Annotated in this window: 50 protein-coding genes and 1 pseudogene; 10 read left to right on the top strand and 41 right to left on the bottom strand. The window is 43.5% G+C overall.

The window, feature by feature from the left end:
- Positions 1–43 precede the first annotated feature (43 nt).
- Positions 44–1,099, bottom strand: a complete 1,056-nt coding sequence (locus J7I93_RS20680; protein ID WP_214728094.1) for an S-layer homology domain-containing protein — start codon at positions 1,097–1,099, stop codon at positions 44–46.
- A gap of 169 nt (positions 1,100–1,268) precedes the next feature.
- Here J7I93_RS20680 and J7I93_RS20675 point away from each other — a divergent pair, with 169 nt between their 5' ends.
- The gene (locus J7I93_RS20675; protein ID WP_214728092.1) at positions 1,269–1,874 is read left to right on the top strand and encodes a hypothetical protein; all 606 of its coding nucleotides are present in this window, start codon (positions 1,269–1,271) and stop codon (positions 1,872–1,874) included.
- A gap of 249 nt (positions 1,875–2,123) precedes the next feature.
- Here J7I93_RS20675 and J7I93_RS20670 read toward each other — a convergent pair whose 3' ends face one another.
- The 4 genes from J7I93_RS20670 to J7I93_RS20655 form a co-directional block, all read right to left on the bottom strand.
- Entirely contained in the window at positions 2,124–2,741 is a 618-nt protein-coding gene (locus J7I93_RS20670) for a cell wall hydrolase (protein ID WP_214728090.1), read from the bottom strand.
- Between the two features lie 265 nt (positions 2,742–3,006).
- Entirely contained in the window at positions 3,007–5,169 is a 2,163-nt protein-coding gene (locus tag J7I93_RS20665) for a 5'-nucleotidase C-terminal domain-containing protein (RefSeq protein ID WP_214728088.1), read from the bottom strand.
- A gap of 173 nt (positions 5,170–5,342) precedes the next feature.
- Entirely contained in the window at positions 5,343–6,515 is a 1,173-nt protein-coding gene (locus J7I93_RS20660) for a DUF4367 domain-containing protein (RefSeq protein WP_214728086.1), read from the bottom strand.
- Complete coding sequence (locus J7I93_RS20655; RefSeq protein WP_214728084.1) at positions 6,475–7,026, bottom strand: sigma-70 family RNA polymerase sigma factor; 552 nt, start codon at positions 7,024–7,026, stop codon at positions 6,475–6,477. Before J7I93_RS20655 ends, J7I93_RS20660 begins: the two co-directional genes overlap by 41 nt.
- 183 nt (positions 7,027–7,209) lie before the next feature.
- Between J7I93_RS20655 and J7I93_RS20650 the strand changes: the two genes are divergently transcribed.
- Together J7I93_RS20650 and J7I93_RS20645 are read left to right on the top strand one after the other, a co-directional pair.
- Positions 7,210–7,788, top strand: coding sequence for a transposase (locus J7I93_RS20650; protein WP_214728082.1), 579 nt, complete (start codon positions 7,210–7,212; stop codon positions 7,786–7,788).
- A 166-nt stretch (positions 7,789–7,954) separates the two neighbouring features.
- Positions 7,955–9,481, top strand: coding sequence for an alpha/beta hydrolase domain-containing protein (locus tag J7I93_RS20645; protein WP_214728100.1), 1,527 nt, complete (start codon positions 7,955–7,957; stop codon positions 9,479–9,481).
- A gap of 371 nt (positions 9,482–9,852) precedes the next feature.
- On the opposite strand, the gene J7I93_RS20640 is transcribed toward J7I93_RS20645, so the two are convergent.
- Together J7I93_RS20640 and J7I93_RS20635 are read right to left on the bottom strand one after the other, a co-directional pair.
- Positions 9,853–10,218 (bottom strand): hypothetical protein, encoded by a 366-nt coding sequence (locus J7I93_RS20640; RefSeq protein ID WP_214728080.1) that lies wholly within the window; start codon positions 10,216–10,218, stop codon positions 9,853–9,855.
- A gap of 242 nt (positions 10,219–10,460) precedes the next feature.
- The gene (locus tag J7I93_RS20635) at positions 10,461–11,690 is read right to left on the bottom strand and encodes an MFS transporter (protein WP_214728078.1); all 1,230 of its coding nucleotides are present in this window, start codon (positions 11,688–11,690) and stop codon (positions 10,461–10,463) included.
- Between the two features lie 307 nt (positions 11,691–11,997).
- On the opposite strand from J7I93_RS20635, the gene J7I93_RS20630 reads away from it, so the two are divergent.
- Positions 11,998–13,620, top strand: a complete 1,623-nt coding sequence (locus J7I93_RS20630) for an SWIM zinc finger family protein (RefSeq protein WP_214728077.1) — start codon at positions 11,998–12,000, stop codon at positions 13,618–13,620.
- Positions 13,613–16,432: a DEAD/DEAH box helicase gene (locus J7I93_RS20625; RefSeq protein ID WP_214728075.1), complete on the top strand. Its 2,820-nt coding sequence runs from the start codon at positions 13,613–13,615 to the stop codon at positions 16,430–16,432. The genes J7I93_RS20630 and J7I93_RS20625 overlap by 8 nt, the downstream gene beginning before the upstream one ends.
- A 351-nt stretch (positions 16,433–16,783) precedes the next feature.
- Here the strand turns inward: J7I93_RS20625 and J7I93_RS20620 are convergent, their stop codons facing one another.
- Positions 16,784–16,984, bottom strand: a complete 201-nt coding sequence (locus J7I93_RS20620) for a hypothetical protein (protein WP_214728073.1) — start codon at positions 16,982–16,984, stop codon at positions 16,784–16,786.
- Entirely contained in the window at positions 16,965–17,342 is a 378-nt protein-coding gene (gene ssb / locus J7I93_RS20615; RefSeq protein ID WP_214728071.1) for a single-stranded DNA-binding protein, read from the bottom strand. The genes J7I93_RS20620 and ssb overlap by 20 nt, the downstream gene beginning before the upstream one ends.
- 282 nt (positions 17,343–17,624) lie before the next feature.
- On the opposite strand from ssb, the gene J7I93_RS20610 reads away from it, so the two are divergent.
- Positions 17,625–18,080 (top strand): YwpF-like family protein, encoded by a 456-nt coding sequence (locus J7I93_RS20610; protein WP_214728069.1) that lies wholly within the window; start codon positions 17,625–17,627, stop codon positions 18,078–18,080.
- A 28-nt stretch (positions 18,081–18,108) separates the two neighbouring features.
- Here J7I93_RS20610 and J7I93_RS20605 read toward each other — a convergent pair whose 3' ends face one another.
- The 4 genes from J7I93_RS20605 to fabZ all read right to left on the bottom strand — a co-directional run bounded on the left by J7I93_RS20605 (position 18,109) and on the right by fabZ (position 19,755).
- Positions 18,109–18,282, bottom strand: coding sequence for a hypothetical protein (locus tag J7I93_RS20605; RefSeq protein ID WP_214728067.1), 174 nt, complete (start codon positions 18,280–18,282; stop codon positions 18,109–18,111).
- On the bottom strand, positions 18,282–18,683 hold the full coding sequence (locus tag J7I93_RS20600) for a hypothetical protein (RefSeq protein WP_214728065.1): 402 nt from the start codon (positions 18,681–18,683) through the stop codon (positions 18,282–18,284). Before J7I93_RS20600 ends, J7I93_RS20605 begins: the two co-directional genes overlap by 1 nt.
- A gap of 184 nt (positions 18,684–18,867) precedes the next feature.
- Entirely contained in the window at positions 18,868–19,164 is a 297-nt protein-coding gene (locus tag J7I93_RS20595; protein WP_214728063.1) for a midas domain-containing protein, read from the bottom strand.
- A 162-nt stretch (positions 19,165–19,326) separates the two neighbouring features.
- Positions 19,327–19,755 (bottom strand): 3-hydroxyacyl-ACP dehydratase FabZ, encoded by a 429-nt coding sequence (gene fabZ / locus J7I93_RS20590; protein ID WP_214728061.1) that lies wholly within the window; start codon positions 19,753–19,755, stop codon positions 19,327–19,329.
- A gap of 121 nt (positions 19,756–19,876) precedes the next feature.
- Between fabZ and J7I93_RS20585 the strand changes: the two are divergent.
- A pseudogene (locus tag J7I93_RS20585) lies at positions 19,877–19,981 on the top strand (DUF1963 domain-containing protein); the annotation flags it as partial.
- Between the two features lie 208 nt (positions 19,982–20,189).
- Here J7I93_RS20585 and J7I93_RS20580 read toward each other — a convergent pair.
- The 5 genes from J7I93_RS20580 to spoIIID form a co-directional block, all read right to left on the bottom strand.
- Positions 20,190–20,459: a DNA-directed RNA polymerase subunit beta gene (locus J7I93_RS20580; protein ID WP_214728059.1), complete on the bottom strand. Its 270-nt coding sequence runs from the start codon at positions 20,457–20,459 to the stop codon at positions 20,190–20,192.
- 18 nt (positions 20,460–20,477) lie between these two features.
- On the bottom strand, positions 20,478–21,305 hold the full coding sequence (locus J7I93_RS20575; protein WP_214728057.1) for a flagellar hook-basal body protein: 828 nt from the start codon (positions 21,303–21,305) through the stop codon (positions 20,478–20,480).
- 34 nt (positions 21,306–21,339) lie between these two features.
- Complete coding sequence (locus tag J7I93_RS20570; protein ID WP_214728054.1) at positions 21,340–22,179, bottom strand: flagellar hook-basal body protein; 840 nt, start codon at positions 22,177–22,179, stop codon at positions 21,340–21,342.
- A gap of 750 nt (positions 22,180–22,929) precedes the next feature.
- Positions 22,930–23,931 (bottom strand): rod shape-determining protein, encoded by a 1,002-nt coding sequence (gene mreB, locus J7I93_RS20565; RefSeq protein ID WP_214728052.1) that lies wholly within the window; start codon positions 23,929–23,931, stop codon positions 22,930–22,932.
- A 559-nt stretch (positions 23,932–24,490) separates the two neighbouring features.
- A complete protein-coding gene (gene spoIIID, locus J7I93_RS20560) occupies positions 24,491–24,763 on the bottom strand; it encodes a sporulation transcriptional regulator SpoIIID (RefSeq protein ID WP_009332173.1) in 273 nt (90 codons plus the stop codon).
- A 726-nt stretch (positions 24,764–25,489) separates the two neighbouring features.
- Between spoIIID and J7I93_RS20555 the strand changes: the two genes are divergently transcribed.
- Entirely contained in the window at positions 25,490–26,143 is a 654-nt protein-coding gene (locus J7I93_RS20555) for a LysM peptidoglycan-binding domain-containing protein (RefSeq protein WP_214988764.1), read from the top strand.
- A 252-nt stretch (positions 26,144–26,395) separates the two neighbouring features.
- On the opposite strand, the gene J7I93_RS20550 is transcribed toward J7I93_RS20555, so the two are convergent.
- The 7 genes from J7I93_RS20550 to spoIIQ form a co-directional block, all read right to left on the bottom strand.
- Positions 26,396–27,061 carry a 3'-5' exonuclease gene (locus J7I93_RS20550; RefSeq protein ID WP_214728050.1) on the bottom strand — a complete coding sequence of 222 codons (666 nt, stop codon included), beginning with the start codon at positions 27,059–27,061 and terminating at the stop codon, positions 26,396–26,398.
- Between the two features lie 21 nt (positions 27,062–27,082).
- The gene (locus J7I93_RS20545; RefSeq protein ID WP_214728048.1) at positions 27,083–28,993 is read right to left on the bottom strand and encodes a DUF294 nucleotidyltransferase-like domain-containing protein; all 1,911 of its coding nucleotides are present in this window, start codon (positions 28,991–28,993) and stop codon (positions 27,083–27,085) included.
- On the bottom strand, positions 28,974–30,644 hold the full coding sequence (locus tag J7I93_RS20540) for a sodium:solute symporter family protein (protein WP_214728046.1): 1,671 nt from the start codon (positions 30,642–30,644) through the stop codon (positions 28,974–28,976). Before J7I93_RS20540 ends, J7I93_RS20545 begins: the two co-directional genes overlap by 20 nt.
- Positions 30,645–30,740: 96 nt before the next feature.
- Positions 30,741–31,043, bottom strand: coding sequence for a DUF4212 domain-containing protein (locus J7I93_RS20535; protein ID WP_214728044.1), 303 nt, complete (start codon positions 31,041–31,043; stop codon positions 30,741–30,743).
- A 150-nt stretch (positions 31,044–31,193) separates the two neighbouring features.
- Entirely contained in the window at positions 31,194–31,376 is a 183-nt protein-coding gene (locus J7I93_RS20530) for a hypothetical protein (RefSeq protein ID WP_144544436.1), read from the bottom strand.
- Positions 31,377–31,762: 386 nt separating this feature from the next.
- Positions 31,763–32,368: a pyroglutamyl-peptidase I gene (locus J7I93_RS20525; protein WP_214728042.1), complete on the bottom strand. Its 606-nt coding sequence runs from the start codon at positions 32,366–32,368 to the stop codon at positions 31,763–31,765.
- Between the two features lie 313 nt (positions 32,369–32,681).
- Positions 32,682–33,650, bottom strand: a complete 969-nt coding sequence (gene spoIIQ, locus J7I93_RS20520) for a stage II sporulation protein SpoIIQ (RefSeq protein WP_214728040.1) — start codon at positions 33,648–33,650, stop codon at positions 32,682–32,684.
- A gap of 143 nt (positions 33,651–33,793) precedes the next feature.
- Here spoIIQ and J7I93_RS20515 point away from each other — a divergent pair, with 143 nt between their 5' ends.
- Positions 33,794–34,207, top strand: a complete 414-nt coding sequence (locus J7I93_RS20515; RefSeq protein WP_214728038.1) for a VanZ family protein — start codon at positions 33,794–33,796, stop codon at positions 34,205–34,207.
- A gap of 114 nt (positions 34,208–34,321) precedes the next feature.
- Here J7I93_RS20515 and spoIID read toward each other — a convergent pair whose 3' ends face one another.
- The 15 genes from spoIID to J7I93_RS20440 all read right to left on the bottom strand — a co-directional run bounded on the left by spoIID (position 34,322) and on the right by J7I93_RS20440 (position 49,758).
- A complete protein-coding gene (spoIID, locus tag J7I93_RS20510) occupies positions 34,322–35,353 on the bottom strand; it encodes a stage II sporulation protein D (protein ID WP_214728036.1) in 1,032 nt (343 codons plus the stop codon).
- Between the two features lie 737 nt (positions 35,354–36,090).
- Positions 36,091–37,401 (bottom strand): UDP-N-acetylglucosamine 1-carboxyvinyltransferase, encoded by a 1,311-nt coding sequence (murA, locus tag J7I93_RS20505; protein ID WP_214728034.1) that lies wholly within the window; start codon positions 37,399–37,401, stop codon positions 36,091–36,093.
- A 33-nt stretch (positions 37,402–37,434) separates the two neighbouring features.
- The gene (locus J7I93_RS20500) at positions 37,435–38,178 is read right to left on the bottom strand and encodes a YwmB family TATA-box binding protein (protein ID WP_214728032.1); all 744 of its coding nucleotides are present in this window, start codon (positions 38,176–38,178) and stop codon (positions 37,435–37,437) included.
- Between the two features lie 295 nt (positions 38,179–38,473).
- Positions 38,474–38,731 (bottom strand): DUF1146 family protein, encoded by a 258-nt coding sequence (locus J7I93_RS20495; RefSeq protein WP_214728031.1) that lies wholly within the window; start codon positions 38,729–38,731, stop codon positions 38,474–38,476.
- Positions 38,732–39,089: 358 nt separating this feature from the next.
- Positions 39,090–40,604 carry an NADH-quinone oxidoreductase subunit NuoN gene (nuoN, locus tag J7I93_RS20490; protein WP_214728029.1) on the bottom strand — a complete coding sequence of 505 codons (1,515 nt, stop codon included), beginning with the start codon at positions 40,602–40,604 and terminating at the stop codon, positions 39,090–39,092.
- A 6-nt stretch (positions 40,605–40,610) separates the two neighbouring features.
- Positions 40,611–42,128: an NADH-quinone oxidoreductase subunit M gene (locus J7I93_RS20485; RefSeq protein WP_214728027.1), complete on the bottom strand. Its 1,518-nt coding sequence runs from the start codon at positions 42,126–42,128 to the stop codon at positions 40,611–40,613.
- The gene (gene nuoL / locus J7I93_RS20480; protein ID WP_214728025.1) at positions 42,125–43,993 is read right to left on the bottom strand and encodes an NADH-quinone oxidoreductase subunit L; all 1,869 of its coding nucleotides are present in this window, start codon (positions 43,991–43,993) and stop codon (positions 42,125–42,127) included. Before nuoL ends, J7I93_RS20485 begins: the two co-directional genes overlap by 4 nt.
- 175 nt (positions 43,994–44,168) lie before the next feature.
- Positions 44,169–44,483, bottom strand: coding sequence for an NADH-quinone oxidoreductase subunit NuoK (gene nuoK, locus J7I93_RS20475; protein WP_214728023.1), 315 nt, complete (start codon positions 44,481–44,483; stop codon positions 44,169–44,171).
- The gene (locus J7I93_RS20470) at positions 44,480–45,001 is read right to left on the bottom strand and encodes an NADH-quinone oxidoreductase subunit J (RefSeq protein ID WP_214728021.1); all 522 of its coding nucleotides are present in this window, start codon (positions 44,999–45,001) and stop codon (positions 44,480–44,482) included. The genes nuoK and J7I93_RS20470 overlap by 4 nt, the downstream gene beginning before the upstream one ends.
- On the bottom strand, positions 44,998–45,417 hold the full coding sequence (nuoI, locus tag J7I93_RS20465; RefSeq protein ID WP_110063747.1) for an NADH-quinone oxidoreductase subunit NuoI: 420 nt from the start codon (positions 45,415–45,417) through the stop codon (positions 44,998–45,000). The genes J7I93_RS20470 and nuoI overlap by 4 nt, the downstream gene beginning before the upstream one ends.
- Before the next feature lie 80 nt (positions 45,418–45,497).
- On the bottom strand, positions 45,498–46,508 hold the full coding sequence (nuoH, locus tag J7I93_RS20460) for an NADH-quinone oxidoreductase subunit NuoH (protein ID WP_214728019.1): 1,011 nt from the start codon (positions 46,506–46,508) through the stop codon (positions 45,498–45,500).
- Positions 46,508–47,608 (bottom strand): NADH-quinone oxidoreductase subunit D, encoded by a 1,101-nt coding sequence (locus tag J7I93_RS20455; RefSeq protein ID WP_110063745.1) that lies wholly within the window; start codon positions 47,606–47,608, stop codon positions 46,508–46,510. Before J7I93_RS20455 ends, nuoH begins: the two co-directional genes overlap by 1 nt.
- Positions 47,609–47,611: 3 nt before the next feature.
- Positions 47,612–48,877: an NADH-quinone oxidoreductase subunit C gene (locus tag J7I93_RS20450; RefSeq protein WP_214728017.1), complete on the bottom strand. Its 1,266-nt coding sequence runs from the start codon at positions 48,875–48,877 to the stop codon at positions 47,612–47,614.
- A gap of 3 nt (positions 48,878–48,880) precedes the next feature.
- Positions 48,881–49,393: a NuoB/complex I 20 kDa subunit family protein gene (locus tag J7I93_RS20445; RefSeq protein WP_110063743.1), complete on the bottom strand. Its 513-nt coding sequence runs from the start codon at positions 49,391–49,393 to the stop codon at positions 48,881–48,883.
- Positions 49,384–49,758, bottom strand: coding sequence for an NADH-quinone oxidoreductase subunit A (locus J7I93_RS20440; protein ID WP_214728015.1), 375 nt, complete (start codon positions 49,756–49,758; stop codon positions 49,384–49,386). Before J7I93_RS20440 ends, J7I93_RS20445 begins: the two co-directional genes overlap by 10 nt.
- Before the next feature lie 764 nt (positions 49,759–50,522).
- Here J7I93_RS20440 and J7I93_RS20435 point away from each other — a divergent pair.
- Entirely contained in the window at positions 50,523–52,244 is a 1,722-nt protein-coding gene (locus J7I93_RS20435) for a S8 family serine peptidase (RefSeq protein WP_214728013.1), read from the top strand.
- 151 nt (positions 52,245–52,395) lie between these two features.
- Here the strand turns inward: J7I93_RS20435 and J7I93_RS20430 are convergent, their stop codons facing one another.
- A complete protein-coding gene (locus J7I93_RS20430; protein ID WP_110063740.1) occupies positions 52,396–52,617 on the bottom strand; it encodes a hypothetical protein in 222 nt (73 codons plus the stop codon).
- Between the last annotated feature and the right edge of the window lie 140 nt (positions 52,618–52,757).

The raw sequence follows: 52,757 nt of genomic DNA, 5'->3' as shown, positions 1-52,757 counted from the left end.
CCTTTTTGTCTACAAACTGAACAGAGCCGATTGGCTCTGTTTTTTACTCATAAAATTCTTCTTCTTCAAAAAGAGGATAGTAGCTGTAAATCTTCCAATCTCCAGTTACCGGATCCTTTTTCAGATCATAGATTCCATCCATTTCAGTCGTGAAATCCATGTTGAATCCGTCGCTCTTGTATACAACTGTGATCATCATGCCTGTTGCTTCAACTGTTACGAAACGATCCGCTTTGCCAAGGATTTCAAGGTTCAGGTTTTCGTCTTCAATTGTGATCGTGACCTCTTCCTCTTCTCCAGGGAACATAGCACCGCCTAGTTCCAAACCTTCAGCTCTGTAGTAGCCTGTACCATTTTCTTCGTAAAGAGCAGCTAGCTCTTCAAATTTACCAGCTTCCACAATCGCGTTTTCACGCTTGATGTGATCTGTTAAAAACGCTTTGATAGCTTCATCTGCAGGAAGATTGGATTGCTCCTGGTGTAAAGCACGGTGGATCATAACCATCGCCTCTGCTCTTGAAGCAAGATTTTTCGGTTTGAATTCTTTTCCATAGCCATTTACGATTTCCGCAGCCGCTGCTTTGCTGATGAATTCAGCAGCCCAGTATTTTGCATCAACGTCAGTAAACGTCTTTCCGCCAGAAGCCGGGAATTGGATTGTCTTTTCAAAAGACTTTACGATTACCTTTGTCATTTCCGCACGGGTAATATTTTTATTAGGGCCAAATGTTCCATCTGGTGCCCCTTCAATGATGCCCAAAGAGCTGGCAATTTGGATAGGCTCTGAATACCATACACCTGTTTTTACATCAGGGAATGTTACTCCGGCACCATCGGCCTTAAGGCCTAATGCCGTTACAATAATTTTCACAAACTGTGCACGTGTAATATTTTCTTTCGGCTTCACGTACATTTCGTTATCACTGTTCAAAAATCCATCAACGATGTCCGCATTAATCAAATCTTCCATTTCAGCGTAAGCCCAATGCTCATCAATATCCATTGGAAAATAAGCGTCAAGCGATTTCTCAGCAGCAAAAGCCGAGCTAAAAGGAACCAGTGCAAAGACCAAAACAAGCAATAATTTTACAGCCTTCAATTTGTTTTTTCCCCTCTCAATATAAGAAATTTTTACTATGCTAAGAGGATAATATATGATTTATAAAATTAAATCTATTAGTAATAAGTGGTAATTATAGAAAGGGGAGCCTTTTTTTATTTCTGCTCGTTATACTAGAAAAATAGATGGAAATTAGAGGAGATTTTTTATGAGGTGGAAAAGAGTTAGCAATGCGTTCTATAGCATGCTTTTTAGCGTAGTAGCTGTATTTATTTTTTTCGATATGTTATCAGATTTCTTATTTGTGATTAGGCAGCAATTTCAAGTTGGAGATGCCTTTATTAGAGTTAGGCCCGATATGAAATGGTCCTTGGTCTTGATTATTATCATCACTCTTATCATTAACGGTTTTATCATAGGCAAACCGAAATATTCGAAATACATATTTGGCCTGATATCCGGTTTCTTTATTGGTCAGGGAATTCACTTTGTTTATTATGCTGTCGTAACGACCATTCACGAGAACTCCGTCCATCCTATTTGGGGATACTTTATTCTATCTCTTGGAATTGTGAGGATCTTCCTTACTGTACTGGCGGTGGCCCTAATGGTCTTCTTTTATGATAAATGGAAAGGCCGCTTGAATATTAAATTGTATTTATTGTTTTGTGCTTTAAGCTATTGCTTAGTGCCGATTTATACCATCATGACCATTCTCAATGAAGCTCTGTTTCCGTGGATATTTGTTTTAGCGTACAATGCTCCGTTGGTATTTCTTTTTGTCAAAAAAAACGAGCCTCCTATGGGAAATTAATGAAAAATACACGCGAGGTGCGAATCTGTTTCTTCTGTATTGGAGACATAACACCGGTTACGCAGGTTGATGTTCAGTTCCGCTTTATACCCTTACACTGATATCGTCGAGCCGGTATTCAGCTGGAACTTCCTGAAAGAATAGATCTGGCACAAGAATCGACCATAATGGGAACTATGGATTTATTGATATTTAGGAGGATTGATATATGAGTGACAGAGCCTGCATGGATAGCAGGCTCTGTTTTTTCTAGTATGCGAAATTATGGTTGCCAATGGCTTTAATGACTTTTCTTGTGAAAATCCACTGATCTGTTGCCGTATTGGGGTTGTAATAGTATGTAGCGCCTGCAGAAGGATCCCATCCAAGATATGCGTCTTTCACTGCTTGATAGGCGGTTTCATTAGGCTGCTTCCAATATTGGCCGTCACTTACCGCTGTATAGGCATTTTTCTGGAAAATAACATTTGAGATCGTGCTGGGAAATTCATTCGACTGCACCCTGTTTAAAACAACAGCTGCCACAGCAACTTGTCCCTCATAGGTTTCTCCACGGGCTTCCCCATAAACAACATGAGCCATCATATCTACATTGCTAAGCATTTCTGAGGTATTTACCCCAACAATTCCATCGACCTTTAAACCAAAATCTCTTTGAAAGCTTTCCACAGCATTTGTTGTAACAGGTCCATAGTAGCCTGTTTTTTCTGTTTCAAAATAGCCGAGCTTTTCTAAAATAGATTGAACGTATGTAACCTCCGAACCTGCAGATCCATTTTTAAGTACAGATGCCTCTGCAGCCGTTTGGCCGACATGCAGGACAAACACCATTGCGATTACTGCTGTAAACCATTTTATGATATTCAAATTAATCTCTCCTCATATGTATATAACATTTTTCTTTTATGCTGTTTTGTATCTGTATGTTTTTCTCTGCCCTCCTTTTCATTTTTATTCCACCCATGTGATTTACCCTTCCTAACAAAGAAAAAACTCCGCATAAAGTTTCAATTATAGGAGGGGTACCAGGTACCTATACCAGTTGTGCCAACTGGTATAGGTACCTGGTACTTTTAGCAATGAAAAAAAGCTGACTCTAAGGCGAGTCAGCTTCTTTCATTCTATGATTCTATTATTTTAGGAATAGAGATAATACTTTGGCACTTTGTGCACGTGTTGCTGTTTCTGTTGGTTTGAAGAGGTCGCCAAATCCAACAACGTACCCAAGCTCTTCAGCTGCTGCAACAGCATTTTTCATTTCAGCATTAAGCTTTTGAATGTCTTCAAATGATGTTTCTTTTGCTTTGTAATCAGTATCGTTCTTCAGGTTGTATGCACGGATTAGCATTGTCACCATTTCTGCACGAGTGATTGCTTTCTTAGGCTCGAACGTTTCAGCAGTTGTTCCTTTGATTAATCCATTTGCATAGGCAGCATTAATTTCAGCTTTAATATCTTCAGGAAGTTTTCCTAAATCTTTAAATGGCGCTGCTTGATCCGCTGTAAGCTCAAGTGAGCGCACCAGCAATGAAGCGAACTGAGTACGGGTCAGGCTCTCGCTTGGAGAGAACGTAGTTTCTGATGTACCTTTGATGATGCCTTTTGCTTGGAGGTCTGTAACGAACTCATAAGCCCAGTGGTCTTCGCTTACATCTTCAAAAGGAGTAACGTCCTCAACTGTCACTTCACTGATACGGCCTTCTGCTTCATACTTAACAGGACTTGGAAGAGATTTTACATAATCGATTGTTGCTTGAAGGTCTTCCGGTCCTGTTTCAAATTTGTTATCAGCAAGCTCAGAAATTTTATATTGCGGATTTCCATACATATAGTTGTTTACAACAACTGTGTATTCTTTGCTTTTATCAATCTTTGTTCCGTCCGGAAGCATAATGTCTACTACTTTATTTGTTTTGCCGTTCCAAGTGTACTTAAATCCAGAAATAAGGAAATCAAGTCCGCGAACAGGGTCGATTTGAGTGTTTAACACTTGCTCGATTTCTGCACCAGTCAGGCTTACTTTATTGAGAACATTTCCGAAGGGCTGTACTGTGAAAAGATCGCCAAGTGTGATTTGGCCAGCGTCAATTCCAGCACGGATTCCGCCGCCGTTCATCATTGCGAAGTCAGCGTCCATCGCCACTTTCATGCCGTCTGCAATCATGTTTCCAATTCCATGGTCACCAACAGGTCCACGGCTTGGGTATTTGCCTGTCATTTCAACAGCTGCTTCGTTAATGACTTGCTCCTTGATCGGCTTAACCAGCTCTTCATATTTGTCCAGGATCGCTTTAACCTCAGCATGCGGCTCAACATCCTTCTGGATGACCGTTACGACTTCTGCTTCCTTTTTAACAATGTCGCCTGAAACAGGATCGATTTCTAAATCCACATCAGAGAAAGCTGTTCCATATGAATAGGCTTGTACAATTAGCTTATTATCAACCATTTTATCTACTTTTACGTGGTTATGGGCAGCAAAAATAACATCGACTTCGTCATCTACTTTTTCTGCGATAACTGAAGCATCGTATGTTGCGTTGTTGTTATCCTGAGTTGTTGGGTTATGAGCAAGCACGACAATTGCACTAACACCCTGGTCTTTTAGTTCTTTTGTATATTTATTGATTGCTTCCACTTCATCAGTGATTTGAAGGTTTTCATTGCCTGCCTGGACGATCATAAACGGAGTTTCTTGTGTTACTACACCGATGAATCCGATTTTCGCACCGCCGACTTCAGCAATATGATATGGATCCAATAAAAGCTTGCCCGTAGATTTGTCATAAGCGTTTGCTGCGATCATTGGGAAGTCGATCCCGTCGTATCCTTTAGTTCCTTTTGGATGCTCGCCGCCATTTACCATACGATGCAATTCAGCGATACCTTCATCAAATTCGTGGTTACCCACTGTACCAGCATCAAAGCCCATTGCTTCAAGAATCTCAATCGTAGGCTCGTCCTGGAAAGATGCAGAGATGAGCGGGCTTCCGCCTACCATATCACCAGCATGAACCAGCAATGAGTTCGGATTAGTCGCTTCACGTTCTGCTATGTATTGAGCTGTATATTCAATTCCGCCGATTTTACTTTCCTTTGTACCATCGCCATCCAAATCAATAGTCGAGTTGTAATCAATCTGGCCATGCAGGTCGTTAACGCCCAAAAGCTGAACTTTAATATTCTCTGTCTCAGCCTGAACAAAGCTTGTGCTAAAAGGAGCAGCAAATGCGCCAACACTCAATGCAGAAGCCAAGGCAATACTTACAACCTTTTTCCCATACTTCCTTAACATGTCAATTTCCCCCTATAAAACTACTAAATTTTTCTACCAAAACTATTCTACCAGATTCACATGTAAAAAGAGTAAAAGTTTTGTAAATTACCATAATTTTGTGCAAGCGCCTTCATAAAATGGTACCAGGTACCTATACCAGTTGGCGCAACTGGTATAGGTACCTGGTACTTTTACAAACTCCCGTGATCTGAAATGATCCATTCTCCGTTTTGGTAACTGAATGTGGCTTGGAAAGTTCCTTTGCCGTGGAGGTCACTGTCATAGCTTTGAGTGAGGCTGTATTGGCCGTTCTCTTCTTTTTCAAACTGGTACGGCTTCCCTTCCTGAAAAACAACAAATCCGTCCATAGGAAGATGGTATAAGCCATCGCCTCTCTCTTCTAACCTATAGTGATACAGTTTTTCTATGAGATCCCGTTTCATAAAGCCAGTAAATTCTTGATAGAATTGCTCTTTTGTTTGATAGCTTTGATGCTTATATTCATCACCAAAATCTCTCAAAACTTTATCCTCAGTCTCGTAGAATTTTTTCAGCAAATTAATAGCTTCGCTTTCGGTAATAGAAGGCCCCGTTGTTTCCTGTTCGATTACTTTATCTTCACCTTCAACCGCTGCATCATTCTCCTGATCTTCGTGCTGAGTAGTACCTGGTTCGCTCTCCTGATTCTCCTCTTCCAGCTGAGCCTCAAGTTCAGCGATATCCTCTTTCAAATAGGATTCATAGCCCTTTTCTGTAATAATCGAATCCACAATTTTCAAAAGGTCAACTTCGGACATAGCCCCTCCCTGCTCGACAATCTGATAATAGCCTTCATCCTCCCAAACAAGTGCCGTATGCAATTCTTCTGCTTCAAACTTACTTCCCAGCAGGTTGGAAGCCAAAGGAATATTATTTGAGCTTGCAGTGTTAAAGTCCGGTTCGTCTTTTTGCATACGATAACTGAAAAACTCTTCTTGATTTGCTTCATTAACATACACATGCTCGTAAACTTCGTCCTTTGTTCGTGTATGTTTAAAAATATATCCCTCGGGAATGTATGCAGGGGAAATTAGCTCTGGTTTCTTCTCTTCTTTTTCCACAGGAGGGGTTTCAACACTCGGGCCTGCATTTTGAGGCGGTGAATCCATTGCCGTCAGCTTATAGATTCCAGCAGATGAAACGATTAAAAAAGCTGCAGTAATGGCCACTGGAATCCATTTTTTCACTTTTAAGATCCCTCCCTTTCCTTTATTCTTCATCTCTATTTTAGATATCACGTTCCGTTTCATTTCATTGGTAAACACAAATCCAGCCAGTTCTTCGTTATGCATTTGATCTTTTATCTTTTTCAAATCCTTCTCCATCTCCTCCACCCCTTTCTGTCATTAAATTCTTGAGTAATTCCCTTCCTCTAACCATGCGGGCTTTAACTGTGCTTAAATTCAAACCTAAAATTTCACTGATCTCCCCTTGTGAATATTCTTTAAAATAATATAAAAAGATCATTTCTCGATACTTAATTGGCAGCATGAAGACAGCTTCAATTAGTTCACTCTTGTGCCATTTCTCAAAATACTGCCGCTCTGCCCCAGAATGTTTGGCTGTTATAAAAGAAGAAATATAACCCGTGACCAGCATTTTCCGATGATGCCAGCTCTTTAGATAATCCTTACAATGATTAACTGCAACCCTATAAAGCCATGTCTCAATAGCAGCATTCCCTTCAAACGAATCTAGCTTTTCATAGCACTTTATAAAAATCTCCTGTGCCAAATCCTCTGCCGTCTGCCTGTTTCTCACATACGAATATGCCAAATGAAGAACCTCTGTCCCATACCGGTCCATCAAATCCGCAATCACACGATGCCTATCCATCCTAACCCTCCTCTCCAAACCCTAACTCAACCTCAACCTTTAGACGAAGCTCAAATGGAAAAAGTTATGTAATGATTAATTTTATGGTACCAGGTACCACCCGAATTTTGTCGAATTAAAAGGATATTTTAGTAACTAAGGAGAATTCTTATTATTGATATTAATATGAAAGGAGATAAATAGATGGTTCGCCCTAATAGAATATGGAGTCCGGAGCATTTTCACCATGTGGTCAGCCGCGGAAATTGGAGGGCTAATTTGTTTGAGGAGGATTTGGATTTTATTTCATTTTTGAACATTCTTGACTACACTCACCGTTCTACAAACCTCGAAATTGCCAGCTACTGCTTAATGTCAAATCACTACCACCTCTTGTTGAGATCCCAGGAAGTATCCCTCTCCAAGGTTATGAGAAAGATCAATAAATCCTATGCGGATTACTACAACAAAAAATATGAGGTAAGCGGTCATTTATTCGAAGAACGCTTTTTCAGCAAACCTATTTATGATCTATATGGCCTTCTGGAAGTCAGCCGCTATATTCACATGAATCCTGTAGAAGCCAATATTGCAGCCGCTCCCCAAAACTACCGCTGGTCCAGCTTTTCCTATTATTTTTACCCCAGAATGAAGAAGCCTTCCTATATTACGCTTACTCCCATAACAGAACTGTTTTCAGGCGAAGATACAAATATGCAAAAACAGCAGTACTGCAGCTGGATGATTAAAGAGCTCAAAATTGAAAATCTCGCTTCCAAATAGCGGTTTCCAATACTATAACGATGTTTAGTGGTCTAGTGACTGGTATAGGTACCTGGTACCATAAGAATCTAAAAATTCAAATAAATGATAAGTAATGCCCATGCTTCCAAAGTTTAGGAAAAGTAGAATTAGATTGTATGAGTTTAAATGAAGGGAAGGGATTTATCTGAAAAGGAAATTGATAGCGTTTTCTTTAGCCTCTGCCTTAAGCTTCTCTCTAATTCCTGCCACCAGTTTTGCTGAGCAATCCGTCTTGGAATCCCAGGCTGTTATTCCTGGTGCGCATTCTGTAACGGAAGCCTACTTTAACGGAGTGGACAACAACTGGCTGGCCACCAGGAATCCGAAGCAATATGAGCAAGCACTCCTGTACGGAAATATCGGCCTTACCCCATATCATTGGGGAAATGCTGCGGAGGGTACGGGCTGGCATCAAATGTATAAACCGGCTGAAGTGACCGGGACACAGGTAAACGGTGTGTTTGAAGATGCACAGTTTGTGATCAGGGTTCCGGATGATTGGAATGGCAAGCTGGTGGTATCCGGCATCCCGGCCACAAGAAACGAAACGTCTACTGACTTGCTTTTTAGCGATTATGTCCTGGAAAAAGGATATGCTTTTGCAGCGATCGATAAAGGAACCCAGGGCGTGGCCTATGATGATGATCCGTTAGCAAAGGTTAAAAATGCCCTGGCCGATGAGGATGATAGCGTAGCAGAATGGCATCAGCGCTTCCGCCAAATCACGAAAGCGGCACAGCAGTACTTAATCAATCATCATTCTGATCAGCTGATCGATCCGGCAGATGACTCTAATCCGGCAAGTGACTTAATTACGGAACAGCACAGAGTGCCTACATATGCGATGGGAATATCAAATGGCGGCTATGTGGTCCGATATGCCCTGGAAAATGACGATCCGGAAAAAACAGGTGAACCGCGCCTTTTTGATGGAGGCGTTGATTGGGAAGGCGTTTTATGGACCGAAAAAAAGCCTAACTTAATCAGTTCGCTGACAACTGTTGTCAATAATGCCGAGGAAGCATTATATGGAAGCGGCATCCAACAGCAAAAAGCCATCAAAGAACTGTACAAAGCAGGCTTGCCAAAAGGGTCCGAAAAACTGTGGGCCTATCATGACCAGGCATACTGGTTTGTATCACTCAATATTTACAGGGACCACTTTGATCCGGAAGCTCCAGAGCGAACGCATTGGAGCAAATACTTGAACTTCGTAAATGGTGTGAGAGATCGTTCATATGATCCTATTTTTGAAGATTACAAGTATATTACCCGGCCAAAGGATGTTAAGGAAAATATCAAAGAGGTTGCCAACACAGGTGATATTGATGTCCCTCTGATCTCTTTTACCGGTTCACTTGATGCGCTTATTTTCCCGGACATCCACGCAGAAGGCTATCAAAAGCTGGTACAGAAGGCCGGAAAGCAGGACCTGCACAGACTTTATACCATTGAGAACGGCAACCATGTCGACAGCCTTGTCTGGAATGCGGGCACAGATCCGGATAAAGAGCTTCAGCCTCTACTGCCGTACGCTCACCAGTCCTTTGACCTGCTTGTCGACTGGGTAGAAAACGGCCATGCTGCACCGGAAAGCAAAACGATTGAAGCTCCTGAAAATCCAGTAAAAGTTGTTGACCTTAAGACAGGGAAAGAAAGGGATCCTCGCTAATTTTCATAAGCAAAAGGGTGTCAATTTCCTGACACCCTTTTTGTGCTATTAAACACCCCGCCCCCATTGAACAAGCTTCCTATAACTTCCTGTCAGCCACAGCACAATCGGAATGAGTCCCAGCGATAGTCATTATTAAATAAAATGTTATCTACAAATAAGTCCAAATGCCCTATCCCTTTTCACATTCTGAAAAAATATCCGCTGTGACTCCTGCCCAGCCGATGTTTTGCCAGATGTTGCCGGCAGGCCATCTTTTCACTTAGTGTACTCTTTCGGGGATGTTTTGAATGATTTCAAGTGGTGCTCCGTTTGTTGATTAAGTTTTATAAATTATATTGGAAAAGAGCCGGATGGCTCGCTTTTAAGCATTACTCCGATAGTGCCTCTAATTCATCCGAATGCTCTAGCATTTTTTCATCTATCGCCTGAACGAGCTTAGGCTGGCTATACATATTTAAAACAACTTCCCGTGAATCACCTTCAATATGAATCTCTGCTTCGATTCGAATTTGCGCTTGCTTACCTTTATAAACAACTTTATACGTACCAATTTCTTTCACTTCATGGTCTGTACTCATTTGATTTATTTGGGACTGTATCTCTTTCCTATCACTTTCTTTAAAACCAGTATCCAAAATAGAGTTTAACCTTTTCAGTAACGGTTCCACTTCTTCCAGATCAAAATTCATGCCTGCCGCTTGTGGCGCATTCTTTTTTCTAAGCCAGTTAAACAACGGATTCCCTCCAAATATTCAGATACCTCTATCCTTTCATAAAGGCTTGAAACCTATACAGCCCCTTAGCCTGCTGCATTGTTGATAAGGGAATCAACCTGCCACCAAGGTATTAAGCATATGTTTCACATGTTAAATTCACGCACACCATTTGGACCGTCACAACTTATCCTGAAAAAAAACTGATGCTTTCATGGTTCAAATAAAAACTGGAAAGCCTCAATCAAAGAAGCTCTCCAGTTTCATTCATCTGTTTTTAACAACCGATACACCCTGCCATAACTGCCTGTCAGCCACAGCACAATCGGAATGAGTCCCAGCGAAACGGCAGTGACCCCAGTCCAGCCGATGTTTTGCCAGATGAGACCGGTAAGCGATCCGCCGGTTGCAACGCCGAGATAGTAGCTTACCAGATAGAGGCTGGATGCGCCGCCTTTGTGGTGAGTGGCACGTTCATTTACGATGGCTGCCATGAGGGAGTGGGCGATAAAGAAGCCGAAGCAGGTTAAACAAAGCCCCACTACTACGAGTGAAAGTGAATGAACATTGGTTAAGAGAGATCCGCTTATTAAAATTAGCGTGCCGAACGAGACAAGGGTTGTTTTTTTCATAAAAATAGACATTCGCCCTGCTAAAATCGGTCCGATCATCCCCAAGGTGTAGGCCAGATACGTAAACGATATGTCTTTCACTGCTAACCCAAAAGGTTCCCTCTCAAGATAGAACGGGAGATAGGACCAGACACCTGTAAAAGAGAACTGCAGGAGGATTCCCATTGCAAAGGCGGGAAAAAGCAGCTTATTGTTCAGATGGGACAGCATTCCGGTAAGATCTTTTTTAAAAGAGATTTCGCTTTCCTGGAAGAAATGCGATTTTGGAAGTGTGATAAAGTATAGCAAAAATAATAGAATGGAAAACCCAAACAGAATATAGATAGATATTTGCCAGCTCGTTCGATCCGCCATATAGCCCGTAACGATTCTCCCGATCATCCCTCCAATGCCATTCGCAGCAATGTAGAGAGTAATGCCAAGATTGATGCTGCCCGGTGCGACTTCCTCACTGATATAAGCAATGGCCGCTGCCGGCAATCCTGCCATGAAGAACCCCTGCACAAATCTGAGCACCAGGAAAATTTCAAAGCTTGGCACAAGCGGCATTAATAATAACGGAATCATGGTGCATACCAGCGTAATATGCATAATACGCGTACGCCCCATCCGGTCGGATAAAAACCCAAAAAACAACAATCCTATAATCATAGAGATAACGGCCACAGATAACGCAAGACCTGAAGCTGCAGAGCTAATGTTGTAGGAACGTACCAGCAGCGGCATAATCGGATGCACAAAGTATAAGCCTGCAAAATTCAGAATCGAGGCACAGGTTAAGGCAAACATAATCCTTTTAAAACCGGCCTCCCGGAACGTATACTTCTGCTTTTCACTTCTTATTGCTGTTACGGCACCCATTTTTTCACCCAGTTTCTCTAAAGCATTAAATTCAATATATTCATGATACCACTTTCTTACATAAATTTCATAAACAATATAAATATTCAGAAAACATCACTTAATCCTAATGAAGCTGCACTGGATAAATTCGAACAAAAATTTTTCCGTTCGCTTCCCTCCTTCATTCTCACCCTCCTAAATGCTATAATAAAGGAATGTACTTTACAGGGTACCAAACCACCACAAAGCGGCGATCCATTAAATTTTGCCGCTGATATGATTCGACAAAATTCGGGTGGTACCTGGTACCGAGGGAGGTTAAGTGATGATTCCGGAGCGGTTTTTGGAGCCTTTGGAGTTTGCAGCGAATGAATTGAAGGGTTTGCTGCGGGCGGAGAATGAGGAGGATGTGCGGCTTGTCCAGAAGGGGCTGATGCTTTTTCGGCAGGGGCTTGTGTATCAGCTTCGTTTTGAGGGCGATAAGGTTGTGGCCACAGTCCAGGATGTAACCCAGGCTAAGGTTGAGCTTGATCTTGAATTTATTCATTTAAGTGAATGCTCCTGCCCGGCAGAAGGATTTTGCCGCCATCAGATTGCTGTTTTTCTGCAGCTTCTTTCCAAAGCCAGAAGTGTATCTATGTGGATTGAAGATTGGCGGAAGCCGATTAAGGAAAAGCAGACAGCCAAGGACTGGGGCCTCAAACGAGCGAAGGATCTCCTGAAATCGTCAGGCAAGCTGCAGGCTGATTATGACCGTTGGATTTCAACATTTGACGAAAGCTTTACAGAGCTGATGGAAAAACAGGGCGAACCGCGGCCATATGTCCTTCCCGAGCTCTTTCATGTCTACTTGCGCCGCATGAAAGCCGGCGCACCGGTTGAACAGGAATGGAAGCTGCTTTATCTGCTTGTCGGCTATGTCTTTTCTTTTAAAAAGCTGATGGCGCTCAGCATGAAGTACGGTCATCATGAGGAAATGATTGACCGCTATTACCGCCATCTCTATCAGTCGCTGATGGATGATTCGGTTGAAATTATGAACAAATTGTCCGTGCATTCCCTTCCCTTTGCTTTCGATCAATTTATTGAAAAGCTGAAGGACGATTCAACCGGGCTCATTACCGGTTCTTTTGAATTGGAATATGAACGGGCTCATTTATACAGACTGTTATGGACGCACTTTTTCAAAAAGAAAGAATGGCGTGAAGCAGAGATCGAAAAGCTTGACTCCTTTTACAAAGAGGATGAAACGCCAAGCCTGCCTTCTACCGTGGGCTTTATCCACCTTAACATCCTTGAACGCATTGAAGAGCAGGCACTCAGTGTTTTAAATGTCCCGAACGAAACGATGACGCCTTACCTGCTCTACTGGCTCGACTATTTTTCAGCGCAAAAGGACTGGAACCGGATGGAGCCATATGTGGAAGCATTCATCCATAAATTACGGGATTACTTAAAAATGTCCGGTGACTATTATGCCAACATGGATTTTACAAGGCTTGCGATCAAAGCCATTTCACCATACTGCATAGAAACCGGCAGGCTGGACCTTTTCGAAAAAGCCTTAATGGAAACACTGCCTTATAGCTATAACGATTATGAATACCTGCTGTTTGAAAAAGGCGAGTTCGACAAATGGGCTGACTTGCAGGCATTCATCGGCTTTGATATTGATTCGCTCGGCAAGGATCGGATTAAAGAAATAAGCAAAAGAGAGCCTGAAATCCTGCTGCCGCTCTACCATCATGCCATCCAGGACCATATTAATCTGAAAAACAGGGATCATTACCGCGAGGCCGTCCGGAAAATGAAAAAGCTTCGCACCCTGTACAACAAGCTGAAACGCCAGGAAGACTGGCAGCTTTTCCTTGAAATGCTGCTCGAAAAAACGAAACGTCTCCGCGCCTTTCAGGAAGAATGCAAAAGGGGTAAGCTAATCGATGCTTAAAACGAGATTTCTCCATGTGAAAGTCAAACCGATAACCCATGACCGCTATCTAATTTTTGCCGTAAATGAAGAAGGCCGCCTCCTTTCATCCAAAGAATGGAAGCCGCTTCTTTTTAATCATCATAAAGAAAGCTTTTTCGGAACGATGCTTAATATTGAAAACGTGGACGGAATCAATGGGATTTCGGTGAGCGGCTGGCAGCTTGTAACCCTATTTGCGGCTGAACAGTTCAACCGGCTTATTGATTGGGATTGGGATGATACTGCCCAAATTCTGCTGGCCGCATCTCATGCTCTTCATGATGCCATTTTAGAAAAAGAATGGATGCCGGACTTTGCCGCCTGGGAAAATGATCAGTTCCGCTGGGCACTCCCGGAAAGTGTCATTACGGAATTCGGCTCAAACTTTTGGGAGCAAAAAGTCGAAAGCGCTCCTGTCAGAGAGTTTATTGGAGATTTATTTCATTACTCCCTTGATGGCTATATGAACCAAAATCGTGAAACAAAGGCTCAGTTTGGCGAAAAGCTTGAGGCGTTGCGGAGTGAGCATCTCTCTCCACGTGATCTTGCCGCCTACTTTGATGAAGAAAGCTGGCAGGAATGGATTGGAGTTAAATCAAACGAAGCCCCTTTTTCAATCGGGCTGAAGCTCGAGGAGCCGGGTGATATCGATACAAGCTGGGACCTAAACATTTTCCTCCGCGGGAAAAAGGATCCGGATGTGTTTGTCGATTACAAGGATTATTCAAACTATCCCCGCTCCTGGCACGATTATGAGAATACGATTGAAAAAGAGATCGGCCGCTGGCTTGAGCTTTTTCCATGGCTTGAGGGCAAAAGTGGCCAGATTACGTCACAGCTCACCGAGGATGAAGCCTGGACATTCCTGACTGAAGCGAGCGAAACCCTGCTGGCGCTTGGTGTTGAAATCCTGCTTCCTTCCTGGTGGCAGGCGATGAAAAACGCGAGCCTGAAGGTAAAAGCAAAAGTAAAAGGAGCCGGCAGCCATCGCCCATCCTTTGTCGGACTGCAGTCCATGCTTGATTATGACTGGCGTTTTTCCATGAACGGCGTGGATTTATCAGAGGAAGAATTCCGCGGCATGGTGGAGGAAAAAAGGCGTCTTGTCTATATTCGCGGCCGCTGGATCAAGCTGGATCCCCATTTCGTCCGGCATATCCAGGATTTAATGAAGAAAGCGGAAAAGGAAGGTCTGCATGTCCGTGACCTGATTGAGCAGGAGCTCATGGCAGAAGAAACCCAGCAGGAAGACGAACTCGACAATCCAAAAGCGTTCGCGCGGATTCAAATTGAGCTGAACCGCCAATGGAAGCAAATGGTCAAGCAGCTTCGCGATATTAAAAACCTTCCGCTTGAAGACGTACCTGCCACCTTCCAAGGCGACCTTCGCCCCTATCAGAAGCTGGGCATGAGCTGGCTGCTGTTTTTGCGCCGGTATGGTTTTGGTGCCATCCTTGCCGACGACATGGGGCTCGGAAAAACCATTCAGCTGATTTCCTACCTGTTGAAAGTAAAAAAACAGGAAGAAAGCGGCCCTGCGCTCATTATCTGCCCGACGTCTGTGCTCGGAAACTGGCAGAAGGAAATTGAGCGATTTGCACCTAATTTGAGTGTGTATCTCCATTACGGCTCTAACCGGCTGAAGGGCGACAGCTTTTCTGAAAAAGTAATGGAATCTGATATTGTCCTGACATCCTACGGGCTGACCCATATGGATCTCGCAGATTTTGAAACCATTGAATGGAGCTCCATCAGCATTGACGAAGCTCAAAATATAAAAAATGCCCAAACGAAACAATCCAGAGCCGTACGCAAATTAAAGGGCAAGCATCATATTGCGCTTACAGGAACCCCGATGGAAAACCGCCTGACCGAGCTTTGGTCCATTTTCGATTTTACGAATCACGGCTATCTCGGCAGCATTGGGCAGTTTCAGAAGCGGTTTGTTCTTCCAATTGAAAAAGAGGATGACAAAGACAAAGTGAAGCAGCTCCAGGCTTATATCCGGCCGTTCCTGCTGCGCCGCACGAAGAAGGACGAGGAAGTGGCGCTGAACCTGCCGGATAAGCTCGAGCAAAAGGAATACTGCCCGCTCACAGCTGAGCAGGCGTCCTTGTATGAACAGCTCGTTCAGGATACGTTCGCGCAGATCGAAAAGCTGTCCGGCTTTGAGCGCAAGGGCTTAATTTTACAATTATTAAGCCGCTTGAAACAGCTATGCAACCACCCTGCCCTCTATTTAAAAGAGGAAAAGCCGAAGCATGTGCTGGAGCGCTCTGTTAAGCTTGAAAAACTGAGCGAACTTGTTGGCGCTGTTCACGAACAGGGTGAAAGCTGCCTTATTTTTACCCAGTATATCGAAATGGGCAATATGATCGCACGCCAAATTAAAAAGCAATTCGGCTTTGATGTGCCATTCTTAAACGGAAGCGTGCCGAAAAATGAACGCGACCAAATGATTACTCGATTCCAGAATAACGAATTCCCTGTATTCCTGCTGTCTCTTAAAGCAGGCGGAACGGGTCTGAACCTGACAGCGGCCAACCATGTCATCCACTATGACCGCTGGTGGAATCCGGCCGTTGAAAACCAGGCTACTGACCGTGCCTACCGAATCGGGCAAAAACGCTTTGTCCATGTTCATAAAATGATCGCGACCGGTACACTTGAAGAAAAAATCGATGCCATGCTTGAGAAAAAGCAATCGCTTAATGATCAAATTATTACGAGCGAAAATTGGATTACCGAGCTCTCAACTGATGATTTGCGGGAACTGGTTCATCTCACATAGGGGCTGATGCGGAACCTTGACGGCATTCAAACCCTTGAGCTAATGCGAAGTGACCGATATATCTTAAAAGTGACCGTAAAGTTATAAAATGATGAACTATAGCCGGAAATACCTTTATCATCAACTCAGCCCCATATAATCAAGTACGCCTATCAGCCGCCAAGCCCCCTTATCAAAGCCGGGCTTGGCGGCTTTTGTTTTTTTCGACAAAATTCGGGTGGTACCTGGTACCATCTAAAAGCCAAAAAAACTCCCGGCACATTATGTACCGGGAATAGGCGGGGAAGTTACGGGGAGTTTATTGATTCTCTATAGGGAAGGAAAAATAGTGGACATTTATTTGCGGGATGGTTAATTCATGATGGTGAGTCGTCTTGACGGGGGCGGTTCCTGGGAATGGCCGTTTTGCATGACGGTTTCCCGGAGGAGGTATTCGAGCTGAATGACGCGCTTGCTGAGGTCATCTACTCTTTGGTTGGATCTGCCCAGCATTTTTATCAGGCTTTCAAGCAGGGATTCAAGTGTTTGTTCTCTATCTGATACTCTGTTCAAAAGGCAGCTCCTCCTTTGTTACAGGAACCTCTTCCGCCTTCCGCTGATCAAGAAACCGGACGGACTCCGCTACCACTTCTGTTACGTATATCCGTTTTTTCTCCTGATTATCATAATGCCTCGTTTGGATTCTCCCTGTAATCCCGATCAGTGAACCCTTGCGGCAATATTGGGAGGTGTTCTCCGCTGTCTTTTTCCATAATGTGCATTGCACAAAATCGGCATCGATTACACCTTGCTGGTTTCGGTAATGGCGATTGACTGCCAGAGTAACATTCGTAACAGGGATTCCTTCCTGCGTCCGTTTCAATTCCGGATCCCTCGTCAGCCTGCCGACCAGTGTGACTTGGTTTATCATATATTCAACTCCTTTCTTGATGATCCCATCATAACTGCAGATACACTTCGGTGTAAAAATGCCAAAATTAGATTTTAATTGCGCTTTTTTTACAAAAACACCCTCCAAAGTTTAATTTTCAGCCCCTTTTTTCAGAAAAATCCCTTGAAAATTCAATTTTTACTGCCCAGATAAATAAAATTCGACAAACCGCCAAATTCGCTTTCAGCCACTCCTGTGTTATAATTTCTATATATAATTATCGGAAAAGAATGATTAATAAAAAAGAGATGGAGGTAAAGGATGAAAACATTTAAACTTGTTTCCCTGCAGTTAGTGGAAGAAGACGGTCTGGTTGATATTGAATTGGATGATGGATTAATCATTAATAAAGAAGACGAAAAGAGCAACTGGCTGCTTGAAGCCTATATTGATAAGTCATATATTGATTATTTTAAAAAACGTGCTGACAATAAGGACGAGTTAATAATCCAAGTGGTCATTACGAAGCGAGAAAATGATCCGGCTGCATTCCAGACGAAAATTACCTCTATCAAAGAACTTGAAAACCACATTAGCATCCTTTTTGAAGGCTCTTTAAAAAGAACGAAAAACGATTACGCCGAACTATTGCTTCAGGACCTGCTCGGGAAAGGCTTTAAGGGTGACAATCTCCTTGATGAGTTTAAAGACAAGATGCAAAGCAAACCGCGCCTTGCCGCTGCCAAGAAACAAAATAAAGAAACTCCCGTTCAATAAAGACGGGAGTTTTTATTATTTATATATATTAATGCACTAACACACTGTCAAATACGTCCGTACCATCTGTCAGCTTTAAATGAAGCTGTTCTATAATATATTCGACATCCTGTTTGCGGTAATTGAGCAATGGAAGATCCTCTTGATAAGCCTTGTAATAAAGAATAGAGGCAATCTTAAGCTCCTCTTCCCCAGCAGGCATTAGCTGCTGCGCTTTTTTTTTAGCTCTTCCTTCATCACTTCAATGACATACTTGGCTTCCATTTTACAGGAATAGTCATAGTTTTCTTCAAGCTGTTCCTGAAGCTCTGCTATCTCATCCATTTGCTTCTCTGACGGCTTTTCAGATAAGATCTTATTGATGACTTCATTGATTTTGACAGCCAGCTGTTCATGAAAAACAGGATCCGCTTTCGTCTCCTCGCTGATCTGGCTATACCAGGATGCGTGGTTGATTATGTATTCGCGCCATTCTGCTACAAAGTTTTGCATATTAAATTTATCTTCATTCCAATTAATTCCGCTCATATAAGATTCAAATGAAGTGGTGATCGAACGAGAAATGCTGATTTTTATCCCCTGAGAAAGATCTTTAAACGCCATCCTTGTAAAAGTACCCCCCAATTGTTAAATCTAATCTATATATCCATATAATTCTTATCTTTAATCATATCATAAATACGTTACCATAAGTGTGCAGGAAAAACTAAAAAACATGCTCAATATATGGTAAAAGATCCATTTTTTTAAACAGAAAAAGGACAGGTTCCCCTGTCCCTTGCCTTTATTACTGATCTTTATTATTTTCGTCTTGCATATCAAGATTGTCTTCTACAGCATCTTCGCCCGGCTCGTTGTTGTCTTCCATAACATCACCGTCATCGTCAGTGTTGATGTCATTGTCCCCGCCGTTCTCATTTAATTCGTTGGTCACGTCGCCATTTTCACCATTCATACCGCCATTTTCATCTTCCATGATTGTATCGTCTTCTGGCGGCGGCTCCTGGTCATCTGTGGCACAGCCTGCTAAAAGCATTGCTGAAAGGACAGAACCTCCGATAAGTTTTAAAAGCTTTTTATTCATCGTAAAAGCTCCTTTCCTAAGTTGTATTTGTTGACCTGCTGCACTGGTCTTCCTTTATATTTCCCAAAAACTGAAACAACTTGCATAGATTTTTTGTTTCTTTTTAATTGCTTTTTTCATAAAAAAAATCCCGCACAGCATGTACGGGATTTTCAATAGATATTATCGTTCAATCGCAAACATAATCTCGGCTTCCATCGCCACTTCATCGCCCACTTTGGCAACTGCTTTTCCTTTTCCAATTCCTCTGCGGACAGAGAGTAATTCGACTTCCATGATGAGTGTATCTCCCGGGCGGACCTGGCGCTTCCATCGGCATTTTTCAACACCAGCGAAAAATGCCAGCTTTCCTTTATATTCATCAAGAGACAGCAGAGCTACCGCACCAGTTTGAGCGCACGCTTCCAAAGTAAGGCAGCCGGGAAATACGTTGTAATTAGGAAAATGACCATTAAAAACTTCCTCGTTCGCACTCACATTCTTCTTCCCAACTGCTCTTTTTCCAGGCTCCAGCTCTTCAATGGAATCCACAAACAAAAAAGGATAACGGTGCGGAATAATTTCTTTAATTTCTTCAACATTTAATTTCAATGACTTTCGCTCCCTCATAGGTATGTAATAATTAGTACCAGATACTAACAATAGCTTACACTTATTTTACTAAAAAAAGCGGCTTTGGCAAAGGGGTGGCTGATTTTAGGTGAATTTCCGGCATTTTATGTTTGGAGACGAAGGCACAGCTAACTTTTTTATTAAGAAAGCAGATTTGAAAAACCTTAATTTTTCAAATGTTATCTTCAATTGGGATTGCCACTAAAGAAAGCAGAGGACAGATCCTCTGCTTTCTTACAAAATAGCTCCGTTAACCTAGTCTGCTGATTTCCACTCCACGCCCTCGCTTTTCCATGTTAAGCAATAATCCTGTGGGGTTACCGCTGGCTCGCTTCTACCGCGGGAGTCTCATACCATGCGATTTAACATAGCCTCTCACAAAAAAAGAAGGCCAGCGCCCTCCTTCTTTGCTTCTATTCCTTTTCAACCAGCTCCATTATATGTGTCCACGTTGATTTTGTGAAAATGTCCTTCACTTCTCCGTTGCCCAATACCCCGTATCCGACAGCGGCTCCGGCCATAACGCTCAGGAAAATTAAAAGTGCTACAATAATAATCCGAAGCCAGATTGGAATAAGGCGAACGCGAATCCGCCCTTTACGCGGTGCTTCTTCTTTGCTGCGTTCTTTCTTCAGTTGTTCGCGCGTCTTGACTGCTTCTTGATTACTGTTGTTTACAGACATTCTACTTTCCCCTTTTACCTAACGTATTCCGTTAATGAGGCCCATCATTTGATCGGCCATTGACACGGATCTTGATTGAAATTGATAAGCACGCTGCAGGTTGATCAAATCTGTCATCTCTTTGGACATGTCTACGTTGGATTGTTCAAGAGCGCCTTGTGCCATTCCAACTTGGCCGCGGAGAGCTCCGTTCAGCTCGGTAAAAATCTCCTCGCCCTCGATTCCATCTGGAAGCCCAAGCAAATTCCCGCCTTTTTGCTCGAGAAATTGCGGCTTGTTCATTTGGACAACACTTAGATTAAACTCCTGCACATCACCATTTGCCGCTTCTGCTATAAAACGTCCATTTTCAGTTACATTATAATTTTTAGCTTGTCCATTTATTATAATTGAATTGTTATTTTCATCAAGGACAGGATAACCGTCTCCTGTCACGAGCATTGTCTCATTTTCCGAAACGGGTGTTAAGTAAAAAGCACCGTCTCTTGTAAAACGGACAGCTGTGCCCGCATCTGTCTGCTCAAGCACCCGGAAGTACTGGCCTTCCTTTGTAAAAGCCAGATCAAGCGGACGCTCTGTGGCTTTAAGTGCTCCCTGCTTCATAACGATTTGGGATTGCGCCAGCTTTGCCCCAACACCCTGCCGAATGCCTGCTGGTGTTAATCTTTCAGCTTCGAAATCCTGATTCTTTTGGTTATTGTATTGCTGGAAAAGCAAGTCGGTAAAATTGGCTTCCTTGCGCTTATAGCCAGTTGTATCAATATTCGCCATATTGTGGCTGACGATATCCATCTGCTTTTGCAGCTGGGCGAGCGTATTGGTCGCTGTAATCATCGTTCTGTTCATATTTCTCCCCCCTTAATGGGTTTGCTGCGGGACCTTACCCGATCCGTCCGACTTCATTTGCCGCTTTTTCCATACTGCGATCATAGGCCTGAAGGACCTTTTGATTGGCCTCAAAAGAACGGTAGGCAGTCAGCATATCTGTCATTGTTCTGGATGCATCCACATTGGAGCGTTCCAGATAGCCCTGCTGCAGCTTAAATTGTACACCATCTGCATTATAGGCATCTTCCACAACACTGTCATCAGCAGCAGCGAACAGTCCGTCGCCTTCTTTCCTCAAGCTCTCAGGGTTTTCAGCAAAGGCAATTCCAAGTCTAGCTGTTTCGCCAGCTTCACCGGTTAAGATACCATTCTCATTAACAGTAAACCTGTCGCTTGAAAGCTGAATCCGCTCGCCTTCGTTATCCAAAATATATAATCCGCTGGCAGTCGTTAAAAAGCCATTGCCATCGATTGTGAAATTTCCGTTTCTTGTGTAGCGCGGCTGGCCATCTGCACCTGATACTGTATAAAAAACCGAACCTCTTAGACCGCTTTCGGGATTTATCGGCATATTGATATCCAGAAGTGCCAGATCCGTGTTTAAACCCGTATCCTTTAAATCCCCCTGCATAAAGGATGGCAGGGTCTCCTGCATATATACACCTGTATTAAGGCTGCCGATCCTTTTGTTTAAAGGAAGATTCAAGCCGCCTTCAGTGGGAACAGACTGCTGGTCAAACCGCTGCAGCAGCATCTCGGGAAAAGCCCTCATACTCGTTTGGTCAGCCTTAAACCCCGGGGTATTGGCATTAGCCATATTATTTGTCAGCACTTCCGTCCTCCGCTGCTGGGCAAGCATCCCGGAAGCCGCCGTATAAAAACCTCTAAACATCGAGTTCACCTCTAAATGAAAAGCCAATTTTCAAACCAAAACCGCACACTTATTCACGATACTTCTATTATAAGAAAATTTCCGACAATAAACATTAAAAATTTGAAGAAAAAAGTCAGAATTTGAAAAAAGTTGTACCTTTTATTGATCGGCAGGTTTAGAGGAATGTTTATCACAAATAATCTTTTGATAATGAGCCATTGTAGTGATCTGGATTTCATTTCTCTTCCGCGTGGTAATTTTCTATTTGGCTCTTTTCGTATAGATTGTTGTTTTTGGCTTTTAAAGCTTGCCCGTTGATTTCCGCTCCAGTCACGCAGCGAACCCGCGGGGAGGAACGGGAGCCTCCTCGGCGTTTCACGGGGTCTCCCGCTCCCTCTCTTCCCGCAGGACATTGAATAAACTTCTTTGAATAGACACCGCACGAAGAAAATGCGAATGCATTTTCGAGGATCGAGTGCCTTCCACTCCAATCAACTCAGTAATTAAAACTAGTTTGTAACTTTGCAAAAACAGCCATTATCTTTATTTTTATTCCAGTTATATCCGTCAGTTCGACTTTGTTTATCGGTCAGTTTTTAATTTTATCGGTCAATTTTTCAATATATCAGTCACTTTGCGCCACACCAACTTTTCAACATATGTACGATAGTAATAGGATATTAAACCAGTGACTGCATCAGCAATGAAGCAGAATCCCTTCGCTGGAAAAACAGAAAAAACCCGCCAATCAAGGCAGGTTCATTCTTTTTAAATAAGCTTTCTTTTAGGAAGCTTATCAATATTATCAAGCATAATGCCTGTTCCGATGGCCACACAATCCATTGGATTTTCTGCAATGAGGACTGGCACTTTCAGCTCTTCAGCAAGCAGCTGATCAATGCCGTGAAGCAGCGCGCCGCCGCCTGTTAAAATAACGCCACGGTCAATGATGTCTGCAGATAATTCTGGCGGTGTACGTTCAAGTACACTTCTCGCAGCTTGTACGATCACATCTACTGACTCGCTTAAAGCTCCTTGGATTTCTTCTGAACGAACGGTAATCGTTCTTGGAAGACCTGAAACCATGTCCCGGCCGCGGATCTCCATTTCTTCGCTTTTAGACCCAGGGAAAACCGTACCGATTGTCGTTTTGATATTTTCGGCTGTCCTTTCCCCGATTAGGAGCTTGTACGCCTTTTTAATATACTGAAGGATTTCATTATCAAACTTATCTCCGGCCATTTTGATGGATGAAGATGTAACAATGTCACCCATAGATAAAACAGCTACATCCGTTGTACCGCCGCCGATATCCACGACCATATTTCCGCTAGGCTGGAAGATATCCATCCCTGCTCCAATCGCAGCTACCTTTGGCTCTTCTTCAAGGTATACTTTTTTGCCGCCGCTTTTTTCAGCAGCTTCCCTAATCGCCTTCTGTTCAACACCTGTGACATTTGTCGGACAGCAAATTAAAATACGGGGCTTGGACAAAAAGCCTTTGACGTTTAATTTGTTGATAAAATGTTTCAGCATCGCTTCCGTTACATCAAAGTCAGCAATAACTCCATCTTTCAGCGGACGGATGGCCATGATATTTCCCGGTGTACGGCCGACCATGCGGCGCGCTTCTTCGCCCACAGCCAGCACCTTATTCGTATTTTTATCAATCGCCACAACAGACGGTTCATTCAGCACAATTCCGCGGCCTTTAACGTGGATCAGCACGTTCGCCGTTCCTAAATCAATCCCTATATCCCTTGCAAACATTTCTTTTCGTTCCTCCTTGCACAAATGGCCAGCTTATGTCCGCAGCTTTGAAGGCTCTCTCTATTTCGGCTTTCTTAAAGCGAACTTCGCTTTTTTAAATTTTTAGTTAAAGGTCTAAGTAGTTTTTTCTTAACACAGCAGTTTAAGCCACGCAAAAGAATCAGTTCTTTTTCCTAAAAAGAAATGATCTTGCCTGACACTCTTTGGCGTCCTAGTCATTACGAACCAGGTTCTATCCTAATTTTATATTTTAACACATTCTTTGTGAATACAGTAACATTTTGTAAAAAACTGTGTGACTTTTTGAGGAATTTTGTCGTAAAAAGGGGATTAATGAAGGCGACTTATGAAGGGGCTTAAAAGCATAAGGAAAGGCCACATTGCCGGCCAAAAAAACAACTTATGATCTCGAGCCCCCGGGAGCCGCTGTGAGGTTATTCATAAAGCTTAAAATTTGGGACTGCACAGCTTTAAAGGAAACTGCCAAAGCAACTGTAAAGCACGGCTAAAAACGCTGGTTTCCAGCCGGAGACGCCTGAGCGGGCGCCTTGCGCTTTTCTCATTTAACTGGCTCTTCTTCCATTTCTTCTTTTTTATACTTCATTTTTGTGGCTTCACCACCGCGCAAATGGCGGATCGATTTATGATAATCCAGTATTTCCTTTACTTCGTTTGCCAGTTCAGGATTGATTTCAGGTAGTCTTTCCGTTAGGTCTTTATGGACTGTACTTTTGGATACGCCAAACTCCTTCGCGATTACGCGAACCGTTTTTTTCGTCTCCACGATATACTTTCCAATCTTGATAGTTCTCTCTTTGATGTAATCGTGCACACCACTCGCCCTCCCCGATTTGGATGTGAGAAGTGTGAAATGAGACTCGCTTTTTGCTTGGTTCGATACTGTATTCCGCATGGCCCCTGCTTTTGCAGACACTAGATAGGATTTAATCTGCTTACATGCGGCTGAAAGCAAAAGCCTTCAGCTTGCGATAATTAAACATGTCCTCAACTTATTCAGTGGTTTCAGTAAAACGATCCCTCACCTCATACATTCTCTTTGTAAGGTTTGTAACAGTTTATTAGCTTGGTTGACGTAATATGCACGAAAAACTCAATAGGGACAAGGTTTTGTGTAAATTTTTTGAAAATAGGACATCTGGAGGCTAAAAATAGGAAATGTTTTCATTAAAATCTTTGGGGTAAAAGATAACAAACGGGCTAAAGAGCCGGTGTGATGTTACCTACATAATTTCCAGTCAGATCCCTATACCTGGGTAGAATTCCTGATAGTTAGATAAGTATCAGGTTTTGCTGGAAGGCAATAATTTTCTGCAAATACATTTCTTATATAACAGATAAATTCAAAAATCTGAGAAAATACCATACAAACTAACTAATTACAGTGTTATAAAAAAGGAAAAATGAATCAGGTTTAATGGTGTTCTCAAAGGATTTATTCCCTATTGTGATCACCCTGTTTAGAAATTATATTCATATTTATGGTTAAGTGACCACTATATTCCAATAAACTATTCATATAGATAGGATGATTAATGACATGCAAACAATGATCATGCAAACACGTAAAGAAAGGATTCTTGATGAAAAGAGAAAGCAGGCAAAGTCACGAAGAATGAAAGCAGCCAGTACGGCTTTTGCTGCCGCTATCGCAGCCGCCAGTTTAAACGCTGCTGCAAAGGATACCCACGCACTTGTCGATACCTATACAGTTCAAAAAGGAGACACCCTTTACCGGATTTCCAAAGAGCATGATATGACTGTCAAGGAATTGAAAGCGGTTAACAAACTAAAGTCTAATATAGTTTACCCCGGACAAAAGCTGGAGGTACGAACAGAGAGGCACACAGAAGAAACGTTCCTGCAGCATGCAGCTATCTATACGGTTGTGCCAGGAGATACATTATGGGGAATTGCTAAGCGCTATAACATGTCCGTAACCGAGCTAAAAACGCTTAACAATCTCAAAAGCGATATGGTGCTCATCAGCCAAAAGCTCATCATCAAGGAGGACATCGCTATTACAACGGCAAACATTGTGGGTGCTGCCGATAACTTTACTGTTGAATTTAAAACTGGCGATGACTTCTTCAGATTACAGGTTCCCTACGGAACAGCTCAGTCTTATCAAAAAATGGCCGGGGAACAAGTAGTGGTCGCTCATAAAAATGGGGCATTGATTAATATTCAGTAAGCAAACATACGTAAGGCCGGATTCCTGTTGAGATCCGGCTTTTGTATATCAATCGGCAATCTTCTTTAGTTCCCTTCATTGGCTCTTTCTCCTGGTGAACAGCACTATCCTCCCTCTTGAGTTCCAGCCCCCGGCTCTTTCTCCATTCTTGGGGAAACTATCCAGCCTCTCAGCCATTATCCTGAGCCTAAAACCATCCCCCCATCATCACTCACCCGCCCACCAACATGTCAACCACCCTTCATTCTCCCTTTAAAACTGCATGGATCTCATCTGGCTATCGGTTGCTTTGATCAATTCTCCCCATGTGTTATAGCCTCTGTCTTTGAACTGTAGTAGCAATTCAACAAATAGGTAGGCAGTGGTTAGTGCATCCCCTACTGCACTGTGGCGCTCATAAATTCTGGTGCCAAATGCCATGGCGTACCTCTCGAGGTCGCGCATGTCATAGGAGGGGGCAATAAACCCAATCAAGTCCAAGGTGTCTATCGTCAGGAAATTTTTCAAAGCAAGCTTTTCCCGTTTAAATTCGCTTTTCATGGCAAGTGCATCAAAACTGACGTAGTGGCCGACCAGGCAGACCGTTTCCCTTGATTCGACATAATCAAAAAAGCTCATCATAGCCTCTACTGCTTGCGGGGCACCTTTTACCCGCTCAGCGGAAATAGAGGTCAATTCTGTTATTTCCCGAGAAATTTGTCGATTTGGGTTTACATATGTCTGAAAAACATCCTTGTCACACACTTCCAGACCCCTAACCGGAACTGCGCCAATTTCGATAAGCCGGTCTATTGTTGAAATCTGAAATCCCGTGGTTTCCGTATCAAACACGACAAATTTCAGATCCTCCAAGGGTGTTGACAGCGGAATATTTTCATAGGTTAAGGAACATGCTACATTTTTTCTGCGAAAAAACATTACCAGCCTCCTTCTTGAGAGCTATACTGAAAAGTGTATAAACACCTGGCTCTGCAGCTCCCTTAATGTTTTTAAGCTTAAAATCAATTCTTCCTTTTCGCGTGTTGACAGCCTGGCAAACGATACAACGGATGTTAGCTCACTACCCGCTTTCGCCTGCTGCCAGCGCTGGGTAACATACATGGTCAGGATGGTGCTTACTGCTTCCTTCAGGTCCAAAGCAAACTCCCTGGAAATGACTTGTTTCTTCTTCAGATAATCTATTTTTTCAACCGGTGTCCCTGATTGTTTTCCATGCAATAGAGATAAAATTTGCAGACTGTGATGATACGGGAACAGAACTTCTTTTTTCATATCAATGCTTTTCCGTTCAAGTTTAAATAAAGACCGGATTGGCTGGTCCAGGGTCGGAATGGGATGCTCCTTTTCTAGCTGTGCCAGCCGGTACAAAAAGATCCTCGACCTTTTCATCTGCTCAGCAATCATTCTTTCAAATTTCTCATGCAATCTCTCACTGCCAGTAATAAACCGGTACGAAAAGAAATTCTGGGCTAGTAATAGATTGGAGTTGGTAGATTGCAGCATCCATTTTCGCAGTCTATCTTCCCACACAGCCAGTGAGCCGCGCCATTTCTGTTCGCTGCACATCATGAGTCCTTTGCACCGGACATATCCTGCTGCTTCCATATTGGAGGTAATCTCTCTTCCCAGCTCTGAAAAATAAGCAGAAGCATCTTCCCTATGATTTTCATAGACCAGGAAATGGTCCTGATCGGTAAGCATAAACTGTTCGCCCCGTCCGCTGCTGCCCATTTGATAGAACGCAAAATCACCTGGCCTTTGCATCCCTTTTTCCTGCAGATTTTTAATAGAGAGCTCTACTATTCTGCCTGCAAGGCGGTCATAAAGCTTTGTTATGATTTCAAAGGTCGTCAAGATGGGAACCCGATCCCTTATTAGCGTATCGATTACCTCATAAATGGCATTTTTCACCTGTGGCAGGCTGTCCCGGTCCGCCTGTTCAATCTTCTGGATCGTCTTCATGACATTCTCGTTTTTCTTCCTCAGCAAGTCTGATAGAGTGACAATTCCAACTACCTTGGAATCCTCCACAACAGGCAAGTGCTTGAATCCTTTTAAAAAGATGAGTGAAATCGCATCATAATAATAAGCAGACCTTGATATCGAGACAGGGTCTGGTGTCATAATCGTACGGGCTTCGGCTGATAACTCGATTCCCCTTGCAACCACCCGCTCAACCATGTCCCTTTCCGTAATAATCCCTTTTAATAATTCATTTTCTATAACCAGCACAGAGCTCGTTCTCATTTTATGCATCAAACGGGCTGCCTTTTGGACACTCTCTTCCGGAAGAACAGCAGCAACCCCTTCACTCATCACATCCTGGACACGTATCATAAAGGCTTCATTTTCTCCGTAATCGGTAGCGAGCTTTACCTGTTCGGCCAGGGAGGTATAAATATCCTTTAATCGGATGGCAACCTGTGTCAGGAGATAATCGTGGACTGCCGGGTCATCCCATCTTCTTGTAACCACTTCAAACGGGATGTACATCGCCCTTACAGCACTCACTGCTTTTACTTCAACCATCACATCGGTTTTCACTGGCTTTGAAACGCCAAGGAAGTCAGCAAGGCTTGAAAATCCAATCATTTCGCCTTTTTGGACAACCTCGAGAACCTCCTCGCGTCCATGGGTTTCATTTTTCACAAAAACCTCTGAAAGACCTTCTAAAATAAGCAGAAGGCCTTCCCGGGGTTTATCTTTTTTTAGCATGATTTCATTTTTTTCGAATTGGCGGACTTCGCATAAGGAGATAAGTGAAAGGGCTGTGTCAGAGTCCACCCCTCTGAAAAAGGGGTGAAACCGCACAGCCTCCAAATTGTATAACTTAGACGGATTTTGATTCATCGTCATTGATCCAAACTTCGCCGTTTTTATATACCATTTGCTCCGGATAGCGAAGATCCATAACCTCATCCTGGATCTTTTGTGATGGAGCAGCTGTCATAAGGGAAACAACGATGTTAGCGATAAATGCAGCTGCTGCACCAAAGACGCCAGCACCTGTATCTATGATTCCAAGGATTGTAAAGCCGCCGTATTTTGCTGCAAAGATGTATGACAATGTCACACCCAGACCAACGAGCAAGCCCGCAATTACACCCTGTGAGTTTGAACGCTTCCACCAAACACCCAGTACAAGCGCTGGGAAGAAGGTTCCGGTCGCAAGTGCAAATGCCCAGGCCACAATCTGTGTGATCGCTCCTGGAGGGTTAAGCGCGATAAGCCCTGCCAGGAGAGTTGCCACAACGATTGACCAGCGTGCTACAGATAGACGAGTTTTTTCAGTTGAGTTCGGCTTTAGCACCCGATAGAAGATATCGTGGGCAAAAGCGGAAGAAATGGCGATCATTAATCCGCCGGCAGTTGATAATGCTGCCGCCATTGCTCCTGCTGCTACTAGACCGATGACAAACAATCCAAGGTTTGCAATCTCTGGTGTTGCCATAACGACAATATCGTTAGAGATAATTAATTCGCTCCATTGGAGAATGCCATCACCATTTGAATCCGCTACTTGCAGCTTGCCTGTATCGACCCATGATTTTGTCCAACCAGGAAGCTCGGTGATTTTGCTGCCGGCAACCTTTGTCATCAGGATAAATCGGGAGAATGCAGCGTATGCAGGAGCTGACAGGTAAAGCAAGCCGATGAATAGCAAGGCCCATGCACCGGACCAGCGGGCAGCTTTCATTGTTGAAACTGTATAGAAACGGACGATTACGTGAGGAAGTCCTGCTGTACCAGCCATTAAAGTAAACATAAGCGCCAGAAACTGCCATTTTGTTCCATTTGTAAATGGCGCAAAGTATTCAGAAATTCCCAGTTCACGATCCAATTCACCCATTTTCCCGACAATTTCTCCATATGATAGCCATGGAGCCGGGTTCCCTGTAATTTGCAGGGACATGAAAATAACTGGAATGATATAAGCAATGATTAAGATGACATACTGTGCAACCTGTGTCCAGGTAATCCCCTTCATGCCCCCGAATGCAGCGTAAAAGGCAATAAGGACAACGCCAATCATGGTACCAAGCTTGGCGTCAATTTCAAACAGTCGCCCAATAACTACACCGGATCCGGATAGCTGGCCAACAGAGTATGTGAAACTGATCATGATCGTACAAATCGCCGCTATCACACGGGCTGTATGGCTATCAAAACGGTCTCCGATAAATTCAGGCACCGTGTAACGGCCGTATTTTCGCAGCTGTGGAGCCAAAAGGAATGTCAGCAGCAAATATCCGCCTGTCCATCCCATAATGTAGGCAAGTCCATCATAGCCTAGAAGCATGATCGTTCCAGCCATACCGATAAACGATGCAGCACTCATCCAGTCAGCGCCGATTGCCATTCCGTTAAAAATCGGAGGGATTCCCCGTCCGGCAACATAGAAGTCCGATGTTACTTTTGCTTTGTTATAAATGGCAATTCCAATATATAAAGCAAATGTGGCTAAAATAATGGATAATGAGACCAAAAATTGTGTATCCAAATGCCATCCCCCTTTTTCACAATGCTAAATTTTTTCATGACGCCCCTTTATATCTCTCTTTTAAAGCCGCTCGAACAGCCGCTCAATTTTTCTCCATTAATGATCAAGTACTTTTCCGGAACTGATCTGCTTATTCTTTTCTTCGTCAATTCCGTATTTCCGGTCAATAGCATCACCCGTCTTGGCATTGACAAACAGCAGGATGATAAAAGTCAGAACTGCTCCCTGAGCACCCATAAAGTAATGGAACGGGAAACCATTAATGGTAATATCACTTAAAGGCTCAGCAAAAAAGACGACTCCAAAGGAAGCCAGAAATCCAATAGCAAAATAAATGATCATATTCCGAGTCTTTTCACGAAAATAACTGTCAGCTACTTTCTTCTCAATTTTCTTCACAACTCCACCCCCGGTTAAAATGATTGGATTTACATGAATGCATAATTGCTGGTAAACAGGTCTTTCAGCGTGCGGAACCACTCCTTTTGAAAACAACTGCAGCAGTTGCTGCTATTTGACCGGATCCGTTATCGGACCCGGAAATAACCATTACCTCAGGCTGAAAATAAATTTGACTGTTTCCATAAATGGTGCTGGGACTAGGATGATTTGAACGAGGAAGTAGGCAAAAATAGATAGGAATGGCACAGCAAGGAAGATTGGCTTTTTCTGTCTTAAAGCAAGAAAAAGGCAGACACCGGTAATCACCATTAAAGACAATAAAGTAAGCAAGTTTGTTTCCCCCTTTTTAAAGAAAGCGCTATCATTTTTTGTCGCTTTCTGCTTTAAGTTTGCAACGGCCGTCTGGGTGTTTGTTTTCTGACTAAACTAAATTTTAAGAAAATTTATACTTCATTATGTACAAAAATCATTTCTAGGTCAAGTATATGCTGCAAATATATTTATATTTTTTTTGTAAGGATAAAGGTGAGAAGGCGGCAAAGCTTGATAGGAAAGGTTTTGCCTATATTTTATCAGCCATTGTACTCGTTGGGACTTTACTCAGTACTTTAGGGTATTAGAGGAAAACACTATAGCGGTGATAATAACCTGTGTCTAAATTACTATTTCAATAGTTCATTTAATCCATTTTAAAAGGAGCCAAACGGCTTGGCTCCTTAATCAAGTTCTTCTATTATTAATGTGATTGCCTTTAGCAGGTCAGCATCCGACCAGCTTGCCATGCTCTTTTTGCTGGCAGCTGCCAGCGCATGTGACGCAGGGATATGGACAAAACCGGCAGGGATGTCTTTGCCAGATAACTTAAGCTCATGAAGCACGGAATACATCACATTATTGCAAAGATAGGTTCCAGCTGTATTTGACACTGCTGCTGGATAGCCTGCCTCTTTTAATCTATTGACCATCCGGCGAATTGGCAGGGTGGAAAAATACCCATCAGGACCATTCTCCTCTATTGGATTGTCTTCAAGGGTAACTCCTCTATTATCCGGTTCCCCGTCCTGGCAGTTAATCGCAATCCTTTCAGGCGTGATGGCTGTACGCCCGGCAGCCAAGCCCAGTGAAATAACGGCATTCGGATTTTCCTCGGCTACCGCCTCTGCTATTTTCTTAGGTGCCTCTTCGAAATCAACGGGTAAATGCAGGCCCCTTATTTCATAGTTCCCAACCTTTTGACCGTCTAACTCCTTCACAATCATCTCTGTCGGATTGATCGGAAAATCAAGAAAAGGCTCAAACCCCGTTAAAAGCAACTTCTTCATACTAAGCTCCCCCTGTACAACTTTTCGTCTTTCGAAATATTATACAGGATCGGTTCAGAATTGTCGAAAAATACTTCATTCGACAAATTTCGGGTGGTACCTAGAAAAGCGGAGGCACCCTTGCCCATCGACGGAGCGTGGTGGACTGAGCCGAGTGAGATAAAGGAAACACGAAGAGCGACAGCGATTCGATGTTGACTTATCGTAGGCGAGGTGAGGGAAGCACGTCGAGTCGATAGGGTGCCGGAGCTAGACACTTATCGAAGTTCAAAGATAATCAAAAGAGCCCGCCATCAAGGCGGACTCCCTATTATTATGCGTCAGTAGATTCAGTCGTTTCTTCTTCGACTTGGTCGTCAGTTTGACCTTCGTCTTCAGAGTTTCCAGCTGGATCTTCTTCTGTGTCAGTAGATTTGTCTTCGTCAGTTTGGCCGGCATCTTCATCTGTAGTGCCAGATTCTTCAGTAGAACCTTCTTCTTCAGTTGTGCCAGACTCTTCTGTAGACTTATCTTCAGAAGGTGCAGCTTCGTCGTTTTCTTCAGTTGCACCGCTGTTGTCAGCAGCATCTGCTTTGTCAGTTGTATCTAACTCCTGCAGAGCGCTTAGCGGCTTATTGAAGTAATCAAGCGGATTGACCGGCTGTCCATCTTTGCGGATTTCAAAGTGTACGTGAACACCTGCTTCTTCATTAAACAAGCTTTCGCCTGCTTTAGCAAGAGCATCACCTTGTTCTACCTGGTCGCCAACCTCAACATTCATCTCTGTAACAGATTGATATTGTGTTACAATTCCTTTGTCATGCTCAACTTCAATGACATTACCCAACAGTGCATCTTCTTCTACCTTTGTCACAGTTCCGCTTAATGCAGCTAGTACATCAAACGTTTCTCCATCCTTTGTGGCAATATCAATACCTGTGTTCGGATGGTATGTGTTATTGTAAAATACTAGAGCAGCTTCCTGTTCTTCCGCTTTGCCGTCATAGTCATAGAATTGTTTTTGAATGACAGCTGAGTCTGGATCCTGAACAGGCATTACGAAGTTTTCCATAGCACGGTTAACTTCTAATGCTGGCTCATCGTACTTCTTACCGGTAATATCAGTGGCTTCGTAGTCGTAGCTGTCTGTGTCTGTAGCGTTGTCACTGCTTTGGTACCAAAGAACACCGGTTAGAATGATTGCTGCACTTGCAATGTAGATAGCTGGGAATGCCCACCGCTTTTTCATAAAGCGTTTAAAGCTGGAATCTTGAGAAGATCGTTTCTTTTCTTCCTCTCTCATTTATCATCACCTCAGCAATCAGTCTGAACAGATTGAGAGGATTATATACATTCTGCAAAAAAAATTTTTTGGGTTTATTTTTCGACAAAGGTTTTATTATTATGCATGATATAAGAAAAAATTTTTAAAGGAGTTTTTGGAATATGTTTAAGTGGATCATTAGAATTCTTCCCTTCCTATATATGGCGCTGATCTGGACTCTATCCGGCCTGCCGCATAATGCCGTGGTGGAGCTGCCCGATTCGGCAGTCGACCGGTTTATAAAAGAATCCCTGCATCTCATTGAATTCGGCATTCTTTATGTCCTATTCGTTTTTGCTGCGTTGACTGCAGGCAAGCTGACTCCTGCAATGAATATACTTCTGGCAGTTCTTGCCTGTCTTTACGGGGTCCTGGATGAGATTCATCAATCCTTTGTCCCTTACCGGTCTGCTACCCTTATCGACGCAGCAAAGGACATTACAGGCGTTTTGGTGTGCTGGTATTTTGTTAGCCGCGCTCTTTACCATGGCCGGTTTAAAAAGCTTGCTTTCATTCTTTCTTATTTTAAAAAGTAGGCTGTGTTAAATTTTCCGGTTGATTTCCGCTCCAGTCAACAGGCTGCCCAAATCAGCATATGAATCCAAAAGGCAAATGAAAAGGCTGATTCTAAAATAGAACCAGCCTTTTGATTATTTTTTCGCAGTGATTTTCGTAAGCAATTGATCAGAGGCTGCAATCTCAACACCTTGATAATAATGTGAAACAATCTCTTTATAATTCTTTCCTTCAGATGCCATCCCATTTGCGCCGTATTGACTCATGCCGACGCCATGGCCATAGCCTTGTGTATTAATAATGATATTGTCGCCCTTTCGTTCCCAGGTGAAGTCCGTTGATTTCAGGCCAAGCTTTTCCCTGATGTCCTTGCCGCTGACAACCTTTCCGTTAATCTCCACCTTGGCCACCCGCTGGCCTGCTGTCCTTTCGGTCACATTGCCAATGGTGCTATTATTAGGAAGCTTCACACCCAGTTTCGTTTCAAACTCCTGAACTGTGAATACCTCTCTTCCATTAAACTTCGGTGACTGCAAATCCCACTTACTTTCTACACTTTTTAAATAAGGTACTGAGTTTGGCCAGATGGCCTCAGAATTCTCGGTAAAGCCATTGCTTGTTGAAAAAAAGGATGCTGTTATTGGAGATCCGTCAAAAGTGAGGATCTGTCCTCTCGTTTCATTAACGGCTTCTCTTACCTTTTGGATTTTCCATTTGTAATCAGGTCCCCAAACCTGCTTTAATTCATTTTCATTTTTATAAACCTGATGGACGACCGTATCATAGACTAGCGCGCCTCCAGGCAGATCTGCTTTATTCTCATTCAGCATTTGTTCAACAATAAAAGTCCTCGCTGCCAGAGCCTGTGCCTTCAATGCTTCTTTTTCAAATTCAGCCGGCATTTCCGATGCGACAACACCGACAATATAGTCCTCCAATGGAACCTTTTCAAGCTTCTTTTGTGCCAGGCGATAGACACCTACCTCTATGGCAGGCCCTTGTGGGATTTCCGCCGCCGTTTCTTTTTTAGCTTCCTGTTTTAGTTCCTCGCCGAGCTTCCCGCTCACTGTTCCCTCTGTAAAAGGGATCACAAGCAGAGCCGGAACTACAAGAGTGACGGCAAACAACAATGCGGCTAGTACGATGAAAGGTTTGAATTTTGTCATGTTTTAAGCCTCCATAGCAAAAAAATAATTCTAACTCACTTCATATTTATGGCTATGGACAAGCTAATATGACAACTTAATGATCTTGCTGGCTTTTTTATGAAAATGGGCAGATGCAGATGGCTCGGCGCGGTTTTCTGCCGATATTGGCTGGCGTTTCTGGGCAAAGTTATGAGGGCTAACCGATTCTTTTTAAAAAAACAGTTCGCGGCGGTACCAAAACCCGCCTTCATCCGCTAATTATGCATGTTATTCTTTTTTATCTAACATATTTCGAACTTTACCTTACACATTTCCTGTTTTATCTAACATATTAAACGATTTATCTAGCATGTTTCGAAATTTATCTAACATTACACACAATGTGGGGTCCGCAAAACCGGTTTCCGCGTCACTTTTAACTTTTATGCGTCACTTTTAAAATTTACGGCACTACTTTTAAAATTTATGCGTCATTTCCATTCATTTACGCACCACTTTTTAAATATATGAATTACTTCCCGCCATATCAGCCTTTTCCATCACCAGGGTCCAGAATTAGGGCGGGATACAGTATCGGGCGGTCGCCCCTAACCTCATGAAATTGAGACAACCGCGCCAACACCGCCAGCCAAATCAAAAAACCGCAGAATCGATTTGTCAGACTTCTGACAGCTCGATTCTGCGGTTTCCGGTAGGAATGCTCGCAAGGCGACTATTTTATGACGACTCTCAAAGGCCGCCTTGATTGGCATTTCTTATGCGTTCATGTCAGAAACATAGCTATCTTTAGCTGGTGTTTCTTCCACTTCTGTAATACGTTCGATATCAGCGCCTAGTGATGCAAGCTTTTCGTGGAAGTTTACATATCCACGGTCAAGATGCTTAAGCTCTGTTACGCGCGTTACACCGTCTGCAACCAATCCAGTCAGGATTAGAGCGGCAGCTGCACGAAGATCAGTAGCCGCAACCTCTGCACCCTGCAGATTGCTTGGGCCGTTCATGATCACAGAACGTCCTTCGATTTTAATATCAGCGTTCATGCGGCGGAATTCTTCCACATGCATGAAGCGGTTTTCAAATACTGTTTCCGTAATCACACTTGTGCCCTGTGCGTGAAGCAATAAGGCCATCATTTGTGATTGCATGTCTGTCGGGAATCCTGGGTGAGGCATTGTTTTAATATCAACAGCCTTCAGCTTATCTGGACCCAATACACGGATTCCTTCTGCTTCTTCAATGAACGTAACACCCATTTCTTCCATCTTCGCGATTAAAGAAGTGGAGTGCTCCGGCACAGCGCCTTTTACAAGGACGTCTCCGCCTGTTATGGCCGCTGCCACCATGAAGGTTCCGGCTTCAATGCGGTCAGGTATGATGTTGTGATCTGCACCAAACAGAACATCAACACCTTCAATGCGGATGGTTCCAGTTCCTGCACCTTTAACCTTGGCACCCATTTTATTCAGGAAGTTAGCCAAGTCAACGATCTCAGGTTCCTTCGCCACGTTTTCCAAAATGGTTGTACCTTTGGCCAATGTGGCAGCCATCATAATATTTTCCGTAGCGCCTACGCTAGGGAAATCTAGATATATTTTTGCTCCATGCAAGCGGCCTTCTGGTGCTTCCGCTTCAATAAAGCCATTTCCAACCTTTACTTTCGCACCCATCGCTTCAAAGCCTTTTAAATGCTGGTCGATTGGGCGGGAACCGATTGCGCAGCCCCCCGGCAATGCTACACGAGCACGGCCGTTTCTTGCTAATAAAGATCCCATGACTAAAACTGAAGCACGCATTTTGCGTACATATTCAAAAGGTGCTTCTACCTTCAACTCTCGAGATGCATTTACGATTACTGTATTATTTTCAAACTCCACTTCGGCGTTTAAATAGCGTAATACTTCATTAATAGTATATACATCGGAGAGTGTTGGGACATCACGAATTACGCTTTTGCCATCACTTGCTAACAGTGTTGCGGCGATAACCGGTAAGACAGCATTTTTTGCTCCTTCTACTTTGACAGTACCGCTTAACCTATTTCCGCCGCGGACGATGATTTTATCCAAAGTGTATTCCCCTCCGCGTCCAATTTCTCTATATTAATATTCAATCGTTATGATGGGTGTGCCAATAACTATGGTTGTCTTGGCGCCCATTCCTTTTGTCCGTAATCCAAGCTGCATGTTCATTTCCTTGCCATTCGTCTCAATTGATTCACCAAGCAGTGGCGAATATGCTGATGTTGAAATGAATTGGTCTTCTTTTAGCGCTTCTATCTCTTTTGCTTTAAAAGCAGCCAATAATTGATTTACAGTATCAGGCAAAGACTTATTAATCTTACCATTGAATTCGCCTTGGATACAAGAGAAAATTGTGGCATTTCCTCGAAAAATGTCAGAAATTTTACTATTGAGAGTTGTAGCCAGACTCTGTTCTTCTTTCTCCCACCCTTGACCTTTGGCCTCATAAATCACATACGTTTGAACCTGACCTTTTGTGGGGGTCGATAGAATTTTGACAGTCTCTGACTGTGTCTTGCTATCCTCTACAACAGCTGTTGCTTCCCATGAACTCTTGGTAGTTTGGAAACTCCACTCCCAATCAGGATATTTCTGCTGTAATTCATCTGTGAATGCTTTAACTTCCTGAAGGCTTTGAAAACCTTCCATTTTTTCTCTTGCATGTAAAGACCATTCTTTGATTAAAATATTCTCGCCCTGCATTACCGAGGCCAGTGTCAACAGGTCAAGCTCCCCTTTGGCTACAGTCGTCTTATTCCCAATGTTTATCATCATGAAACCAATTATCCCAATAATTGATAAAAATATTGCTATATTTTTCATTTATAAACTCCTCCCCTTAGTACCATTGTTACCAAGGTTATGAGGAGCATACTTGGGAATTGTCGTCACTTTTTGACAAGCCTAAAAGCAGCTCAATCACCTGTTATGCAGGATTCTTTTTGCCTCTTTGTGCATACTTTGAAAAAACTTTCACAAGAGTGTATGTATGCATGAAAACAAGCAACAAAACGATTTTACTTAAAAACTCTCAAAATGAAAACATGTATGAAGACCTATATTTATAAATTTTTTTCTTTGATCACCATGCCAGTCATGTCTGCTCCACTTTTGAGCATTAACCCGGCCAAATATTTATGCTTTGCAGAATAAGCGGCAGCTGCTGGGACCATAAAAGATAATCGAGAAAGAAATTGCTGACCGTCGATCCGATGACAATGGATAGCAGCACGTACAAAACACGGGCCTGAAAAACATGATTCGGCCGCAAAAGCGTTTCAAACCGCAATGCCTGAAGAGCCCACCAGGCCAATGCAATAAAAACCAAATGAGACATAATGCTGATCAAAGCCTGTTGCCCGAAACCTGAAACCATCTTCTTCCCTCCCTTTAGAGTCTTTCCACCTTGCTTACCTGATCTGCAGGCTATATTACCATTTGACGTTTATACTAGCAGGTAAGTTTCATGGTTGGGTATTTTTTGAAAATTAAGTTTTCGCTATTTTTTGCAGCATATATGTCCATTATATCGAATCTTTTCATTTTGTCGAAAAAACACGAAGAATGGAATGCGCATAAAGTTGGGTTTAACTTAACTTCTTGCAAGTCTATATATCGCTCACACTGTTAAAAAACAAAAAAAGAAGGGGTACACCCCCTTCTCCAAGTATATATACCCCTTTATTGCCCATTGTTCAATTAAGCCTTTTAAAATCCCCACTTTAAAAAGCTAATTACTGAAAGAAATCAGTGAACTGGTTGAAATTCCCCTGCAGGAAGTCAAATGCAATGTTTGGTGCGACTCCAAACAGGATGGTAGCCACAATGCTAATGCTGATCACGGCAGTTAAAGCTGCAGGAAGCTTAACCTTCCCGGTATCAGCTGCAGGCCTGAAGAACATTTGCACCATCACGCCGAAGTAGTAGAAGTACGAAACGACTGTAGTGGAAATCATAATGGAAACCAGCACATAATGGCCTTCCTGCGGAACCAATGCTCCCATAAAAATGTTCAGCTTGCCAATAAAGCCGGCCGTTCCCGGAATTCCCGCCAGCGAAAGCAGGAAGATGGCCATTGCAATCGCTAGGAACGGTGCCCGGCGATATAAGCCTGCAAACTGGCTGATATCTTCAGATCCGGATTTGTGTGTCACATACTGGATAATCGCAAAGGCACCCAGATTCATAAATAAGTACGCTCCCAGGTAGAACCACAGTGTGTCAAACATAAACAGGGACATAGTGGCAATGACGACTAACAAGTAGCCGGCCTGTGCAATACTTGAATAAGCAAATAATCGCTTAATATTACGCTGCCTTAAGGCAATCAGATTGCCAATAATCATGGTTGCTCCTGCCAGGAACGCGATATAATCCTGCAGAGTCAGGATCATGGGCATCCCTTGAGCATCACCTGATGGCGTATTGGCAAAGATTGAGAACAGAATCCGTACAATCAGGACAAAGCCTGCTGTTTTGGAAACAACACTTAAAAAGGCTGTTACCGGTGTTGGTGCACCCTGGTACACATCCGGAGCCCACATATGGAATGGGGCTGTTGCCAATTTAAATGAAAGTCCCACAACAATCATGAAGAACGCAAGGCCAAGAAGGTAAATATGCTGTTCATCATATACAGATGTCAAAAATCCAGCCATCGCCTTTAAGTTTGTTGTTCCTGTTAAACCATATACATAACTCATCCCAAACAGCGTGATCGCTGTTGCCATACTTCCGTTAATAACATATTTCATAGCAGATTCGTTTGATTGGATATTTCTTTTTCTCATGCCTGCAAGAATGTAGGAAGAGATTGAAAGAAGCTCGAGACCGACGAACAGCGTGATCAAGTCGCCGCTTGATGACATGATCATGGACCCAAGCAAACCTGCCATGAACAGGTAGAAGAATTCTCCCCTGAATTCTTCGAGCCCATCGTTTGGCTCATAGCTGATCGCAATCAGCATCACCAATGCTGCTCCTATTAATAACAGCAGCTTAAACGCTTTTGCAAAGGAATCCAGCCTGAAAGTATCAAACAAAATCGATTCCGGGCCGTGCCCTAAAAGGCCAAGCAAGGAAACAAGCGCTGCCAGGATTCCGGCGAAGCCAAGCCAGCCGAGAATTTTGCGGCTTTGCGATTTTGGCATAAACAAGTCTAAAAGTGACAGAGCGGTTGCAACACCAAGGATGATGAACTCCGGCGCCATGATGCTCCATTCATATGATAACAATGTTTCGAGATCCATCCTTCATCACCCTCCTATCCCAAGCATTATCGTTTCAAGTGTGGATGTCAGCGGTTCGCTCAGTACACTAGGATATACACCAATTAGTACAATCAAGCCCACTAAAACCAGGACAGGCACAAACTCAAATTTTCTTATATCGGTAATACCGGCAAAATCTCTATGTGCTTTGCCATACGTAATACCGAGTACTGCACGGAGCAGGTAAACAGCTGTCATGATAATGCCGATTGTACCGACTGCAGCCAGTACAGGCATTTCTTTAAACAGGCCAAGGAAAGCCATAAATTCACTTACAAATCCGGACATGCCAGGCAAGCCAAGGGAAGCCATAGCCCCTGCAAGCAGGAAGCCTGCCGTAATCGGCATCCCTTTTGCCAGGCCTCCAAGATTCTGGATATTGGAGGTTTGCACACGCTCATAAAACACGCCAACAAGGAAGAATAAGAGGGCTGCAATTAAGCCGTGTGAGACTACCTGGAAGATTGCACCTTGAATTCCTGCCTCATTTAATGCGCCTAATCCGATTAAAACGATTCCCATGTGGGAAATAGAAGAGTAAGCAAGCACCATTTTAAAATCAGTCTGTACAAACGCCAGGAACGCACCATACAGTAAATTCACAACTCCAAGCACGGCCAGCAATACTGCCAGGCTTTGGAATTGCTCGGGAAATATCCCCATACCAAAGCGGATTAAACCGAATGCACCGATTTTAAGAAGCACACCGGCATGCAGCATCACAATGGAAGGCGGAGCTTGTACGTGAACCCGTACCATCCAGCTGTGCAGCGGGAAAATGGGAAGCTTAACGCCAAATGCTATTAAAAGAGCAATCAGCATGCCCATTTTCATATTCTCAGTGATTGGCGCTACCAGCTGCGGATTATCTGCATTCATGGCAGCCGTCAAAGCATCAATATTGGCTGTGCCTGTACGGGCAAACAGCACCATAATGACAATCAATAGGACAGCAGATCCAAGTCCGTTATAGATTAAAAAGCTGTACGCCGCATTTTCCTTTTCAAAGTAACCCCATTTTCCGATCAGGAAGAAGGTCGGAATAAGTGTAATTTCAAAGAAAATAAAGAATAGAATCAAGTTTTCAGCTGCAAACACACCCAGCATACCGACTTCAAGCAGCAGGAATAGCATGAAGTAGCCCTTCCACTCTTTTTTAATATGAATGGAGGCAATGGCTGCCAGTGTTGATAAAACAGCTGTAAGTACGATCATGATCAGCGAGAAACCGTCGAGTCCCAGCTCATAATCGATAGAGAACAAGTTTCCCAGCTGATCGGAATTGCCGAACTGAATCCAGCTTACTTTTTCATTCAGGCTTTCAAGATTTGCACCGGCCCGATACTGAAAGTAAGCGATCAGCGACAAAAGCAAAGCTGGCAGGGTTGCTAAAAACCCGACCATTTTAATTAAAGATTCCTGTGTCTTTGGCAGGAACGATAATACTAAAATACCAAGCAAAGGGGAGAAAACTAAAATTGATAGGAAATAGGCAAAATTCATTTTAAGTACCCCCCTGTTACCGCATAGATGACAACTAAAATAGCAAGGCTGACAAAGACAACCGTTCCATATGTCTGAATCTGGCCGTTCTGGAATTTAGAGCCCAGTTTGCCAAGCGCTGATGTGATGCCCGCTACACCCTTCACAATTCCCTCAACAAGGAATACTTCCAGGAAGCGAAGGAATGAGCTAAAGAACTTCGCGCCATTCACAGCTGTCAGCTGATAAAATTCATCGATATAGTATTTGTTATATAATGTCTTGTACGTAAGCGGTGCTCTGCTTGTGAGCCAATCGCGGGACACTGAGCGCTTTCCATACATTAGCCAGGCAAGTAAAATACCGAGCAGAGACACAACTGTCGCAACAATCATGATCCAAGCCGGACCTTCAATGTGGCCATGGCCTAAAGAATGGTTTCCTTCCACAAGCCAATCGCCAAGGAATGTACCAAACCATGGAGTATTCACATAGCCTGCCACTACCGCCAATACGCCGAGGACAACCATCGGCATGGTCATCACACTTGGAGACTCGTGGACATTTTTCACTTCGCTTCTCGCTTCGCCTGCGAAAACCATGAAGAACAGGCGGAACATATAAAATGCTGTGAAGAAAGCTGCAATCACTGCCAGCCAGAACAATACGGTGTTTCCGTGCGCCCAGGCTGCAATTAAGATTTCATCTTTACTGAAGAACCCTGAAAATAATGGTACCCCGCTGATAGCCAGTGTTCCGATCAGGAAAAGTGGCCCGGTGATGCGGAGCTTTTTCCATAAGCCGCCCATATTTTCAATGTTTTGCGTATGAACTGCGTGAATGACACTGCCGGCTGCAAGGAATAGCAAGGCCTTGAAGAAAGCGTGTGTCATTAGGTGGAATACACCAGCTACATATCCGGCAGATCCAAGTGCCAGCATCATATAACCAAGCTGGCTGACGGTTGAATAAGCGAGTACCCGCTTAATATCCTTCTGAACCAATCCGATGCTTGCCGCAAAAATGGCTGTAAAAGCACCAATGACAGCTACAGTCATCAACGCTGTTTCACTTGCAGCGAAAAGCGGGAATAATGCTGCAACCAAGTAAACACCTGCCGCTACCATTGTCGCAGCATGGATTAAGGCTGAAACTGGCGTAGGACCTTCCATCGCGTCCGGAAGCCAGGTGTGAAGCGGGAACTGACCGGATTTTCCGACAGCTCCTATAAAAATAAGAATGGCTGTTAACGTAATCATTGTGGCTGAAATGGAACCAGCTTCAACAGCCGCAAAAATTTCATCATATTCGAAGCTGCCTACCTGCCAGAATAATAGAATCATTCCAATCAGAAGGCCGACATCGCCAATACGGGTCATAATAAAGGCCTTTTTGGCGGCTGCCTTTGCTTCTTCTTTGTAAAAATAGAAACCGATCAGCAAGAATGAACCAAGCCCGACAAGCTCCCAGAAGAAATACGTTTGCAGAAGGTTAGGCGAGATGACCAGGCCTAGCATCGCAAATGTAAATAAGCCTAAATAAGCATAGAAAACAGGGAAACGGTCATCGCCGTTCATATAGCCCTTCGAATACGTATGTACCAAGAAACTGACGAGTGACACGATCACAAGCATCAGTGCATTCAACTGATTAACTTCAAAACCCGCTGTTAACTGAACATCCCCTATGGTCAGCCAAACGCCTTCCGCCTTGTAAGTAGGTGCTGTAAATCGTTCAAAAAGCACCAATAACGAGTATACAAGCGACGCCAAGGTTAATAAAATTCCAATATAAGCGCTCGCTTCCTTAAGCCGTTTGCCGAATAGAATAAGGAACAAAAACGATAAAAGCGGGAAAAGCGGTATGATCCATGCATTCTCCATCATTATCACAATCCCCTTTTTTGAACACGCCCTAAAGCTTGGCAGTCCGAGTTGCCGGCGTGTCAGATTGGGACCCGAAGTGAACAGGTCCTTTCAGGCTCAGCCTTTAAGAAGGCATCGAGCCAATTCTTCTATATTTTTAGCCGCTATAGACGGCATTTCTCACAAAGTCCACTGATTAATGCTTCATCGTATCGATCTCATCAATATTGACGGTTTGCCTGTTGCGGTAAAGTGAAATCAGAATCGCTAAACCAACTGCGACTTCTGCCGCCGCAACCGTTATGACAAACAGCGCGAAAATCTGCCCAGTAATATAAGGCGCAATGCCATACTTGCTAAAAGCTACAAGATTAATATTTACCGCATTCAGCATTAATTCGATAGAAATCAGGACAATGACTGTATTGCGTTTTGTCAGCGCTCCATAAAGACCGATACAGAAAAGAATTAAAGCCAATGCCAGGTAGGCTTGAATGGGAACTGCACTCATTCCTCCTCCGCCTCCTTCTCATCATCTCTTTTTGCCAGAATAATCGATCCAATCAAAGCTACCAATAATAAAACAGATGTTACTTCAAAAGGAATGATGAATTTTGAGTAAAGCTCTATCCCAATTTGTTCTGTATTATTTACATGAAGGTCAGTTGGGGTTTGGGCAATATCAAGATTATAAATGCCGATGTAAACGGCAAAGGCAAAGCCCAGTACACCCAGAAACAATAATAATTTCCGCCAGCGGCCTGTTTGAGGCTCGCTTGTGTCATTATGGCGTGTCAGCATGATTCCAAATAGCATGATAATGGTAATCGCACCGGAATAAATCAGAATCTGGACTGCAGCAACGAATTCAGCAGACAGCAGCACATAAATTCCGGCAATACTCACGAATGTAAAGACAAGCGCAATAACCATATGCACGACTTTGGTAAGGTTCAATAAAAGCACGCCGCCGATGACCGCTACTAGAGCAAGGGACATAAACGCTAAAAACTCACCTGAAAACGTCATGCTTTATTCACCTTCCGTATGTTCTCGTCATTTTCATCCAGCCATTCGAGGTTTTTAAACAGCTCATCGCGGCTGTACTCCGACAATTCGAAGTTATTTGTCATAATAATCGCTTCTGTTGGACAGACTTCTGTGCACAAATCGCAAAGGATACAGATTTCAAAGTTGATATCATACGTATCAATAATTTTGCCTTTTTTCGCTGGATCCGGGTGTTTTTTTCCGGTTAACTGAATACAATCTGTCGGGCAAATGTTTGCACACTGATTACAAACGATGCATTTTTCCGGATAAAATTTTTGTATGCCCCGAAACCTGTCCGGCAGTGGAAGCGGTTCATGCGGATATTCATAAGTCGGCTTTTCTCTTGTTAAGTTTTTAAGGGTATACTTTAAACCTTTCGCTAATCCAAGCATGTTTTCACCCCTTACAATTAAAGTGAACTTCTTTCAGAGTGGATCTGCACTAAAATGTCTTCCTGATAAAATTGAATTTTTTAGAACAGATTAATAATCTCCTTGATAATAGCCGTTAAGAAAATATTGGCCAGCGCTACCGGCAGCAGTACTTTCCATCCAAACTCCATTAACTGGTCTGCGCGAATACGCGGGAACGTACTGCGGAACCAGATTAACAAAAAGATTACTGCAGTAAACTTTAGCGCAAACCATATGGCTCCTGGTATGAAGTCCAGGAATGAGAATAACGGAAGCCATCCGCCTAGGAATAGAACCGTTGTTAACGATGCCATGGCAAACATATATACATATTCAGCAAGCATAAACATGGCCCAGCGGAACCCGGAATATTCTGTCGTAAAACCGGCTACCAGTTCATTTTCGGACTCAGGAAGGTCAAATGGGATACGGTTTAGCTCAGCAACTGATGCAATCAGGAACACAATGAATGCTACGGGCTGAAGCAGGATAAACCATACATTTTCCTGAGCTGCGACGATCTCATTCAGGTTTAAGCTTCCGGTTAAAAGAATAATTCCAAGCACGGACATGACTAGCGGGATTTCATAGGAAATCATTTGTGCTGCTGCACGCATTCCGCCGAGAAGGGCATATTTGTTATTGGACGCCCATCCGCCTGTCACCATTCCAATCGTAGTCAACCCTGAGATGGCAATATAATAAAGCAGTCCTACACTAAGATCTGCAAATTGCAGCTTATCTGTAAACGGGATGGTTGCCATAACCATAAAGGCCGGAGCAAACCCGATTACAGGTGCAATAATAAATAATGGCTTATCAGCAAGCTTTGGAATCGTATCCTCTTTTACTAAAAGCTTCAAAACGTCTGCGACAGTCTGCAATAAACCCCAGCGTCCGCCTACCTGGTTAGGACCCTGGCGAAGCTGCATAAAACCCATTACTTTACGTTCTGCCAATATTGCATACGTAACGAAACCTAAAACGACTAAAAGCAGAACAACCGCCAGTAAAAAGAAGACCCCAAAGTTAAATATTCCTGCCTGGGAATGCAATAACTCCTCTACCATTAGCCATCCACCTCCCCTAGGATAATATCAACCGCTCCTAGTATGGAAATTAAGTTTGCTATGCTTTCTCCCTCCAATAATTTTGGGAGAATTTGAAGATTATAAAATGATGGCCTTCTAAATTTCAGGCGATATGGCTCTTTCTTTCCATCACTTGAAATATAACAGCCTATTTCTCCCCGAGGAGACTCAATTCTTACAAAAGCTTCCCCTTTAGGCGCCTTAATGATTTTCGGCACTTTTGCAAGGATATCGCCCTCAGCCGGAAACTGCTCGCAAGCCTGCTCTAAAATTTTCAATGACTCCTCGATTTCAGCCAGGCGAACCTGGTAGCGCGCCCATGCGTCCCCGCCATCCTGGACAGGAACATCAAAATCGAAGCGATCATAAATGGAGTAAGGCTCATTTTTGCGAAGATCCCACTTTACGCCGGTACAGCGCAGGTTTGCTCCGCTAAGAGAATAATTAATGGCATCTTCCTTTGTGTATTTCCCAATGCCTTTTACACGATTCAAGAAGATTTCGTTTCCTGTAACAAGAGTATGGTAGCCTTTCAATTGCTCGCGCATATATGGAATAAACTCTGCTACCTTCTCAATCCATCCTTCCGGAGCATCCCATTTGACTCCGCCAACACGCATATAGTTGAAGGTCAAACGTGCACCTGAAAGTTCATTAAGCATGTTAATAATCATTTCCCTCTCACGGAAAGCGTAAAGGAGCGGACTGGTTGCCCCCAGGTCAAGCAAGTATGTACCCCACCAAACCAGATGGCTCGCTACACGGCCGAGCTCCATGGCAATGACTCGCAAGTATTCCGCTCTTTCCGGAACTTTAATATCCATCATTGTTTCAACTGCATGGCATAGCACATAGTTATTCGTCATGGCCGATACATAGTCCATTCGGTCTGTGTAAGGAATGATTTGTGTATATTGAAGGTCTTCTGCCAGCTTTTCTGTTCCGCGATGAAGGTAGCCAATCACCGGCTTTGCTTCTTTAATGATTTCCCCATCAATCTTTAAGACGAGACGAAAAACACCGTGCGTACTAGGATGCTGAGGCCCTACGTTCAAAAGCATTTCTTCTGTTCGCAACAATGGTTACACCTCCACATCATACGGTTCATAGTCTTTCCTTAGCGGATAACCAACCCATTCTTCGCCAAGCATGATGCGGTGCAGGTTAGGATGATTTTTAAATTTAATCCCTAACAAATCATACGCTTCGCATTCAGGCCAATTTGCCCCTTCCCAAAGCGGCTGCAATGAATCGATTGTTGGTTCATCACGATCAATCTTTACTTTTAAAGCAACAGATTGGGTATTTTTGAATGAGAACAAGTGAACATATACTTCCATATATGTTTCATAGTCAGTGCCATGCAGCTCTGATAAGTAATCAAACCCAAGCTGTTCATTATATTTAAGGAATTCAGCCAATTTATAATACGATTCTGCTTTCACAATTAATGTCGGGACATCCTTGGAAAGATTGTTAATATAGTAATCTTCCAATACATCTGATCCGAGATTTTCATTAATTACTTTTACATACTTATCAAGATATGGCTGATTGACGGAAGGCTTCTTCTCCTCGGCAGGCTCAGCAGGAGCTTTTCCTCCAGCGGCTTTTGCTTTCGCTGCAGCTGCTGCGGCAGCCTTTGCCTTTGCTGCTGCAATTGCCTTCGCCTTTTCGTCATCACCGCCAGCTTCGCCTGCTGCTAATTTCGCCTTAGCTGCAGCGGCCGCTTTGGCTTTCGCGGCTGCGATCGCTTTCGCTTTTTCGTCATCTCCACCAGCTCCGCCTGCTTGCTTCGCCTGTGCGGCTGCTTTCGCCTTCGCTGCGGCGGCCGCCTTGGCTTTTGCTGCTGCGATTGCTTTCGCCTTTTCATCATCACCATTACCCGCTTCGCCCGCTTGCTTCGCCTGTGCGGCGGCCTTTGCCTTCGCGGCTGCTGCTGCTTTTGCTTTTGCTTTTGCTGCAGCTGCTGCCTTTTGCTTCGCCAGATCCATATCCTCTGCCGGAGATTCTTCTTTCACTTCTCCTTGCTCCTTGGCTTTCAGCTTAGCTAGTGCCGCGGCCTTCGCTTTCGCTGCGGCTGCTGCCTTTTGCTTTGCCAGATCTATATCCTCTGCCGGAGACTCTTCTTTCGCCTCTCCCTGCTCCTTGGCTTTCTGCTTTGCCAGTGCGGCGGCCTTCGCTTTCGCTGCAGCTGCTGCCTTTTGCTTTGCCAGGTCCATATCCTCTGCAGGAATCTCTTCCTTGGCTTCTCCCTGCTGTTTTGCCTTCATTTTTGCCAGTGCGGCGGCCTTTGCTTTCGCGGCTGCCTCTTTTTTCTGCTGTTCAAGATCCTTCTCGCCGCTCATAGGTTAGATCACCTTCTTCCCAGTCTTAGCCTCGTAACGGATTTTCTCCCTCAATTTATTAATTCCATAAATCAAAGCCGCCGGGTTCGGAGGGCAGCCTGGTATGTATACATCAACCGGAACTATCTGATCAACGCCCTTTACAACTGAATAGGACTTTACATAAGGTCCGCCGGCTGTCGCACAAGAACCCATAGCGATAACCCATTTTGGCTCCGGCATTTGATCATAAAGGCGGCGAAGAATCGGCGCCATCTTCTTCGTAACCGTTCCCGAAACAATCATGACATCCGATTGGCGGGGCGAGTTGCGATAGAATGTACCGAAACGCTCCAAATCATAATGAGCATTACTCGCCTGCATCATTTCGATGGCACAACAAGCAAGCCCGAAGGTCATTGGCCATAATGAGTTACTCCGCGCCCAAGCCTTTATTTGTTCAAATGTAGAAAAAAACACAGTCCGTTTAATCTCTTCCATTTCCGCTTCTGGGATGTTTTCCATTTTTAAATCCATTTTAGCACCTTCTTCTTCCAAGCATATACAAGCCCAATTACAAGCATAAACACAAAAATCAACATCTCAATTAGTGCAAAAATACCAAGCTTCTCATACGCCACTGCCCATGGATATAAAAACACAGTTTCCACATCAAAAATAACAAACAAAAGGGCAAAAATATAATAGCGGACATTGAACCGCACCCTAGAATCATGAAATGGCTCATTTCCGCTCTCATAAATGGTGTACTTTGCATCATAAGGATTATAAGGCCGCAAAAGCTTCCCTATAAACAACGCCACAACAGGCAGCAAAACCCCAAGACACAGAAACACAAAAACTATCAAATAGTTATTTTGATATAAATTCCAAAGCTCCATGCCCATCCCCTCCAATGCCGAAAAATTTTCACAACATTTAAACATGTAACCGTAACCATTATAGCACCCTAAAACCCACGTGTCGACACAACCCCATACTATTATTGGAAATTCTCTCGACCGCCGAACAAAGATTTTGCAGCGTTTGAGAGCTCGCTCTCAAAAAGCGGAAAAAGCTTTGTTCGGCGGGGATTCAGCCTGCTGAATCCAGAGACGCGCCAGCGGCTCGCAGAGAGAGAATTTCCAAAAGCAGAAACGCCGTTGTCGACACGTCCCCCCTCCCCTGAGCGATTGCGTGATCTCCCTGAAAAAACACCCTCGAAACACACCAGGAGATGACGCAAAAGCGAACCCTCCTCAATCTGGGAAACAATAACCACCAAAAGTTGCACGTGATCTGGAGCGAAGCGGAAGATGACGTGCCTAACAAACAAAGCTTGCCTCCATCCATCATTAGAATATATGAGTATGCACCACCACAATATCCATCAAATTCTATTGAACTTCACAAAAGAGCCTTTCCACCTACCATTAAAAAACAAAAAACAACCTCTGTCAGTGAGAAATGTAACACCCACCCCACTTTTTATAACCCATCCTAAAAAGATCAAAGATCTATCAGAAAAAAGACCGAAGGTCTCCCTCTTCTTAAAAAACCTCAACAAAACAAACCAGCTAAATCCCTCCAAAAGTCCCGTTTACCGACTCCTCATCTCGGGTATAATCAAATCGTTAGAAAATTCTAAACAATCAGGAGGGATTAAATGAAAACCTTACGCACCACAACTCTATTCCTATTAATCTTTGGACTCATCTTCTCATCATCCATGTCCAGTCCAAAAGCAGATCTGCTATCCATCGAACTCGATCCAAAACTGCAAGAACTGCTGCAAAACCCGCTCAACAACACAAATGTAGAAGCCATCATAACCTACAAAGACCAACCGCAAATATTAGACATACAACTCTTGCAGACACTCGGATTTGAAACCAAAACATACACTAACCTGCCAATGGTTACAGTCAAAGGCAGCCTCACCATGATCAACAGCCTTCTCAGCTCAGCCACTAACAACATCCTATCCATCTACTTAAATGAAGACCTTCAATATCTCATGAAAGACAGCAGAAACTTAATCGGAGTTGAATCCGTCTGGAACGACCTTGGCTACACAGGCAAAGGCGTAACAGTAGCCGTCATAGATAGCGGCATTGACGCAGCCCACCAAGACCTCCAATTCGGCGAAAAGGTCATCCAAAATGTGAAATTTTTAGTTGGAGACAGCTTATTCGGAGGAAGCAGCCTATACCTTGAAAATGTCATAAATACAGACACAACCTCCGGACACGGAACACACGTGGCTGGAACGATAGCCGGCAGCGGAACTGCAAGCGATGGGCTTTATAAGGGAGTAGCGCCAGACGCAAAACTAGTTGGACTTGGTGTTGGTGAAGGAATCAATATCCTGTGGTCACTTGAAGCATTTGACTACGTCCTTGCCAACCAGGAAAAATACGAAATCGATGTTATAAGCAACAGTTGGGGCTCAACAGGAGAATACTCTCCAAACCACCCTATCAACATCGCATCGAAAAAAGCCCATGAAGCTGGCATGACAGTTGTATTTGCTGCAGGAAACGAAGGACCCGGCGACAATACACTGAACCCTTACTCTGCAGCTCCTTGGGTAATCAGTGTTGCAGCAGGCACAAAAGACAAAGCACTCGCTGACTTCTCATCCCGGGGCGTACCAGGAGATGAATACCTTCATCCTGACATCACGGCACCTGGCGTTGATATCGTAGCGACCCGTTCTTCAACAGGCGCAGTAATGAACGCACTCGGAACAGTAACAGATGCAACCTATATTGAACCTGAGTACCTGCCTTACTACACAAGTTCCAGCGGAACAAGTATGGCGACTCCTCATATTTCCGGAGTTATTGCTCTTATGAAAGAGGCCCAGGAAAACCTATCGCCGGACATGGCCCTTGACCTTCTAACGCAAACCGCCGATCCAATGGAAAACTATCAATACCATGAAGTTGGCTCCGGCTATGTTAACGCCTATAATGCGGTCGAAGCAGCACAAAACATCAACATTAACATTGGAAAGTACCGTGACAATAAAACTGGAAAAACATACGACACATACACCACAGAATATAATTGGGATGGAACGATCGGCTTGGGCGCAGCTGACGCAGGCATAGCCTCCCACGATTATAAAGATATTACAGTGGACAAAGGAACAGTCAGCCTAACCGTACGAATTGACTGGACACTTGCTGCAAATGACTTGGATATGGAAGTAAGAGACTCTGCTGGTACGCTTATCGGTTCATCCGGCAAAGCACTTTCCACTTATGAAGAAACAATGATCCCAGATATCGAACATGGAACCTATACAGTGGACGTAGTAGGATATCTAAACACACTTGAAAACTATCAGGGTACTTATATAGTAGAAAAAATACTAAAGTAATTTGATGCAGCTTAGAAAAAGGAGAGCGACTAACTTAGCCTCTCTCCTTTTTTGCCTCAAAAAAAGACCGATGGTATTTGCCTTTGAACTCAGATGCCGAAGGTATCCTTCCGCCTTAACTCAAACCTCCGTACACATTTACAACTCCCCTCTACTCCAAAACCTCTCCATCCTGATAATTCCTCATAAAACTCTCCACCGCTTCTTCCAGCGAACCATTCGCTTCAGGCACCTGAACAAGAACCTCATTTCTCTGCTCAACGGCTGTGACCTTCACATGATTAAAACGATTAATCTCCAGCTGAACCTGTAAATCCTCCGCTATCTCATTAGCCTGAAACTGATCACTTAGTAAAAAACGAAAATTCTTCACAAAACTTCATCCCTTCATAACCATTGATATCACTGCCAACCTCCTTATACTTCCTCATTTCTCCAAAAATATAAACCCTAAATCCCGAAGGGATAAATATTTCAAATATGTTTTAAGTGTTTAGTCAAGTCCTGATTATT

The sequence above is a fragment of the Bacillus sp. ISL-47 genome (assembly GCF_018613175.1).
In the GTDB taxonomy this organism is placed as follows: Bacteria; Bacillota; Bacilli; order Bacillales; family Cytobacillaceae; genus Cytobacillus.
Note: the sequence above shows the minus strand (reverse complement) of the source record. Positions and strands in the feature narration are given on the sequence as shown.

What these genes read in the sequence shown, in the direction of transcription:
- J7I93_RS20440 (WP_214728015.1), bottom strand. Translation starts at nt 49,758, where the DNA reads ATGGAGCTTTGGAATTTATATCAAAATAACTATTTGATAGTTTTTGTG.
- J7I93_RS20575 (WP_214728057.1), bottom strand. Translation starts at nt 21,305, where the DNA reads ATGAACAGAACGATGATTACAGCGACCAATACGCTCGCCCAGCTGCAA.
- J7I93_RS20655 (WP_214728084.1), bottom strand. Translation starts at nt 7,026, where the DNA reads ATGGATAGGCATCGTGTGATTGCGGATTTGATGGACCGGTATGGGACA.
- J7I93_RS20525 (WP_214728042.1), bottom strand. Translation starts at nt 32,368, where the DNA reads ATGAAGAAGTTGCTTTTAACGGGGTTTGAGCCTTTTCTTGATTTTCCG.
- J7I93_RS20630 (WP_214728077.1), top strand. Translation starts at nt 11,998, where the DNA reads ATGATTCCGGAGCGGTTTTTGGAGCCTTTGGAGTTTGCAGCGAATGAA.
- J7I93_RS20550 (WP_214728050.1), bottom strand. Translation starts at nt 27,061, where the DNA reads ATGTTTTTTCGCAGAAAAAATGTAGCATGTTCCTTAACCTATGAAAAT.
- J7I93_RS20470 (WP_214728021.1), bottom strand. Translation starts at nt 45,001, where the DNA reads ATGACGTTTTCAGGTGAGTTTTTAGCGTTTATGTCCCTTGCTCTAGTA.
- nuoL (WP_214728025.1), bottom strand. Translation starts at nt 43,993, where the DNA reads ATGATGGAGAATGCATGGATCATACCGCTTTTCCCGCTTTTATCGTTT.
- J7I93_RS20450 (WP_214728017.1), bottom strand. Translation starts at nt 48,877, where the DNA reads ATGAGCGGCGAGAAGGATCTTGAACAGCAGAAAAAAGAGGCAGCCGCG.
- ssb (WP_214728071.1), bottom strand. Translation starts at nt 17,342, where the DNA reads ATGATAAACCAAGTCACACTGGTCGGCAGGCTGACGAGGGATCCGGAA.
- J7I93_RS20445 (WP_110063743.1), bottom strand. Translation starts at nt 49,393, where the DNA reads ATGGATTTAAAAATGGAAAACATCCCAGAAGCGGAAATGGAAGAGATT.
- J7I93_RS20675 (WP_214728092.1), top strand. Translation starts at nt 1,269, where the DNA reads ATGAGGTGGAAAAGAGTTAGCAATGCGTTCTATAGCATGCTTTTTAGC.
- J7I93_RS20500 (WP_214728032.1), bottom strand. Translation starts at nt 38,178, where the DNA reads ATGAAAAATATAGCAATATTTTTATCAATTATTGGGATAATTGGTTTC.
- J7I93_RS20555 (WP_214988764.1), top strand. Translation starts at nt 25,490, where the DNA reads ATGCAAACAATGATCATGCAAACACGTAAAGAAAGGATTCTTGATGAA.
- nuoH (WP_214728019.1), bottom strand. Translation starts at nt 46,508, where the DNA reads ATGGTAGAGGAGTTATTGCATTCCCAGGCAGGAATATTTAACTTTGGG.
- J7I93_RS20545 (WP_214728048.1), bottom strand. Translation starts at nt 28,993, where the DNA reads ATGAATCAAAATCCGTCTAAGTTATACAATTTGGAGGCTGTGCGGTTT.
- spoIIQ (WP_214728040.1), bottom strand. Translation starts at nt 33,650, where the DNA reads ATGAGAGAGGAAGAAAAGAAACGATCTTCTCAAGATTCCAGCTTTAAA.
- J7I93_RS20625 (WP_214728075.1), top strand. Translation starts at nt 13,613, where the DNA reads ATGCTTAAAACGAGATTTCTCCATGTGAAAGTCAAACCGATAACCCAT.
- J7I93_RS20610 (WP_214728069.1), top strand. Translation starts at nt 17,625, where the DNA reads ATGAAAACATTTAAACTTGTTTCCCTGCAGTTAGTGGAAGAAGACGGT.
- J7I93_RS20635 (WP_214728078.1), bottom strand. Translation starts at nt 11,690, where the DNA reads ATGGGTGCCGTAACAGCAATAAGAAGTGAAAAGCAGAAGTATACGTTC.
- J7I93_RS20570 (WP_214728054.1), bottom strand. Translation starts at nt 22,179, where the DNA reads ATGTTTAGAGGTTTTTATACGGCGGCTTCCGGGATGCTTGCCCAGCAG.
- J7I93_RS20595 (WP_214728063.1), bottom strand. Translation starts at nt 19,164, where the DNA reads ATGAATAAAAAGCTTTTAAAACTTATCGGAGGTTCTGTCCTTTCAGCA.
- J7I93_RS20515 (WP_214728038.1), top strand. Translation starts at nt 33,794, where the DNA reads ATGTTTAAGTGGATCATTAGAATTCTTCCCTTCCTATATATGGCGCTG.
- J7I93_RS20665 (WP_214728088.1), bottom strand. Translation starts at nt 5,169, where the DNA reads ATGTTAAGGAAGTATGGGAAAAAGGTTGTAAGTATTGCCTTGGCTTCT.
- J7I93_RS20660 (WP_214728086.1), bottom strand. Translation starts at nt 6,515, where the DNA reads ATGGAGAAGGATTTGAAAAAGATAAAAGATCAAATGCATAACGAAGAA.
- spoIID (WP_214728036.1), bottom strand. Translation starts at nt 35,353, where the DNA reads ATGACAAAATTCAAACCTTTCATCGTACTAGCCGCATTGTTGTTTGCC.
- nuoN (WP_214728029.1), bottom strand. Translation starts at nt 40,604, where the DNA reads ATGGATCTCGAAACATTGTTATCATATGAATGGAGCATCATGGCGCCG.
- J7I93_RS20580 (WP_214728059.1), bottom strand. Translation starts at nt 20,459, where the DNA reads ATGTCTGTAAACAACAGTAATCAAGAAGCAGTCAAGACGCGCGAACAA.
- J7I93_RS20600 (WP_214728065.1), bottom strand. Translation starts at nt 18,683, where the DNA reads ATGGCGTTTAAAGATCTTTCTCAGGGGATAAAAATCAGCATTTCTCGT.
- J7I93_RS20495 (WP_214728031.1), bottom strand. Translation starts at nt 38,731, where the DNA reads ATGGTTTCAGGTTTCGGGCAACAGGCTTTGATCAGCATTATGTCTCAT.
- J7I93_RS20650 (WP_214728082.1), top strand. Translation starts at nt 7,210, where the DNA reads ATGGTTCGCCCTAATAGAATATGGAGTCCGGAGCATTTTCACCATGTG.
- mreB (WP_214728052.1), bottom strand. Translation starts at nt 23,931, where the DNA reads ATGTTTGCAAGGGATATAGGGATTGATTTAGGAACGGCGAACGTGCTG.
- J7I93_RS20435 (WP_214728013.1), top strand. Translation starts at nt 50,523, where the DNA reads ATGAAAACCTTACGCACCACAACTCTATTCCTATTAATCTTTGGACTC.
- nuoI (WP_110063747.1), bottom strand. Translation starts at nt 45,417, where the DNA reads ATGCTTGGATTAGCGAAAGGTTTAAAGTATACCCTTAAAAACTTAACA.
- nuoK (WP_214728023.1), bottom strand. Translation starts at nt 44,483, where the DNA reads ATGAGTGCAGTTCCCATTCAAGCCTACCTGGCATTGGCTTTAATTCTT.
- J7I93_RS20485 (WP_214728027.1), bottom strand. Translation starts at nt 42,128, where the DNA reads ATGAATTTTGCCTATTTCCTATCAATTTTAGTTTTCTCCCCTTTGCTT.
- J7I93_RS20605 (WP_214728067.1), bottom strand. Translation starts at nt 18,282, where the DNA reads ATGCCTGCTGGGGAAGAGGAGCTTAAGATTGCCTCTATTCTTTATTAC.